The 56,801-nt window shown below is 67.7% G+C and carries 50 protein-coding genes (2 of these 50 running past the window's edge); 36 read left to right on the top strand and 14 right to left on the bottom strand.

The genetic code is table 11. The features are described 5' to 3' along the window. The 5 genes from I8J34_RS13055 to I8J34_RS13035 form a co-directional block, all read left to right on the top strand. A protein-coding gene (locus tag I8J34_RS13055; protein ID WP_214361916.1) for a sensor histidine kinase crosses the window boundary here: on the top strand, positions 1-110 show its 3' portion. It extends 1,438 nt beyond the left edge of the window; the window shows 110 of its 1,548 coding nt (coding positions 1,439-1,548); the start codon falls outside the window, past its left edge; its stop codon occupies positions 108-110. Continuing rightward, positions 107-1,486, top strand: a complete 1,380-nt coding sequence (locus I8J34_RS13050; RefSeq protein WP_214361914.1) for a sigma-54-dependent transcriptional regulator — start codon at positions 107-109, stop codon at positions 1,484-1,486. The genes I8J34_RS13055 and I8J34_RS13050 overlap by 4 nt, the downstream gene beginning before the upstream one ends. A 2-nt stretch (positions 1,487-1,488) precedes the next feature. Continuing rightward, entirely contained in the window at positions 1,489-2,031 is a 543-nt protein-coding gene (ampD, locus tag I8J34_RS13045; protein ID WP_214361906.1) for a 1,6-anhydro-N-acetylmuramyl-L-alanine amidase AmpD, read from the top strand. 105 nt (positions 2,032-2,136) lie between these two features. Next, on the top strand, positions 2,137-2,640 hold the full coding sequence (gene lysM / locus I8J34_RS13040; protein WP_214361904.1) for a peptidoglycan-binding protein LysM: 504 nt from the start codon (positions 2,137-2,139) through the stop codon (positions 2,638-2,640). 406 nt (positions 2,641-3,046) lie between these two features. Beyond that, the gene (locus I8J34_RS13035; protein ID WP_230411824.1) at positions 3,047-3,781 is read left to right on the top strand and encodes a lytic transglycosylase domain-containing protein; all 735 of its coding nucleotides are present in this window, start codon (positions 3,047-3,049) and stop codon (positions 3,779-3,781) included. A 68-nt stretch (positions 3,782-3,849) separates the two neighbouring features. Here the strand turns inward: I8J34_RS13035 and I8J34_RS13030 are convergent, their stop codons facing one another. Together I8J34_RS13030 and I8J34_RS13025 are read right to left on the bottom strand one after the other, a co-directional pair. Next, entirely contained in the window at positions 3,850-5,019 is a 1,170-nt protein-coding gene (locus I8J34_RS13030; RefSeq protein ID WP_214361902.1) for a pyridoxal phosphate-dependent aminotransferase, read from the bottom strand. 126 nt (positions 5,020-5,145) lie between these two features. Further along, entirely contained in the window at positions 5,146-6,987 is a 1,842-nt protein-coding gene (locus tag I8J34_RS13025) for a phosphoenolpyruvate carboxykinase (GTP) (protein ID WP_214361900.1), read from the bottom strand. A 388-nt stretch (positions 6,988-7,375) separates the two neighbouring features. On the opposite strand from I8J34_RS13025, the gene I8J34_RS13020 reads away from it, so the two are divergent. From I8J34_RS13020 to pbpG, 3 genes are all read left to right on the top strand, one after another. Then, positions 7,376-9,652 (top strand): NADP-dependent malic enzyme, encoded by a 2,277-nt coding sequence (locus tag I8J34_RS13020; protein ID WP_214361898.1) that lies wholly within the window; start codon positions 7,376-7,378, stop codon positions 9,650-9,652. 112 nt (positions 9,653-9,764) lie between these two features. Then, positions 9,765-10,895 carry a patatin-like phospholipase family protein gene (locus tag I8J34_RS13015; protein ID WP_214361895.1) on the top strand — a complete coding sequence of 377 codons (1,131 nt, stop codon included), beginning with the start codon at positions 9,765-9,767 and terminating at the stop codon, positions 10,893-10,895. 97 nt (positions 10,896-10,992) lie between these two features. Then, positions 10,993-11,904 carry a D-alanyl-D-alanine endopeptidase gene (gene pbpG / locus I8J34_RS13010; RefSeq protein ID WP_230411823.1) on the top strand — a complete coding sequence of 304 codons (912 nt, stop codon included), beginning with the start codon at positions 10,993-10,995 and terminating at the stop codon, positions 11,902-11,904. 1 nt (position 11,905) lies between these two features. Here pbpG and I8J34_RS13005 read toward each other — a convergent pair whose 3' ends face one another. Further along, a complete protein-coding gene (locus I8J34_RS13005) occupies positions 11,906-12,700 on the bottom strand; it encodes an IclR family transcriptional regulator (protein ID WP_214361893.1) in 795 nt (264 codons plus the stop codon). A gap of 105 nt (positions 12,701-12,805) precedes the next feature. On the opposite strand from I8J34_RS13005, the gene I8J34_RS13000 reads away from it, so the two are divergent. The 13 genes from I8J34_RS13000 (at position 12,806) to I8J34_RS12940 (ending at position 23,719) form a co-directional block, all read left to right on the top strand. Further along, positions 12,806-13,756, top strand: a complete 951-nt coding sequence (locus I8J34_RS13000; protein WP_214361891.1) for a D-2-hydroxyacid dehydrogenase — start codon at positions 12,806-12,808, stop codon at positions 13,754-13,756. Positions 13,757-13,915: 159 nt separating this feature from the next. Then, complete coding sequence (locus I8J34_RS12995) at positions 13,916-14,398, top strand: Na+/H+ antiporter subunit E (RefSeq protein ID WP_214361889.1); 483 nt, start codon at positions 13,916-13,918, stop codon at positions 14,396-14,398. After that, the gene (locus I8J34_RS12990; protein ID WP_214361887.1) at positions 14,395-14,688 is read left to right on the top strand and encodes an MrpF/PhaF family protein; all 294 of its coding nucleotides are present in this window, start codon (positions 14,395-14,397) and stop codon (positions 14,686-14,688) included. Before I8J34_RS12995 ends, I8J34_RS12990 begins: the two co-directional genes overlap by 4 nt. Continuing rightward, positions 14,685-15,017, top strand: a complete 333-nt coding sequence (gene mnhG / locus I8J34_RS12985; RefSeq protein WP_214361885.1) for a monovalent cation/H(+) antiporter subunit G — start codon at positions 14,685-14,687, stop codon at positions 15,015-15,017. The genes I8J34_RS12990 and mnhG overlap by 4 nt, the downstream gene beginning before the upstream one ends. Continuing rightward, entirely contained in the window at positions 14,975-15,568 is a 594-nt protein-coding gene (locus I8J34_RS12980; RefSeq protein WP_214361883.1) for a DUF4040 domain-containing protein, read from the top strand. Before mnhG ends, I8J34_RS12980 begins: the two co-directional genes overlap by 43 nt. Beyond that, complete coding sequence (locus tag I8J34_RS12975) at positions 15,565-16,002, top strand: Na(+)/H(+) antiporter subunit B (RefSeq protein ID WP_214361882.1); 438 nt, start codon at positions 15,565-15,567, stop codon at positions 16,000-16,002. Before I8J34_RS12980 ends, I8J34_RS12975 begins: the two co-directional genes overlap by 4 nt. Continuing rightward, complete coding sequence (locus tag I8J34_RS12970) at positions 15,999-16,385, top strand: cation:proton antiporter subunit C (RefSeq protein ID WP_214361881.1); 387 nt, start codon at positions 15,999-16,001, stop codon at positions 16,383-16,385. Before I8J34_RS12975 ends, I8J34_RS12970 begins: the two co-directional genes overlap by 4 nt. 3 nt (positions 16,386-16,388) lie before the next feature. Then, positions 16,389-17,879, top strand: coding sequence for a monovalent cation/H+ antiporter subunit D family protein (locus I8J34_RS12965; protein ID WP_214361880.1), 1,491 nt, complete (start codon positions 16,389-16,391; stop codon positions 17,877-17,879). After that, positions 17,876-19,351, top strand: coding sequence for a monovalent cation/H+ antiporter subunit D family protein (locus I8J34_RS12960; protein ID WP_214361878.1), 1,476 nt, complete (start codon positions 17,876-17,878; stop codon positions 19,349-19,351). Before I8J34_RS12965 ends, I8J34_RS12960 begins: the two co-directional genes overlap by 4 nt. Then, positions 19,351-19,584: a hypothetical protein gene (locus I8J34_RS12955; protein ID WP_214361876.1), complete on the top strand. Its 234-nt coding sequence runs from the start codon at positions 19,351-19,353 to the stop codon at positions 19,582-19,584. Before I8J34_RS12960 ends, I8J34_RS12955 begins: the two co-directional genes overlap by 1 nt. After that, the gene (locus I8J34_RS12950; RefSeq protein ID WP_214361874.1) at positions 19,574-21,259 is read left to right on the top strand and encodes a Na(+)/H(+) antiporter subunit D; all 1,686 of its coding nucleotides are present in this window, start codon (positions 19,574-19,576) and stop codon (positions 21,257-21,259) included. Before I8J34_RS12955 ends, I8J34_RS12950 begins: the two co-directional genes overlap by 11 nt. 37 nt (positions 21,260-21,296) lie before the next feature. Then, on the top strand, positions 21,297-22,343 hold the full coding sequence (locus tag I8J34_RS12945; RefSeq protein WP_230411822.1) for a pseudouridine synthase: 1,047 nt from the start codon (positions 21,297-21,299) through the stop codon (positions 22,341-22,343). A 110-nt stretch (positions 22,344-22,453) separates the two neighbouring features. Beyond that, positions 22,454-23,719 (top strand): toll/interleukin-1 receptor domain-containing protein, encoded by a 1,266-nt coding sequence (locus I8J34_RS12940; protein WP_214361873.1) that lies wholly within the window; start codon positions 22,454-22,456, stop codon positions 23,717-23,719. A 38-nt stretch (positions 23,720-23,757) separates the two neighbouring features. On the opposite strand, the gene I8J34_RS12935 is transcribed toward I8J34_RS12940, so the two are convergent. The 6 genes from I8J34_RS12935 to I8J34_RS12910 form a co-directional block, all read right to left on the bottom strand. Continuing rightward, positions 23,758-24,957 (bottom strand): ABC transporter permease, encoded by a 1,200-nt coding sequence (locus I8J34_RS12935; RefSeq protein ID WP_214361871.1) that lies wholly within the window; start codon positions 24,955-24,957, stop codon positions 23,758-23,760. Continuing rightward, on the bottom strand, positions 24,954-26,162 hold the full coding sequence (locus I8J34_RS12930; RefSeq protein WP_214361938.1) for an ABC transporter permease: 1,209 nt from the start codon (positions 26,160-26,162) through the stop codon (positions 24,954-24,956). Before I8J34_RS12930 ends, I8J34_RS12935 begins: the two co-directional genes overlap by 4 nt. Further along, the gene (locus I8J34_RS12925) at positions 26,162-26,842 is read right to left on the bottom strand and encodes an ABC transporter ATP-binding protein (RefSeq protein ID WP_214361867.1); all 681 of its coding nucleotides are present in this window, start codon (positions 26,840-26,842) and stop codon (positions 26,162-26,164) included. Before I8J34_RS12925 ends, I8J34_RS12930 begins: the two co-directional genes overlap by 1 nt. Positions 26,843-26,848: 6 nt before the next feature. Further along, complete coding sequence (locus I8J34_RS12920; protein WP_214361866.1) at positions 26,849-28,000, bottom strand: efflux RND transporter periplasmic adaptor subunit; 1,152 nt, start codon at positions 27,998-28,000, stop codon at positions 26,849-26,851. Between the two features lie 109 nt (positions 28,001-28,109). Further along, a complete protein-coding gene (locus tag I8J34_RS12915) occupies positions 28,110-28,838 on the bottom strand; it encodes a J domain-containing protein (RefSeq protein ID WP_214361864.1) in 729 nt (242 codons plus the stop codon). A 58-nt stretch (positions 28,839-28,896) separates the two neighbouring features. Beyond that, positions 28,897-30,624, bottom strand: coding sequence for a glutamine--tRNA ligase/YqeY domain fusion protein (locus I8J34_RS12910; RefSeq protein ID WP_214361863.1), 1,728 nt, complete (start codon positions 30,622-30,624; stop codon positions 28,897-28,899). Positions 30,625-30,852: 228 nt separating this feature from the next. Between I8J34_RS12910 and I8J34_RS12905 the strand changes: the two genes are divergently transcribed. From I8J34_RS12905 to I8J34_RS12890, 4 genes are all read left to right on the top strand, one after another. Then, positions 30,853-32,838, top strand: a complete 1,986-nt coding sequence (locus tag I8J34_RS12905) for a TonB-dependent receptor plug domain-containing protein (protein WP_214361861.1) — start codon at positions 30,853-30,855, stop codon at positions 32,836-32,838. A gap of 84 nt (positions 32,839-32,922) precedes the next feature. Then, the gene (locus tag I8J34_RS12900) at positions 32,923-33,468 is read left to right on the top strand and encodes a TOL_0243 family YfiR-like periplasmic protein (RefSeq protein ID WP_214361860.1); all 546 of its coding nucleotides are present in this window, start codon (positions 32,923-32,925) and stop codon (positions 33,466-33,468) included. Position 33,469: 1 nt separating this feature from the next. After that, entirely contained in the window at positions 33,470-36,238 is a 2,769-nt protein-coding gene (locus tag I8J34_RS12895; protein ID WP_214361858.1) for a hybrid sensor histidine kinase/response regulator, read from the top strand. After that, on the top strand, positions 36,231-38,372 hold the full coding sequence (locus tag I8J34_RS12890) for a putative bifunctional diguanylate cyclase/phosphodiesterase (RefSeq protein ID WP_214361856.1): 2,142 nt from the start codon (positions 36,231-36,233) through the stop codon (positions 38,370-38,372). The genes I8J34_RS12895 and I8J34_RS12890 overlap by 8 nt, the downstream gene beginning before the upstream one ends. A 9-nt stretch (positions 38,373-38,381) precedes the next feature. Here the strand turns inward: I8J34_RS12890 and I8J34_RS12885 are convergent, their stop codons facing one another. After that, positions 38,382-39,089, bottom strand: a complete 708-nt coding sequence (locus I8J34_RS12885; protein WP_214361854.1) for a DUF3379 family protein — start codon at positions 39,087-39,089, stop codon at positions 38,382-38,384. Beyond that, complete coding sequence (locus I8J34_RS12880; protein ID WP_214361853.1) at positions 39,086-39,601, bottom strand: sigma-70 family RNA polymerase sigma factor; 516 nt, start codon at positions 39,599-39,601, stop codon at positions 39,086-39,088. The genes I8J34_RS12885 and I8J34_RS12880 overlap by 4 nt, the downstream gene beginning before the upstream one ends. 114 nt (positions 39,602-39,715) lie before the next feature. On the opposite strand from I8J34_RS12880, the gene crcB reads away from it, so the two are divergent. The 6 genes from crcB (at position 39,716) to gloA (ending at position 47,024) form a co-directional block, all read left to right on the top strand. Next, the gene (gene crcB / locus I8J34_RS12875; protein ID WP_214361851.1) at positions 39,716-40,099 is read left to right on the top strand and encodes a fluoride efflux transporter CrcB; all 384 of its coding nucleotides are present in this window, start codon (positions 39,716-39,718) and stop codon (positions 40,097-40,099) included. Between the two features lies 1 nt (position 40,100). Beyond that, positions 40,101-44,132, top strand: coding sequence for an ATP-dependent RNA helicase HrpA (gene hrpA, locus I8J34_RS12870; protein WP_214361850.1), 4,032 nt, complete (start codon positions 40,101-40,103; stop codon positions 44,130-44,132). 73 nt (positions 44,133-44,205) lie between these two features. Then, entirely contained in the window at positions 44,206-44,961 is a 756-nt protein-coding gene (locus tag I8J34_RS12865) for an EI24 domain-containing protein (protein ID WP_214361848.1), read from the top strand. A 9-nt stretch (positions 44,962-44,970) separates the two neighbouring features. After that, the gene (locus tag I8J34_RS12860; protein ID WP_214361846.1) at positions 44,971-45,720 is read left to right on the top strand and encodes a competence/damage-inducible protein A; all 750 of its coding nucleotides are present in this window, start codon (positions 44,971-44,973) and stop codon (positions 45,718-45,720) included. A 148-nt stretch (positions 45,721-45,868) separates the two neighbouring features. Further along, entirely contained in the window at positions 45,869-46,624 is a 756-nt protein-coding gene (locus I8J34_RS12855) for a M48 family metallopeptidase (protein ID WP_214361845.1), read from the top strand. A 16-nt stretch (positions 46,625-46,640) separates the two neighbouring features. Beyond that, complete coding sequence (gene gloA / locus I8J34_RS12850) at positions 46,641-47,024, top strand: lactoylglutathione lyase (RefSeq protein ID WP_214361844.1); 384 nt, start codon at positions 46,641-46,643, stop codon at positions 47,022-47,024. Positions 47,025-47,036: 12 nt separating this feature from the next. Here the strand turns inward: gloA and I8J34_RS12845 are convergent, their stop codons facing one another. The 3 genes from I8J34_RS12845 to I8J34_RS12835 all read right to left on the bottom strand — a co-directional run bounded on the left by I8J34_RS12845 (position 47,037) and on the right by I8J34_RS12835 (position 52,915). Next, complete coding sequence (locus I8J34_RS12845) at positions 47,037-49,388, bottom strand: response regulator (protein WP_214361842.1); 2,352 nt, start codon at positions 49,386-49,388, stop codon at positions 47,037-47,039. A 15-nt stretch (positions 49,389-49,403) separates the two neighbouring features. Then, positions 49,404-50,453: an HD domain-containing phosphohydrolase gene (locus tag I8J34_RS12840; RefSeq protein WP_214361840.1), complete on the bottom strand. Its 1,050-nt coding sequence runs from the start codon at positions 50,451-50,453 to the stop codon at positions 49,404-49,406. 68 nt (positions 50,454-50,521) lie between these two features. Next, on the bottom strand, positions 50,522-52,915 hold the full coding sequence (locus I8J34_RS12835) for a putative bifunctional diguanylate cyclase/phosphodiesterase (protein ID WP_214361838.1): 2,394 nt from the start codon (positions 52,913-52,915) through the stop codon (positions 50,522-50,524). A gap of 415 nt (positions 52,916-53,330) precedes the next feature. Between I8J34_RS12835 and I8J34_RS12830 the strand changes: the two genes are divergently transcribed. The 5 genes from I8J34_RS12830 to I8J34_RS12815 all read left to right on the top strand — a co-directional run. Further along, entirely contained in the window at positions 53,331-53,921 is a 591-nt protein-coding gene (locus tag I8J34_RS12830) for a helix-turn-helix domain-containing protein (protein WP_214361837.1), read from the top strand. A 133-nt stretch (positions 53,922-54,054) separates the two neighbouring features. Further along, complete coding sequence (locus I8J34_RS12825; protein ID WP_214361835.1) at positions 54,055-54,708, top strand: hypothetical protein; 654 nt, start codon at positions 54,055-54,057, stop codon at positions 54,706-54,708. Next, entirely contained in the window at positions 54,705-54,836 is a 132-nt protein-coding gene (locus I8J34_RS24850; protein ID WP_255553128.1) for a hypothetical protein, read from the top strand. Before I8J34_RS12825 ends, I8J34_RS24850 begins: the two co-directional genes overlap by 4 nt. A gap of 61 nt (positions 54,837-54,897) precedes the next feature. Next, complete coding sequence (locus I8J34_RS12820; RefSeq protein WP_214361833.1) at positions 54,898-56,637, top strand: replication endonuclease; 1,740 nt, start codon at positions 54,898-54,900, stop codon at positions 56,635-56,637. Next, a protein-coding gene (locus I8J34_RS12815; RefSeq protein ID WP_214361832.1) for a hypothetical protein crosses the window boundary here: on the top strand, positions 56,621-56,801 show its 5' end (the start). The gene runs 557 nt beyond the window's last position; the window shows 181 of its 738 coding nt (coding positions 1-181); it begins with the start codon at positions 56,621-56,623; its stop codon lies beyond the right edge, outside the window. The genes I8J34_RS12820 and I8J34_RS12815 overlap by 17 nt, the downstream gene beginning before the upstream one ends.

The following is a 56,801-nucleotide window of genomic DNA, read 5'->3' as shown; positions in this document are numbered from 1 at the left end:
TGGGCTTGTACATCGCCCGCGAACTGGCCGACGCGAACCGCGCCACGCTGTCGCTGCGCGACACCGCGACGGGTGCGCACTTCTGCCTCAGCGGACCGAGTGAGCCATGACCAAGACCGAACGACGCAATCGCCCCACCGGCCCCGACGTGCTGGTGGTCGACGACGAAGAAGACATCCGCGAACTGCTGGAGATGACCCTGGCCCGCATGGGGCTGGGCTCGGATTCGGCCGGTTCGGTGGCCGAGGCACGCGAGCTGCTGGCGACTCGCCGCTACCGCCTGTGCCTGACCGACATGCGCCTGCCCGACGGCAACGGCCTCGATCTGGTGCGCCATATCAACGAGCACTGCACCGACCTGCCGGTGGCCGTCATCACCGCCTACGGCAGCATGGAAAACGCGGTGGTGGCGCTCAAGGCCGGCGCCTTCGACTACCTGGCCAAGCCGGTGTCGCTGGAGCAGCTGCGGGCGCTGGTCAAATCGGTGTTCCGCCTGCCCGATGCGGCCAACGACGAGGGCCGCAAGGATGCCAGCGCCTTCCTGATCGGCGAGTCGGCCACCATGGCCCAGGTGCGCCAGCTGATCGAAAAGCTCGCCCGCAGCCAGGCACCGGTCTACATCTCGGGCGAATCGGGCAGCGGCAAGGAGCGTGCGGCGCGCGCCATCCACGGCCTGGGGCCGCGCGCGGCCGGCGCCTTCGTCGGGGTCAACTGCGGAGCGATTCCCGAAAACCTGATGGAGAGCGAGTTCTTCGGCTACCGCAAGGGCGCGTTCACCGGCGCCGACAGCGACCGCGACGGCTTCTTCCAGGCGGCCAGCGGCGGCACGCTGTTTCTCGACGAGGTGGCTGATCTGCCGCTGTCGATGCAGGTCAAGCTGCTGCGCGTGATCCAGGAGAAGCGGGTGCGGCGCATCGGCGACACCACCGAGCAGCCGGTCGACGTGCGCATCGTCAGCGCCACGCACCAGAACCTGCGGGCGCTGGTCGACGAGAACCGCTTCCGCCAGGATCTGTTCTACCGGCTCAACGTCATCGAACTGAAAATGCCGGCGCTGCGCGAGCGCCGCGAAGACATTCCGCAACTGGCCGAGGCCTTGCTGGCGCGTCTGGCCGAAGAGGCCCGCATGCCGCTGCCGCGCCTGTCGTCGAAGGCAGTCGACGCTTTGTGCAGCTATGGCTTCCCCGGCAATGTGCGCGAGCTGGAAAACATCCTCGAGCGGGCGCTGGCGCTGTCCGGCGGCGAGATCATCCATGTCGACGACCTGGCGCTGGAGCCCCTGGTGGGCCAGGAGCCGACCGCGACGAGCGGGCAGGGCGAGGCCTTGCGCACCGGGCTGCAGGAGTATCTCGACGGCGCCGAGCGCCAGGCCATCCTCGAAGCGCTGGCCGAGACCGAGGGCAACCGCACCGCGGCGGCGCGGCTGCTGAAAGTCACCTTCCGCTCTTTGCGCTACCGCATGGAGCGCCTGGGCATGAAGGACTGAGCGTGCGCCGACTCGACGCCGCCGGTTGGCTCGATGGGGCGCGCTGGATCGCGTCGCCGAATTTCGATCTGCGCCCGACCGACACAGCCATCCGTCTGCTGGTGGTGCACGCCATCAGCCTGCCGCCGGAGCAGTTCGGCGGGCCTGGGGTGCTCGAACTGTTCGGTAACCGCATCGATCCGGCGGCGCATCCCTACTACGCCGGCATCGCCCACCTGCGCGTCTCGGCGCATTTTTTCATCCGCCGCGACGGCGAATTGATCCAGTGCGTGCCGACGCGGGCGCGCGCCTGGCATGCGGGGCTGAGCCGCTGGCGCGAGTGCGAGCGTTGCAACGATTTCTCCATCGGTGTCGAGCTCGAAGGCTCGGACAACCAGCCCTTCACCGATGCCCAATACACCCAGCTCAATGCGCTGATCGCCGATCTGGCACGCCAGCATCCGCTTGACGACGTGGTCGGCCACAGCGACATCGCGCCGGGGCGCAAGACCGATCCGGGGCCGTGTTTCGACTGGTCGCAGGTGGCTGCGCTGCCCGGTCGCTGAGTGTTACGTTTGATGTCGGCGCGAGCGCCTTGCACGCGCTTGTCGTATAAGGTCGCATGAACCCGCCGACCGGCGGGTGCCGATTCATCACGCACAGGAGCTGTCATGGGATTGTTCAACTTCATCAAGGACGCAGGCGAGAAGCTGTTCGGCACCGGTGAGGCCAAGGCCGCACAAGAGGCGGCCGCCAAGGATCCGTCGGCCGACAAGATCGCCGCCGCCAACGCCAAGGCGGCCGAAGCCATCACCACCTACGTGCGCACGCTGAAGCTGCCGGTCGAGGGGCTGACCGTGGCCTTCGACGGCGCGGCCGGGGTGGTCACCGTGGGCGGCACGACGCCCGACCAGGCCGCGCGCGAAAAAGTGCTGCTGGCCGCCGGCAACGTGGCCGGGGTGGGCGAGGTGCGCGACACCATCGTGGTCACCGACCCGACGCCCGAGGCGAGCTTCCACACCGTGGTGCGCGGCGACACCCTGTCGGCGATCGCCAAGACCCATTACGGAAGTGCCAACAAGTACATGGTCATTTTCGAGGCCAACAAGCCGATGCTGTCGCATCCGGACAAGATCTACCCGGGCCAGGTGCTGCGCATTCCGGCGGAGGACTGAGCGCACACGATTCGCGCGTATCGCGCGCAGGATCGACGGGGCTTCGGCCCCGTTTTTTTGTGCGGCCGGAAGCCGCGCCAGCCTTGGCGCGGCGCCGTATTTGTGGTTTTTTTGCCACCGATCGGCGCCTGGTGAAATTGACAAAATCCATAAGAATCAATAAAGTGCGGCTCGTGCTGCATTGCAGCATATGCGTGGCGCTCCCATCCTGACCTGGTGGGATCGTCGAATCGAGTGAGTGCGCGATCGCTGAGATCGCGCGGGACACCACTGGCGACCCGACTCCCGGAGATCGCACACACGGACGGCAGATACGCCCGCCCGGTGTGACGATGCCTCCCCCCGGCCGAAGCGTTTTTATGGCGACGGCATGGATAGGCGGAAACGGGCCTCTTGGAGGACCACCATGAAGAACGCACTGGTCATGATGCACGCGGCGTCGCGCTGCGGTGCATTTCTCAAGCATGCTGCCCACGGGATTGTTCTCGCCATGGGTGTTCTGTCGATCGCGATGCTGTTGGCGTCGGCCCTGGAGTCGCGCCCCCTCATCGCCGGCTGGCCGCTGTTGAGCGTGGCCCAGGCGCACGCCGAGTCGGCCGCGGCGCATGAGGACGTGGCCCAGGCTGCGGCCGGTGCGCCCGAGGCACTGCTTCAGCACGCCGCGGGCGCCGATGCCGACGAGGCCGCGCTGTCGCCGGCGCTGGAGCGGGTACGCAGCTATGTGGCGCGCCGCTATCGGGTGTCGCAAACGGCCTTGCTGGAACCGCTGGCGCGGGCGGAGCGCTCGGCGCAGGAGCTGGGGCTCGATCCCTTGTTGATCGTGGCGGTGATGGCGATCGAGTCGAGCTTCAATCCGATGGCCGAGAGCACGGTGGGCGCCCAGGGGCTGATGCAGGTGATCCCGCGTTTCCACCTCGACAAGATCGGTCCGGGGGCCACGCCGGATGCCTTGTTCGATCCGGTCACCAATGTGCGCGTTGGCGCGCTGGTCATCGACGAAGGTCTGCGTCGCTACGGGTCGCTGGTGTCCGCGCTGCAGTACTACGGCGGGGCCTTGAGCGACGAGAACACGCGCTACGCCAAGAAGGTGCTGGCGATGAAGGCGCGACTGGCGGCGGTGGCCGGCAAGGCCGACGCCTGAGCGCATATCGCCGGACGGCGTAAAAAAGGGACGGCAGCGATGCCGTCCCTTTTTTACGCCAGAAGGTTTTACACCAGCGCGCGGCGGATGCGCTCGACGGCTTCTTCCAGTCGGTGCTGACCGGTGGTGTAGGCGAAGCGCAGATGCTGCTGCGGGCGGTTGTCCCCGAAGTCGATGCCTGGTGTGGCGGCCACGCCGGCCTCTTCAATCAGCCGGCGGGCGAGGGCCTCGCTGTCGTCGCTTAGCGCGCTGATGTCGCTGTAGATGTAGAACGCGCCCTGCGGCTCGGCGGCCACCGTGAAACCCAGCTCGCGCAGCGCCGGCAGCAGCGTATTGCGGCGCTCGGCGAAGGCCTGGCGGCGCGCTTCGAGGATCTCCAGGCAGGCCGGGGAGAAGGCGGCCAGGGCGGCTTGCTGGGCGATGGTCGAGGCCGAGATGAAGAAGTGCTGGGCCAGGCGCTCGATCTCGCGGGCATAGCCCTCGGGCGCCACCAGCCAGCCGAGGCGCCAGCCGGTCATGCCGAAATACTTGCTGAAGCTGTTGACCACGAACACGTCGTCCATCCGTTCGAGCGCGGTGCTGGCCTCGACGCCGTAGGTGAGGCCCTGGTAGATCTCGTCCACGATCAAATGCCCGCCGCGGGCGTGCACGCAGCGGCGCAGGGCGTCGATCTGGGTCAGGTCGAGCAGGGTGCCGGTGGGGTTGGCCGGCGAGGCCACCACCAGGCCGCGGGTGGTCGTCTGCCAGGCCGCTTCGACGGCGGCAACGGTCGGTTGGTAGGCGCTGTCGGCACTGACCGGCACGGCGCGGGCCACGCCTTCGAAGGCGCGCACCAGATGACGGTTGGACGGATAGGTGGGGTCGGGCAGCAGCCAGGTGTCGCCCGGATTGGTGGTGGCCGCCAGCGCCAGCATCAGTGCGCCGGAGGCGCCGGGGGTGACGACGATGCGCTCGGGCGAGACGTCTGCGCCGAAGCGATCCTGATAGAACCGGGCAATGGCTTCGCGCAGCGGCGTGATGCCCAGCGCCGGGGTGTAATGGACGTCGCCGCGGGCCAGGAAGCGCGTGGCCGCCTCGATCACCGGCTGCGGGCTGGCGAAGTCGGGTTCGCCGATCTCCATGTGGATGATGTCGCGCCCCTGGGCTTCGAGCTCGCGCGCGCGGCGCAGCAACTCCATCACATGGAAGGGGCGGATGTCGGCCATGCGGTCGGCGAGGGACAGGATCGGGGCAGTCATGAGCGAGGTCCGGGCAGGGGGTCGGCCATCATAGGACGGTCGGCGGCGGGGTGAAAATGCAACAAGCGCCGACCGGCGGCGCTTGTTGGCAGTGCAGGCCGCCGGCAGGCGACCGGGTGTTGCGGCTTAGACCGACAGGGCCAGTTCGAACAGCTCGCGCTTGAGCAGCATCTGGCGCGGCAGGCGGTCCTGCAACTTGTCGAACCACTCTTTGTGCAGGGCCAGCTCTTTCTTCCAGGCCTCGGCGTCGATGGTGGTCAGGGCCTCGAACTCGGCCTGGGTGACGTCGGCGCCGGTCCAGTCCATGTCCTCGAAGCGCGGCATCCAGCCCAGCGCGGTTTCCTTGGCGGCGATGTTGCCCTTGCAGCGATCGACGATCCACTTGAGCACGCGCATGTTCTCGCCGAAGCCCGGCCACATGAAGTTGCCCTTCTCATCCATGCGGAACCAGTTCACGCAGAAGATCTTCGGCGTGTTCTCGACCACATGGCCCATCTTCAGCCAGTGGTTGAAGTAGTCACCCATGTGGTAGCCGCAGAAGGGCAGCATGGCGAACGGGTCGCGACGCACCACGCCCTGCGCGCCGAAGGCGGCAGCGGTGGTCTCGGAGCCGAGGGTGGCGGCCATGTAGACGCCGAAGTTCCAGTTGAAGGCCTGGTACACCAGCGGCACGGTGGTGGCGCGGCGGCCGCCGAAGATGAAGGCCGAGATCGGCACGCCGGCGGGGTTTTCCCAGTCGGCGTCGATCGACGGGCACTGGCCGGCCGGGGCAGTGAAGCGGGAGTTGGGGTGGGCGGCCTTGCGACCGGTTTCCTTGGCGATCTCGGGCGTCCAGTCCTTGCCTTGCCAGTCGATCAGGTGAGCGGGGGCTTCCTTGCTCATGCCTTCCCACCACACGTCGCCGTCGTCGGTCAGCGCGACGTTGGTGAAGATGATGTTTTCCTTCAGCGTCGCCATGGCGTTGAAGTTGGTCTTTTCGGAGGTGCCGGGGGCCACGCCGAAGAAGCCGGCTTCGGGGTTGATGGCGTAGAACTTGCCATCCTTGCCCGGCTTGATCCAGGCGATGTCGTCGCCGACGGTGGTGATCTTCCAGCCGTTGAAGCTCTTGGGCGGGATCAGCATGGCGAAGTTGGTCTTGCCGCAGGCCGACGGGAAGGCGGCGGCCACATAGGTTTTTTCGCCTTCGGGCGATTCCACGCCGAGGATCAGCATGTGCTCGGCCAGCCAGCCTTCGTCACGCGCCATGGTCGAGGCGATGCGCAGGGCGAAGCACTTCTTGCCCAGCAGCGCGTTGCCGCCGTAGCCCGAGCCGTAGGACCAGATCTCGCGGGTCTCGGGGAAGTGCACGATGTACTTGGTGTCGGGGTTGCACGGCCAGCGGGCGTCTTTTTCGCCATGCGCCAGCGGGGCGCCGACCGAGTGCACGCAGGGCACGAACTCGCCGTCGGTGCCGAGCACGTCATACACGGCCTTGCCCATACGCGTCATGGTGCGCATGTTGGTGACGACGTAGGGGCTGTCGGTGATCTCGATGCCGATGTGGGCGATCGGCGAGCCCAGCGGGCCCATCGAGAAGGGCACCACGTACATGGTGCGGCCGCGCATCGCGCCCTTGAACAGGCCGCTGAGCGTATCGCGCATCACGGCCGGGTCTTCCCAGTTGTTGGTGGGGCCGGCGTCGCCCTTGTCGGCCGAGCAGATGAAGGTGCGGTCTTCGACCCGCGCCACGTCGGACGGGTCGGAGAAGGCCAGGTAGGAGTTCTTGCGCTTTTCCGGGTTGAGCTTGATCAGCATGCCCGATTCGACCATTTCGGCGCACAGGCGGTCGTATTCCTCCTGCGATCCGTCGCTCCACTCGACCCGGTCCGGTTCGGTGAGGGCCGCGATCTCGGCGACCCATTGCTTGAGTTTTTCTTGACGGACATAGTCCGGAGCGGCTGACAGAGCGGCCTCGGCGAATTGGTTCATGGCGCGGGATTCTCCAGGATTGCAGGTTGTAAACCGTAACGCGCGCCATCAGCTTTGCCGCCGCGGCGAGCGGTCCTCGAGGCGGCGCCTGCCCGTTTGCCGCGAGGCGTGAACGGCCCGCGGATGCCAGGTGCTGCCTCGAATGCGCGCCGCCCCAGGTGGCGCACACATGTGGAAACCACGAAGCGACAAGGCCGCTTCCGAAAGCCTATTATTATGCCACGCCGCCCCTCGACGAGAAAATCCTGATGCGGAAAAAGTGCACATCGGGAAATGAATCGGTCGATTTGGCGGTGGCACCGACATGGAAATGAAAGCTTATTCCAATAATAAGGTTAAACCCTAGGGGTGCTTTTCCGCCCCCCTTCATCAGGAGACCAGGATGCCCATGGACGAATCGATTCGCGAAGCCGCGCTGGAGTACCACCGTTACCCGCGGCCCGGAAAAATCGCCGTCACGCCGACCAAGGCGCTGACCAACCAGCAGGATCTGTCGTTGGCCTATTCGCCGGGTGTCGCGGCTGCCTGCGAGGCGATCGTCGATTCGCCTGCCGAGGCCGCCAACCTGACGGCGCGCAGCAATCTGATCGGCGTGGTCACCAACGGCACCGCGGTGCTCGGCCTGGGCAACATCGGCCCGCTGGCGGCCAAGCCGGTGATGGAAGGCAAGGGCGTGCTGTTCAAGAAGTTCGCCGACATCGATGTGTTCGACCTGGAGATCAACGAGCCCGACGCCGACAAGCTGATCGACATGATCGCCGCGCTGGAGCCGACCTTCGGCGGCATCAACCTCGAAGACATCAAGGCGCCCGAGTGCTTCTACATCGAGAAGAAGCTGCGCGAGCGGATGAACATCCCGGTCTTCCATGACGACCAGCACGGCACGGCGATCGTCGTCGGTGCGGCGGTGCTCAACGGCCTGCACCTGCAGGGCAAGGACCTGAAGAACGTCAAGCTGGTGACCTCCGGCGCCGGTGCCGCGGCGCTGGCCTGCCTGGATCTGCTGGTGATGCTCGGCGTGCCGGTCGAGAACATCTGGGTGACCGATATCGAGGGCGTGGTGTACGAAGGGCGCACCACGCTGATGGACCCGATCAAGGCGCGCTACGCCAAGCCCACCGAGGCGCGCACGCTGGGCGAGATCATCGAAGGGGCGGATGTGTTCCTCGGCCTGTCGGCCGGCGGCGTGCTCAAGCAGGACATGGTGCGCAAGATGGCCGCCAAGCCGCTGGTGCTGGCGCTGGCCAACCCGCGCCCGGAGATCCTGCCCGAGGACGTGAAGGCGGTGCGCGACGACGCGATCATCGCCACCGGCCGCTCGGACTATCCGAACCAGGTCAACAACGTGCTGTGCTTCCCGTTCATCTTCCGCGGGGCGCTGGACGTCGGCGCCACCACCATCACCGACGAGATGAAGATGGCGGCGGTCAAGGCGATTGCCGAGCTGGCGCGCGCCGAGCAGAGCGACATCGTGGCGGCCGCCTATGGCGAGAAGGTCGCCGGCTTCGGTGCCGAGTACATCATCCCGCGGCCCTTCGATCCGCGCCTGATCGTGCTCATCGCGCCGGCGGTGGCCCGTGCGGCGATGGAATCCGGCGTGGCGACGCGGCCGATCACCGACTGGGACGCCTATACCACCTTGCTCAACAGCTTCGTGTGGCGCTCGGGCCTGATCATGAAACCGGTGTTCGCCGCCGCCAAGCGCAATCCCAAGCGCATCATCTTCAGCGAGGGCGAGTCCGAGCGGGTGCTGCGTGCGGTGCAGATCGTGGTCGACGAAGGTCTGGCGCGGCCGATCCTGGTCGGCCGCCCGTCCGTGGTGATGAACAACATCGAACGCTTCGGTCTGCGCCTGCAGGCCGACACCGATTTCGAGCTGATCAATCCCGATTCGGACCCGCGCTTCGACACCCTGTGGCAGCACTATCACGGGCTGATGGAGCGCAGCGGCGTGTCGGTGGAATTCGCCAAGCGCGAGGTGCGCCGCCGCTCGACGCTGATCGGCGCGCTGCTGCTCAAGTTCGGCCACGCCGACGGCATGATCTGCGGCACCTACGGCATGCATCAGCTGCACCTCAAGTTCATCGAAGATGTGCTGGGCCGCAAGGCGACGGCCAGCAAGTGCTACACCGTCAACCTGATCAACCTGCCGGGGCGTACGGTGTTCATGGCCGACACCTATGTGACCTACGATCCGACCCCGGCTCAGTTGGTCGAGATGACCGTGATGGCCGCCGAGGAGATGCGCCGCTTCGGCATCGAGCCCAAGGTGGCCTTGCTCTCGCATTCGAGCTTCGGCTCCGACGACTCGCCCACCTCGATCAAGATGCGCGAAGCCCTGCGCCTGCTGCACGAGCAGCATCCGGACATCGAGGTAGAAGGCGAAATGCACGGCGACGCTGCGCTCGACGCCGCCACCCGCACGCAGATATTTCCCAACGCGCGCATGCGTGAGGACGCCAACCTGCTGATCTTCCCGACGCTGGATGCGGCGAACATCGCCTTCAACCTGCTCAAGACCGCCGCCGGCGAGGGCGTGACGGTGGGGCCGATCCTGCTCGGGGCGGCCAAGCCGGCGCATATCCTCACCCCCACGGCAACGGTGCGGCGCATCGTGAACATGACGGCCCTGACGGTGGTCGAGGCCATGGCCGAGCAGGCCTGAGGCGTAGTCGAGACCGTTCGGCGGTGCCGTCCGGCCGCCGAACGGAAGCCGGCGGTCCCTAAAGCTTGACGCCCCCCGGCCGTAGTTGCCGGTATCAGGCAGGAGGGGCGGGATGACAACTGAGAAGGCCGCGCTGGTGTTGACCGGGGGCGGGGCGCGCGCGGCCTATCAGGTCGGCGTGCTCAATGCCATCCGCGAGCTGTGGGGGCGCCGGCCCGGCAATCCCTTCCCGATTCTGTGCGGCACCTCGGCGGGCGGCATCAATGCCGCCTCGCTGGCAGTGTTTGCCGACGACTTCCCGCGGGCGGTGCGCAAGGTGTCGTGGATCTGGCGCAATTTTCATGTCGACCAGGTGTATCGCACCGATTTTCCGGCGCTGGCCGGCACCGGCGCCCGCTGGGGCTCGGCCTTGCTCACCGGCTGGTTGTTCCGCCAGACGCCGCGCTCGCTGCTCGACAACGCGCCGCTGGCCCGGCTGCTCGAGAACACGCTCGATTTCTCGGCCATCGGCCGGGCCATTCGCGACGGTCATCTGCATGCGGTCAGCGTCACCGCCTCTGGCTATACCTCGGGCGAGAGCCTGGCCTTCTTTCAGGCCGCCGACGGTGTGTTGCCGTGGCGGCGTGCCCAGCGCCTCGGCGTGCGCACCGAATTGTCGGTGCCGCACCTGATGGCCTCCAGCGCCATTCCCTTCGTGTTCCCGGCGGTGCGTATCCATCGCGAGTATTTCGGCGACGGCTCGATGCGGCAGCTTGCGCCGATCAGCCCGGCGGTGCATTTGGGGGCCGACCGGATCCTGGTGATCGGCTCCGGCCGGCTGGCCGAGGAGGGGCGCCAGCGCGCCCATAGTTATCCGTCGCTGGCGCAGATCGCCGGCCATGCCATGTCGAGCATCTTCCTCGACAGCCTGGCGGTGGACCTCGAACGGCTGGAGCGCATCAACGCCACGCTCAGCGCGTTTACCGCCTCGCAGCGCACGGCGGCGGGGCTTACCCTGCGGCCGATCGAAACTCTGGTGATATCTCCGTCACGGCGCATCGATGCTATCGCCGGCCAGCATCGGCGCAGCTTGCCGCCACTGCTGCGCACGGTCTTGCGGGGCGTGGGCGCCATGCGCACCAGCGGCTCCACCCTGCTGTCGTATCTGCTGTTCGAGCCGGCGTTCACGCGCGCCTTGATGTCGCTGGGCTACGACGACACCATGGCCCGCCGGCAGGCCGTGGCCGACTTTCTGCGCCTTTGAGCGCGCGCCGTGAGTTGTGTGAGAAATTTGTTGAGAAACACGCGCTGAGTATTGGATTTTTATGGATAATTTGCCTACGCTGATCGCAATGAGACCGATGAAGATCCGACGATTCCTGATGGCCCTGTGGCTGGGGGCCGGCATGGCCGCGACGACGATGGCCGCCCCGCCCGAACGAGCCGGCGCCGCGCGGTCGGCGCGCCCGCTGTTGGCCGAAGCGGCGCGGTCGGACAGCCCGGAATTGCGCTCGGAGGCCTTTCTGATCGTCGACCAGCGCAGTGGCGAAGCGCTGCTGGCGCGCAACGCCGATCGCGTGGCGCCGATCGCATCGATCACCAAGCTGATGACCGCCATGGTCATTCTCGACAGCGGACAATCCTTGTCCGAGATGCTCACCGTCACCGAGGCCGACCGCGACCGCTTGCGCAAGAGCAGCTCGCGCCTGCCGATCGGCAGCCGGCTCAGTCGCGAAGATTTGCTGCGCCTGGCCCTGATGTCGTCCGAGAACCGTGCCGCGTCGGCCCTGTCGCGCTACTACCCGGGCGGGCTGCGGGCGTTTGCCAAGGCCATGAACGCCAAGGCACGTCAGCTCGGCATGGCGCACAGCCGTTTCGTCGAAGCCACCGGCCTGAGTGCCGACAATGTGTCGACCGCGCGGGATCTGTCGGTGCTGCTGAAGGCCGCTGCGGACTATCCGCTGATCCGTCGATTTTCGACCGACAGCGCGCATACGGTGGCGCTGAACCGCGGCGCGCGCGAATTCCGCAATACCAACCCGCTGGTGCGGGATCCGGGTTGGGAGATCCGCGTCTCGAAGACCGGCTATATCGAAGAGGCCGGCCGCTGCCTGGTGATGCAGGCGTGGCTGCGCGGGCGCCCGGTGCTGGTGGTACTGCTCGATTCCTTCGGCAGCCGCACCCGCACGGCCGATGCCCGGCGCCTGCAGAAGTGGCTGGCACGGCGGCCTTGGGACGCCGTGGTGATGGCGCACAAGGGCGCCAAGGGGTGACTCAGCCCGCCTCGCGCGGGCGGTAGCCCAGGGCCCGCGAGATATTGCGGGCGGTGTCGAGGATCACCGGCGCCCAGTCCGGGTTGAAACGCTCGGCCGGGGTCGATAGCGACAGGCCGGCGACCAGTGCGCCGCTGTCGTCCCGAATCCCCGCGGCGATGCATCGCACGCCGTTTTCCACCTCTTCCATGTCATAGGCCACTTCGTGGCGGCGGACCTTGTCCAGTTCCTTTTCGAGCGCCGGCAGTTCGCGGATCGAGGTGGCGGTGGAGCCGGGCAGGCCGGTACGTTTGGCGTAGTCCCGCACCTTGGGCAGACCGTCGTCGGCCAGGAACAGCTTGCCGGTGGCGGTGGTGTGCAGCGGGGCTCGGGCGCCGACGATGTGGACCACGCGCACCGACGAGCGGCCGCTCGAGGTGCGCTCGATATAGACGATCTGGTCGCCGTCGCGAATACCCAGGTTGACGCTCTCCCCGGTGCGCTGATGCAGTTCGAGCATGGCGACGATCGCCGTCTCGCGCAGCGAGATGCGCGACTTGACCAGTGCGCCGAGCTCAAGCAGGCGAATGCCGAGCCGGTAGATGCCGTTGTCGGTGCGCTCGACGAAGCCGCTGCTCGTCATGGCGCCGAGGATGCGGTGGGCGGTGGACGGATGCAGACCGGTCTGCGCGGCCAGTTGCTTGAGCGGCACCGGGTCGGCATGCTCGGCCAGGACGTCGAGCAGGGACATCATGCGTTCGATGACCTGGATCGAGGTCTTCTGTTCGGGGGCGGAGGCGTCTTTCGATGGTTTCATTGCGGCTTTCCCTAGTAGCCTCATGGTACTTGAGTCCCGTACATTTCGCCTAGTGAAACACCGTATCGTGACATGGTGACGGATCGGCCCGGAGGCAATGACGGCATGGAACCCAGGATTGTGTTTCTCGAGCGGGGCTCGGTGGCCGCCGATTTTCCCCGCCCGGCGCAGCCCCACACGTGGGTCGACTTTCCGTACACGTCGCCGGCCGATATCGTGCCCCGCCTGCGCGGCGCCCAGGTAGCCGTCATCAACAAGCTGCGTCTCGACGCCGCGGTGTTGGCCCAGTTGCCCGAGTTGCGCATGATCGCGCTGGCCGCCACCGGGTCGGACAACATCGATCTGGCGGCCTGCCGGGCGCGCGGGCTGGTGGTCAGCAATGTGCGCGGCTATGCCGAAACCTCGGTGCCGGAGCATGTGATCGGCCTGATGCTGGCCTTGTCGCGCCAACTGATTGCCTACCATCGGGACGTAGGGGCCGGCCGCTGGCCCACCTCGCGCCATTTCTGTTTTCTCGACCATCCGATGCGCGATTTGCGCGGTGCCACCCTGGGGCTGGTCGGGCAGGGCAGCCTGGGACAGGGGGTGGCCCGCCTGGCCGAGGCCTTCGGCATGCGCATCCTGTGGTCCGAGCGCCCTGCCGCCGCGCAGGTGCGGCCCGGCCGCGTGAGCTTCGAGCAGATGCTGCGCGAGGCGGATGTCGTGTCGCTGCACTGTCCGCTCAACGCCGATACCCGCGGCATGATCGACGCCGCCGCGCTGCAGGCGATGAAGCCGCAGGCCTTTCTGATCAACACCGCCCGCGGCGCGCTGGTGGATGAGGCCGCGCTGGCCGAGGCGCTGCGCCGCGGCGACATCGCCGGCGCCGCCATCGACGTGCTCTCGGTCGAGCCCCCGCCGGCGGATCATCCGCTGCTGGCCGCCGACATCCCCAACCTGATCCTGACCCCGCATGTGGCCTGGGCATCGGCCGAGGCGATGCAGGCCATGGCGGAGCAGGTGGTGGCCAATATCGAGGCCTTTCTGGCCGCCTCGCCCCGCAATCGACTCGCATGAATTCGGGGGGCGATGACCTGCAGGGGTTCCCGTGTCTGGCTAAAATCGCGTACTGTGATGGGGCTAGCTTTCGACACCGCAGTTATGTTTCTGACACACTGGGGGCGCGAGTCCGCCTGGCGGCGGTCGTTTTCCCGTGTTCCGATGGGCCATAGACATATGCTCAGGTTTCACTCGATCAGCGTCGTCTTTTCCCTGTTTGCATTCTGGTTGCTTCTGTCGGGCTACTTCACGCCCTTCCTGATGACGCTCGGGCTGCTCTCGTCGGTGGCGGTGGTGTGGTTCGCCCGCCGCATGGACGTGGTCGACCAGGAGGGGCATCCGCTGCACCTGGGGCGTGGGGTGATGGGTTACTGGCCGTGGTTGATCGTCGAGATCGTCAAGTCCGCCTGGACCGTCTCCAAGCTCATCGTGCATCCGCACCTGCCGATCTCCCCGACAATGCTGCGCGTCAAGATGAGCCAGCAGAGCCCGGTCGGCCAGGTGGTGTATGCCAATTCGATCACGCTCACGCCGGGCACTATCTCGGTGGCCATCGAGGAGGACGAGATCCTGGTGCACGCCCTGACCCGGGCCGGCGCGGACGATCTGGCCGGCGGTGACATGGACCGGCGCGTGACGGCCTGCGAGGCGCGCTCATGATGATGTACGCGGCGGTGATCGGCGCTTTGCTGGTGGCCTTGTGCCTGTTGCTGACCCGTGCCCTGCTGGGGCCGACGGTGTTCGACCGGGCGCTGGCCGCCAATGCGATCGGCACGCTGGCGATGCTGCTGCTGGCCATCTTCCAGTTCGTCGGCGGGCGTCCGGAGTTCGTCGATCTGGCCCTGGTGTACGGGCTGCTGAATGTCGTCGGCACCATCGCCGTGCAGAAATTCTTCCGCTACGGCGACCTGGGCGAACCGGGCGTGGCCGACGAGGAGCATCGCCTGTGAGTGCCGTGCTCGACATCGTCAGCATCGTGCTGATGACCCTCGGTGGCGTGTTCTGCGTGATCGGCGCCATCGGCGTGCTGCGCATGCCCGGCTTCTACACTCGCATGCATGCGGCCAGCGTCATCGACACGCTGGGCGCCAGCCTGATCATCCTCGGCCTGCTGCTGCAATCGGGCTTCACGCTGGCCAGTGCCAAGCTGGTGATCCTGTGGCTGCTGATCTTCTTCTGTTCGCCGACCGCCTCGCACTCGCTGGCCAACGCGGCCTACAGCCGCGGCGTCAAGCCTTGGGAACCGGATCAAGGAGCGTCATCATCCTCGAAGAACTGACCGCCGTCGTGCTGCTGACCCTGATGGGCGCTGCCGCCATCGGCATTGCCCGTCAGCGCAACCTGTTTGGCGTGGTGATGCTGGGCGGCATCTACAGCTTTCTGATGGCCACCGTGCTGGTGGTGCTCGATGCCGTCGACGTGGCCATGACCGAGGCCGCGGTCGGCGCCGGCATCTCGACCGTGCTGCTGCTCGGCGCCATCCACCTCACCGGCGGCACCGAGTCGAAACCGATCCATCGCCCCTGGCTGCCCTTGTTCGTGGTGGCCGTTACCGGCGCCATGCTGGTCTATGGCACGCTCGGCCTGCCCGCGTTTTCCGATCCCAAGGCGCCCATCCACCAGCATGTGGCGCCGCGCTACCTGACCGAAGGGCCGGAGAAGACCGGCGTGCCCAACGTGGTCACGGCGGTGCTGGCCAGCTACCGGAGCTTCGATACCCTGGGCGAGACCTTCGTGGTGTTCACCGCCGGCATCGGCGTGATCGCCCTGTTGCGGCGGCGCACGCCCCGGCGGCCGCGCGAGCACGATCAGGAGGATCGCAAGTCATGAGGCTCGACATCATTCTGCGGGTGATCGCCAAGCTGCTGATCCCCTTCGCGCTGGTGTTCGCGCTGTATGTCCAGTTCCACGGCGATTTCGGTCCCGGCGGCGGTTTCCAGGCAGGCGTGATCGTCGCCGCCTCGGTGATCTTCTATGCGCTCATCTATGGGCTGCCGGCGGCGCGGCGGGTGGTGCCCGACGCGCTGGTCGAGATCCTGCTGGCGGTGGGCGTGCTGATCTACGCCGGCGTGGGCGTCATCGGCCTGCTGCTCGGCGGCAACTATCTCGACTATTTCGTGCTCGCCGGCGATCCGGTCCATGGCCAGCACCGCGGCATCCTGTGGGTGGAGCTCGGCGTGCTGATCACCGTGGCGGCCGTGATGCTCAAGGTCTTCTATGTGTTTGCCGGGCGCCGCCGCGACGCCGGGGAGGGCGGCGAATGACGCTGGCCAGTCATTTCAGTTACTGGACCACCATCTTGCTGCTGATGGTGGGGCTGTTCATCGTCATCGCCCGTGACAACCTGATCAAGAAGCTGATCGGCCTGGGCATCTTCCAGACCGCGGTCTACCTGCTCTACATCGCGCCGGGCAAACTCATCGGCGGTGTCGCACCGATCGTCGGCAGCGGTTTCGCGGTGTATTCCAACCCCTTGCCGCATGTGCTGATCCTCACCGCGATCGTGGTCGGCGTGGCCACGCTGGCCCTCGGGCTGGCGCTGGTGGTGCGCATCAAGGAAGCCTACGGCAGCATCGACGAGGACGAGATCCTGGCCATCGACGCGCAAGACGACGCCTCCCCCACGCCGGACCACGAGGGGGGCTAAGCCATGCTGACGCAGCATTTTCCCGCCCTGCTGGTGGTGGTGCCCCTGATCGCGGCGCCGCTGATCGTCCTCGTGCGCCGTTCGCTGCCGAGCTGGATCATCGCCTTGCTGGCCACCGCCGCCACCTTCGGCATCGCCCTCAGCCTGCTCGACCGCACCCTGGCCGAAGGCACGCTGTCGTATGCCATGGGCAGCTGGGCGCCGCCCCTGGGCATCGAGTACCGGATCGACGCGGCCGGCGCCTTCGTGGCGGTCATCGTCGCGGCCATGGGGCTGATCGTCATGCCCTATAGCCGCGTCGGCATCGCCGCCGAGGTGCGCAACGAAGAGCACTATCTCTACTACGCGTTGATGATGCTGTGCCTGGCCGGCTTGCTCGGCATCCTGGTCACCGGCGACGCCTTCAATGTCTTCGTTTTCCTCGAAGTCTCCTCGCTGGCCACCTATGTGCTGATCGCCATGGGGCGCGACCGCCGCGCCCTGATGGCGGCCTACCAGTACCTGCTGATGGGCACCATTGGCGCCACGCTGTATGTGGTCGGTGTCGGCCTGCTGTACCTCGAGACCGGCACGCTCAATCTGGCCGACATGGCCACCCGCCTGCCCATGGCCAGCGACTCGCGTGCCGTGCTGGCGGCGCTGGCCTTCATTACCGTCGGCATCTCGCTCAAGATCGCGCTGTTTCCGCTGCACCTGTGGCTGCCCAACGCCTACGCCTACGCGCCCTCGCCGGTGTCGGCCTTCCTCGCGGCGACCGCGACCAAGGTGTCGATCTATGTGCTGATGCGCTATTTTTTCAGCATCTTCGGCGAGAGTGCGGTGTTCGACGCCCGCGCCACCGGGGCCATTCTGCTCGGCCTGTCGCTGGCGGCCATGTTCATCCCGGCTATCGTGGCCATCTTCCAGCACGACATGAAGCGCCTGCTGGCCTACTCCAGCGTCTCGCAGATCGGCTACATCACGCTCGGCATCAGCATGGATTCGGTCGACGGGCTGATGGCCTCGGCCATGCATCTGTTCAACCATGCGCTGACCAAGGGCGGCCTGTTCCTGGTGCTCGGCGGAGTGGTGCTGCGCTGCCGTGGCGCCAGCTTCGACCGGCTCGCCGGTCTTGGCCAGACCATGCCGGTGGCGGCCTTCGCCATGGTGGTCGGGGGCTTGAGCCTGATCGGCGTGCCGGGCACGGCCGGCTTCATCAGCAAGTGGTATCTGGTCAGCGCGGCCATCCACCTGGGGCAGTGGTGGCTGGTCGGTGCGGTGCTCGCCAGCTCGCTGCTGGCGGTGATCTATGTCTGGCGTTTCGTCGAGGTCGCCTATTTCCGCGCGCCGCCGGCCGACCATCCGCCGCCGGGTGAGGCGCCGCTGTCGATGTTCGTGCCGGCCTTGCTGATGATCGGCGGTTGTGTGTATTTCGGCCTCGATGCGACCTGGTCGAGCGAGGTCGCCACCCGCGTGGCCGAGGTGTTGATGAACAGCCGGAGCGGTGGCCAATGACCGAAGACATCCAGCTGATCAGCCTGCTGCTCACCCCGCTCGTCGGCATGTTGCTGGTGTCGCTCACCGGGCGCTGGCCGAACCTGCGCGAATCGATGACCCTGCTGGTGGCGGTACTGCTGTTTTCCGAATCGTTGCAGCTGGCCAGCGATGTGCTCGGCGGCGCGCGCCCCGGGCTGACGCTGATCCACATGCTGCCCGGCCTCACCCTGCGCCTGGCGGTCGAGCCGCTCGGCGCGGTGTTCTCGGTGATCTCCTCGGGGCTGTGGATCATCAGCACGCTGTATTCGATCGGCTACATGCGCGGCAACAACGAAAAGAAGCAGACCCGTTTCTACGTCTGCTTCGCCGGCGCCATCTTCGCTGCGCAGGGCATCGCGCTGGCCGGCAACATGTTGACCCTGTTTCTGTTCTACGAGGCCATGACGCTGATCACCTATCCGCTGGTGACGCACCATGGCACCGACCATGCCCGCAACTCGGCGCGCACCTACCTGGGCGTGCTGCTCGGCACCTCCATCGCCTTCCTGCTCTCGGGTCTGCTGGCCACCTGGGTGATCGCCGGCACGCTCGACTTCCGCCACGGCGGCATCCTCGCCGGCCATCTCGGTGCGGCCGGCACCGCGCTGCTGCTGGTGTTGTACATGTTCGGCATCGGCAAGGCGGCGCTGATGCCCTTCCACCGCTGGCTGCCGGCGGCGATGGTGGCCCCCACGCCGGTGTCGGCCCTGCTGCATGCGGTGGCGGTGGTCAAGGCGGGCGTGTTCACCATCGTCAAGGTGATCGTCTACATCTTCGGCGCTGAAAACCTGATCGCCCTGGGCAGTGCCAACTGGGTGCCGGTGATCGCCGGTTTCACCATCATCTCCGCCTCGATCGTGGCGCTGCGGGCCGACAACCTCAAGCGCCGGCTGGCCTATTCGACGGTCAGCCAGCTCTCCTACGTGACGCTCGCCGCCACCTTGCTGGCACCGATCTCCATCGTCGGCGCGGTGCTGCACATCGCGGCGCATGCGCTGGGCAAGATCACCCTGTTCTTCGCCGCCGGCTCGATCTACACCGCCGCGCACAAGACCGAGGTCAGCCAGCTCGACGGCATCGGCCGGCGCATGCCGTGGACCATGACCGCCTTCGCCATCGGTGCGCTGTCGATGATCGGCCTGCCGCCGGCGGCCGGTTTCGTCTCCAAGTGGTATGTGCTGTCGGCGGCGATGAGCCTCGAGCACTGGTGGGCGGTGGGCGTGCTGGTGCTCAGCACCTTGCTCAACGCCGGCTACTTCCTGCCCATCGTGTGGCGCGCCTTCTTCCGCGAGCCGCCGGCCGAGGCAGACGACCATCACCATGCGCCGCACGGCGAAGCGCCCCGGATCATGGTCTTCGCGCAGACCGCCACCGCGGCGCTGACGGTCGGCATGTTCTTCTATCACGAGCCGGTGCTGCGCCTGGCGCGCGCGGTGGCGGGAGGCTTCTGATGCGACTGAACGCCTTGTATCCGCGTGGCGAGCGCCTGTGGCGCGTCTTGCTGACCGCTTTGCTGCTGATGCTGGTGGCTGGCCTCTTCGTCGAATCGCATCCGCATTTCGGCATCGACGGCTGGCCCGGTTTCAATGCCTGGTTCCCGATGCTCGCCTGTGCGGTGCTGGTGCTGCTGGCGCGCGGCTTCCATCGGGTGTTCGGCCCGCGGGAGGATGACGATGGACGCTGAGCTGATCCACCACCCGGCGCTGTGGCTGATCCTCGGCGGCATCGTGCTCGGTTTCCTGCGGGGGGCGCCGCGTGCGCTGCTGTCGCTCGGCTTGCCCGTGTTCGCCGCGTGGTTGCTGTGGGGCATCCCCGAGGGCATCTACGGCGGCATGCATTTCCTCGACTACACGCTCGACATCCTGCGCGTCGATCGGCTCGGCCGCCTGTTCGCGTTGGTGTTCCTGCTGGCGCTGTTCGTCGGCAGCGTGTATGCGCTGGGCCAGCGCAGCCGGCTCGAGGTGCCCGCCGCGTTCGTGTACGGCGGGGCTGCGGTCGGCGCGGTACTGGCCGGCGATGTGGTCACGCTGTTCGTGTTCTGGGAGCTGATGGCCATCGGCTCGACGCTGGTGATCTGGGCCGGCGGGCGCGACGCCTATCCGGCGGCCATGCGCTACCTGATGGTGCACCTCTTCGGCGGGGTGGTGCTGATGGCCGGCATCACCGCGCACCTGGTCGGCGGCGGCAGCCTGCGCTTCGAGGCCATGGCGCTGGACGGGCTGGCCCAGTGGCTGATCCTTGCCGGCTTCCTGATCAACGCCGGCGCCTTCCCGTTCTGGTCGTGGTTGCCGGACGCTTATCCGCGCGCCTCGTGGAGCGGCATGGTGTTCCTCTCCGCCTTCACCACCAAGACCGCGGTGTATGTGCTGATGCGCGGCTTCCCCGGTGCCGAGGTGCTGATCCCCATCGGCTTGCTGATGGCCGGTTACGGGCTGATCTATGCGCTCATCGAGAACACCGCGCGGCGGGTGCTGGCCTACGCCATCATCAATCAGGTCGGCTTCATGATCGCCGGCATCGGCATCGGCACCGAGATGGCGCTTAATGGGGTGGCGGCGCATGCCTTTGCCCACATCGTCTACAAGGCCTTGCTGTTGATGGCCATCGGCGCGGTGATCGTCCAGACCGGCAAGCGCGACTGCACCGATCTGGGCGGCCTGGCGCGGCAGATGCCGGTGACCTGCGGCTTTGCCATTTTCGGTGCGCTGGCCATGTCGGCGCCCTTGACCGCCGGCTTCATCACCAAGTCGCTGGTGCTGCAGGCGGCAGCCGATGCGCACCTGACCTGGGTGTGGCTGGCCATGATGGTGATCGCCGCCGGCGTGTTCTTCGCCGCCGGCCTCAAGGTGGTGGTGTTCGTCTTCTTCGGCGCGCCGCGCGATCTCGACGCCCATGAGGCGCCGCCCAGCCAGCGTTGGGGCATGCGCCTGCTGGCGCTGACCAGCCTGGCGGTGGGCTGCTACCCCCCGCTGCTCTACGACCTGCTGCCGTTCGCCGTCGACTACCAGCCCTATACCGGCGGGCATGTGGTGTTCCAGCTGCAACTGCTGCTCGCCACCGCCGTGGTGTTCTTCTTGCTGCGCGACCGCCTGACCGCCATGCTCGGCTCCCTGATCGACGTCGACTGGTTCTACCGCCACATGGGGCCGCGCTGGCTCAAGGTGATGGTGTACGGCGTCAGCATCGAGATCCGCGAGGTGGTGCGACTGATCATGCGCGGCATCGCCAACCTGCTGGTCAGCCTGCACCGGCATTACGGCACGCGCGGCGTACTGGCGCGCACCTGGGCCTCGGGCAGCATGGTGATGTGGGTGGCGCTGCTGCTCCTGATGTATCTGGCGCTGTTCTATCTGCCCTGAGGCGGTAAACTGCGCGATTGCCCCTGTTTGCGCCGCCATGAAACCGACCCGCCGACCGCCCGCCCCGTCCTCCGACGACACCCCCCGACGCCGCCTGCAGCGCGCCCCCGCCGCGGTGCCGGGTGCGGCGCCGGCCGCCGAGGGTGTGCGCCTGTCCAAGGTGATGGTCGAGCGCGGCATGTGCAACCGGCGCGAGGCCGACGCGCTGATCGCCCGTGGCGCGGTCTTCGTCGATGGGCGCCAGATCAGCGAACTGGGCACGCGCATCTCGCCCGACGCCGCCATCACCCTGGCACCGGGCACCGTCCTGCGCACGACGCCGCAGCCCGCACCCGCCGTGGCACCCGTAGCCGCCAAACCGGCGCCCGAAGGCGTGCGCCTGTCCAAGGTCATGGCCGAGCGCGGCCTGTGCTCGCGCCGCGAGGCCGATGCCCTGATCGAGCGCGGGTGGGTCTTCGTCGATGGCCAGCGGGTGAGCGAACTGGGCACCCGCATTGCGCCGGACGCCACCATCACCCTCGACAAACGCGGCGCAGCCAAGCAGGCCGAACGCGTCACCATCGTGCTGCACAAACCGATCGGCTATGTCTCCGGCCAGCCCGAAGACGGCCACCAGGCGGCCGTCACGCTGATCACCCCCGACCGCCTCTTCGGCGGCGGCAAGTTCGCGCGCGACCATCTCAAGGGCCTGGCCCCCGCCGGCCGGCTCGACATCGACTCCACCGGCCTGCTGATCCTCACCCAGGACGGACGCATCGCGCGCCAGCTCATCGGTGACGATTCCGAGGTGGATAAGGAATACCTGGTGCGTGTGGCCGGCACGCTGTCGGCCGAGGGCCTGGCCCTGCTCAACCACGGCCTGAGCCTCGACGGCAAGCAGCTGCGCCCGGCAAAAGTACGCTGGCAGAACGACGACCAGCTCAGCTTCACCCTGCGCGAGGGGCGCAAACGCCAGATCCGCCGCATGTGCGAGCTGGTCGGCCTGAAGGTGGTCGGCCTCAAGCGGGTGCGCATCGGCCAGGTGATGCTCGGGGATCTGCCGCAGGGGCAGTGGCGGTATCTGCGGCCGAACGAACGGTTCTAGGACGGATTGCAGGTCCCCGGATCCGCCGGAGATTCTCTGCGTGACGCCTGCGCTGCCTATACTGGGAGAGGCAGTGAGCGGGGGATCGCCCAGGGAGGCGCGTGAGCGGGTTGCCTTACAACAAGCGGCCGAATGACGTCTTCATCAGCTATTCGCATGGCGATGGCAACGTGGTGGAGCCATTGGTCCGTTGGCTTCAGGATGTCGCAGGCTTGCGCGTATGGTGGGACGCGAGTCGGCTGACGGCGGGTGACCGTTTGGCTGCCGCGCTGCCGAAGGGGCTTGAGAGTGCTCGGGCGGCGGTCTTCTGTGTTTCCAAGCACTGGAATGCGTCAAGCTGGTGCGAGGACGAGTACAACGCCGCGCTGCAGGCGCGCCGGGCCGACCGACGATACCGCCTGATTGCATTGCACCTGGATGACGCGCCAGTGCCGACCTTCCTGGCCAACGCGCGGTTTCTCGAGATGCCGGCGCTGACAGCCGAGGTGGGGGCTGCCCTGCTTGAGGCGCTGGTGCCCGAGCCGGTGCCCTGGGTACATGGTGATGCCGACGTTTATCTCAGTCGTTCCTGGCACGCCGACGATCTGGCGGCTGCAGACCGGGTCAGTGCTGCACTGATTGGGCAATGTGGCTATCGACTGGTGGGCGACTCGCCCGATTTCGCGGTCTTTGATGGCGAGGACCGGGTGCGTTGCATCATCGATAGCTGCGGCGCATTGGTGGGGGTGCTGCCTTTTCGCGACGACGCGGCCCATGGTTTCACATCGAAGTGGATTGTGAACGAGATCAAGCTGGCCCGGTCGCTCGGCCGTCCCTATCTGCTGTTTGCTGCCGACGGCGTCGAGCTCGACGCCGACCTGGTCGGCAGCGCGCTTGGCGCCAGGCTGCAACCGCTCCCGAATGGAGATGCCGCCGCCGGGCTCGCCGCCTCCGTGGCGTTGCTGGACGAAGCTTATGTGCCGTCGCCGCGTCCGGCCTACAGCTTCTTCGCGACGTCGTTGCGCGAGGCGGGGGGCGAGATCGACCGAGCGGTCAACCTCATGGAGCAGGTGACTGGCATGCAGTGCCTGCTGGGGCAGCGGCTGGCCGGACAGCATGCACAGCAGGAGATCGTCGAACGCATCCGGCGTGCTCAATTTGTGCTCGCCGATGTCTCCGCGAACAACCTCAATACGCTCATCGAGGCGGGGATTGCGCGAGGCGCCGGTGTGCGCTTGCACCTGCTGTGCAAGCGGCCCGAGTCAGGCGACTTGCACGCGCGCTTCATGTTCCGCGACCTTGAAATCAGCTGGTATGCCGACGCCCTTGCGCGCATCGGCATGATGCATCGGATCGCCCGCCTGTATCGCCGGCGGATATTCTCGCCACCCGTCTGAACCTTGTGCATCGCGGTTTCCGCCCGGATGGCGCGGATTCACTCCGCTCTCAACGCCTCCACCGGATCTAGCCGCGTCGCCTTGCGTGCCGGCAGCACGCCGGCGGCCAGGCCGATGAGCACGGCTGAAATTTCGGCCAGTACCGCGAATTCCCAGGGCGTATGTACCGGCAGCGCCGGCACCAGCAGGCCGACCAGCTGCGCCAGTGCGGCGCCGGCGAGCAGGCCGATCAGGCCGCCGACTGCGGCCAGGGCCACCGCCTCGCCGAGAAACAGCGCGAGGATGGTGCGTCGGCGTGCGCCGAGCGCGACCAGCAGGCCGATCTCGCCGGTGCGCTCGGTCACCGCGATGGTCATGATGGTGACGATGCCGACCCCGCCCACCAGCAGCGAGATGCCGCCCAGCGCGCCGACCGCGGCGGTGAGGATGTCGAGGATGTTGGACAGGCTCTCGAGCATGTCGGCCTGGGTGGTCAGCGCGAAATCCTCGCGCCCGTGGCGGGCGATCAGCAGCCGCTTGACGCCGTCGCCGACCTGGTCGGCGGAGACGCCTTCGCGGTAAGAGACATCGATCTCCATCAGCCCCTCGCGGTTGTACAGCGACAGCGCGCGGCCGGCGGGGATGTAGGCGGTGTCGTCCAGATCGGTGCCGAGAAACTGGCCCTTGGGCTCCATCACGCCGATCACGCGGAAGCGCTCGCCGCCGATGCGGATGCGTTGGCCCAGCGCGTTGTCGTTGCCGAACAGCTCGCGCTTGAGGGTGGCGCCGAGCACCACCAGGGCGCGCGCCTGGTCGACATTGTCGTCGGGCAGGAACTGGCCGCTGTTCACCTGCATGGTGAAGGCCTGCACCATGGCCGGGCCGACGCCATACACCGAGGTACGGCGTACCCGGCCGTTGCCTTCGATCTCCGAGTTGCCCCACACCACCGGCGTCACCGCGGTCACGCCGGGCACCCGCGCCAGCGCGCCGGCGTCGGCCAGGGTGAGCGGGCGCGAGGTGCTGGGCAGGCCCGGGGGGCCGCCGCGCGCGCCTTTTTTGCCGGGCGTTACGCCGATCACATTGGTGCCGAACTGGGTGAATTCGGCCAGTACGAACTGGTGGATGCCTTCGCCGATCGAGGTCAGCAGGATCACCGCGGCGATGCCCACGGCAATGCCGAGTAGGGTCAGCGCGCTGCGCAGGCGCTGGGCGAGCAGGGCGCGCGCCGAGAGGGTGAGGAAGTCGCGCGCGTTCATCGCTTGGCCAGCGCGTCGACCGGGTCGAGGGTGGCCGCATGGCGCGCCGGCATCACGCCGAACAGCACGCCGGTGACAATCGCGGTGCCCAGCCCGGCGAGGATCGCCCAGTCGGGCGGGTAGGCCGGCAGCACCGGAAAGGCCAGGCGCAGGCCCCAGGCGCCGAGATGGCCGAGCAGCAGCCCGGCCAGCGCGCCGGCAATCGACAGCAGCGCCGCTTCGGTCAGGAACATCAGCCGGATCGCCCGGCCGGTGGCGCCCAGCGCCTTGAGCAGGCCGATCTCGCTGGTGCGCTGGGTGACGGCCACCAGCATCACGTTCATCACCAGAATGCCGGCCACGGCCAGGCTGATGGCGGCGATGCCGGCCACCGCCAGGGTCAGCGCGCCGAGGATGCGGTCGAAGGTGCCGAGCACCGCGTCCTGGGTGATCAGGGTCACGTCCTCCTCGCCGTCATGGCGCGCCTTGAGGATGTCGAGGATCTGGTCCTTGGCGGCCGGCACGGCGTCGCGGTTGCGCGCCTCGGCGAAGATGCGGAACAGGCTGGAGGCGTTGAACAGCGCCTGGGCCGCGGCCACCGGTACGATCACCAACTCGTCGGCGTTCATGCCCAGGCCCGAGCCCGAGGCGGCGAGCACGCCGATCACGCGGTAGCGCCTATCGCCGACCCGGATCATCTTGCCCAGCGCCGGCTCGGTGCCGAACAACTCCTTGTCGAGCGTGGCGCCGATGACCGCCACCGCCGAGCCGCGCCGCCAGTCTTCTTCGGGCAGGAAGCGGCCCTGCGCGGTCGTGAAATTGCGGATCTCGGCGAAGGCGGTGCTGGAGCCGACTACCACCACCTCGCGCAGCCGGCCGCCGTAGGCGATCTCGGAGTTGCCCACCACCAGCGGCGCGACCCGGGTGATCAGGCCGGAGCGCTGCAGGGCGGCGGCATCATCGACGGTGAGATCGCGCGGGGTGTTGGTGACGAAGCTGCCGGCGCCGAGACCGCCGGTCTCGGTGCGCCCGGGCAGGACGATGATCAGGCTGCTGCCCAGGGCCGAGAACTCGCGCACCACATAGCGGCGGGCGCCGTCGCCGAGCGCGGTGAGCAGCACCACGGCGGCCACGCCGATGGCCATGGCCAACATCATCAACGCGGTGCGCAGCGGCGTGGCGGTGGCCGCGCGGGTGGCGAAGGCGAGGATGTCGCGGCTGCGCATCATCGCTGCGTGTCCGACTGGATGCGGCCGTCTTCCATGCGGATCCGGCGATGCGCGCGCTCGCCCATGTGCGGGTCGTGCGTCACCACGATCAGCGTCACGCCGCGGCCGTTGAGGGTTTCGAGCAGGGCGGTGACATCCTCGCCGGTGGCGCGGTCGAGGTTGCCGGTGGGCTCGTCGGCCAGCAGCATGGCCGGTTGCATGATGGTGGCGCGGGCAATGGCGACGCGCTGGCGTTGGCCGCCGGAGAGCTGGTCGGGGCGGTGATCGCCGCGCGTGCCCAGGCCGAAGTCGCTCAGGGCCTGCGCGACGCGCGTCTTGCGCTCCGCCGGTGCGATGCCGGCCAGCAGCAGGGGCAGGGCGATGTTTTCTTCGGCGGTCAGGCGCGGCACCAGGTGGAAGCTCTGGAAGACGAAGCCGATGCGCTCGCGCCGCACCCGGGCCTGGTCGTCGGGGCCGAGCGTGGTCACGTCGCGGCCTTCGAGTCGGTAGGTGCCGTCATTGGGCCGGTCGAGCAGACCGAGGAGGTTGAGCAGGGTGGATTTGCCGGAGCCCGAGGGGCCCATCACCGACACGTATTCGCCCGCCTCGATGCGCAGCGAGACATCCTGCAGGGCGTGCACTTCACTGTCGCCGAGCTGGAAGATGCGCTGGATTTTGTCCAGTTCGATCTGGGCCATGGGGCGCTATTGCGTCATGTCGGCGTCGGGCGCTACCGCGGCGCCTTCGGCGATGCCCTCGCGCTCGAGCGAGGTGACGATACGGTCGCCTTCCTCGAGGCCGTCGGTGATTTCGGTCTGCTCCCAGTTGGCGATGCCGGTCTTGACCGGCTGGGCGACGAGGGTGCCGCTGGCCGCGTCATAGCGCAGCACGTCGCCGCTGCTGCGCAGCGCCGCGGTGGGCACGCGCAGCACGTCGTCGCGCACCTGCAGGATAACTTCGGCATCGGCGCTGTAGCCGACCAGCAGGCCGCGCGCTTCTTCGGGATGGTCGAAGTCGACCTCCACGTCGACCGTGCGCGCCTGCTTTTCGACAGCGAACACATAGGGCGCCACGCGCCGCACATGGCCGGCGAAGACCTGGCCGGGCAGCGCATCGAGGGTGATGCGCACCGGCTGGCCGGCGTGGATCTTGGGCGCGTCGACCTCGTCCATGGGCGCCTTCACATACAGGCAGCGCTCGTCGATCAGGTCGATCGCCGGCGGCGTGGGCACGCCCGGCGGCGAGGGGGTGGAGTACTCGCCCAACTCGCCGACGATCTTCGCCACGGTGCCGTCGAAGGGGGCGACCAGCACGGTGCGCGCGGTGTTGGCCCGCGCCGCGTCGAGCTGCGCCTGGGCGGCGGCCACGTCGGCCTGGCTCGTGCGGCAGGCGGCTTCGCGTGCCTCGGCCTCGGTGCGGGCCTTTTCCTCGGCCGACTCGGAGACGAAGCCCTGCGCCCGCAAGGCGCTTTGACGGGTGGCCTCGCGGCGCGCGTTGGTGGCCACGGTGCAGGCTTCGGCGACGCGGCGCCGGACGGTGTCGAGCTGACGCTGGGCGACCTCGATCTGGGCGTTCTGGTCCTCGTTCCACAGGCGCATCAGCACTTGGCCGGCCTGCACCTTGTCGCCTTCCTTGACGCCGAGGTAGTCGATGCGCCCGCCGGCGATGGTCGACAGCTTGGCGCGCTGGCAGGCCTCGATCTCGCCGGCGCGGGTGTTGGACACGGTGGCCTCGACCCGGCCGCGCTCAACCGTGGCGAGGGCGACGGGAATCGGCGTGGGGCGTTTGATCCACCAGACGGCGGCGCCGGCGGCGGCAATGAGGCACAGGGCGATGAGCAGGCGGCGGGCGCGCATGGCGGGGTGGCTGTGTATTCAAAAGGGCTAATGATCCGCCCGATCGATGGCCGGTGCAACCGTGCCGCCGCGCCGTGTGGCGGGCCGGGGCGCGCGGCCCCGGTGCGCTTCAGCGGTATTGCGGGTACTTCTCGCGGTAGAGGCGGTCGAGCTCGCGCTTTTCCTCGGCCAGCCGGCGCTCGGCGAGCATGGCGTTGCGTTCGGCCTCGGCGGCGCGCGCCGCGCGCTCCTGCTCGACACGCCGCTGTGCCTCGCGTTCGCGCTGCTGCTCTTCGCGGGTCTTGGTGCGCTGGTAGTCGGAGGCGTCGCGGTCGAGCCGGTTGCGCAGGGCGGCCAGCTCGCGTGCCTCCTGCTGGGCCTGGCGCTCCTTGGCGCGTTGTTCTTCGCGCGTGGCGTAGCGCTCCTGGCTGGCCGCTTGCCGGCGTTCGACCTGCTCCATCTGCACGCGTGTCAGTTCGGCCTGCTTGTCGGCCAGCGCGGCCTGGTGGTCGAGCACCATCGCCGTCAGCGCGCGCTGGTGCCACATGGCGGCGGCGACATAGCCGACCGCCAGCGCCAGCACCATCGTCAGCACGCGGCTCCACATCGGCTTGCCGGCGGCCGGGCGGGCGACGGGCGGCAACGGGGGGGGCAGCTCGGCGATGCGTTCGTCGTAGGCGGCGCGTGTCGTGGGGTCGTTGAGCGTGGCGAAGGCGTCGTTGAGCAGGCGCAGGGCGGCGGTGTCGCCCTGCGCCTCGAGGCGGCGCGACAGCAGCACATGCGCGGCCTTGATCATCGCCGGTTCCGCCTTGGGGCTCAGTTGCAGGATGTCGTAGAGGGTGCGGGCTTTCGTCGTCATGGGGTCGGTCGCAGGCGGTCGGACGGAGGGGCAGGCGCTCGGAAGCCCGCAATATGCCTTAGCTATTCGACTTCTGCCACGAATCCTTGAGCGTTACCGTGCGGTTGAACACGGGCGCACCGGGCCGGCTGTCGACCCGGTCGGCGACGAAGTAGCCGTGGCGTTCGAACTGATAGCGCGATTCGGGCGCCACCTGCGCCAGCGCGGGTTCGAGCTGGGCGACGAGGCAGCGCTTGGCGTCCGGGTTGATGTCGTCGAGGAAGTCGCGCTCGAACTCGGGCGCGTCGCCCTCGCGGCGCTGGCCGGGCTGCGGATGGGCGAACAGGCGGTCGTAGAGGCGCACTTCGGCCTGGCAGGCGTGCGCCACGCTGACCCAGTGCAGGTTGCCCTTGACCTTGTAGGTGTCGGCGCCCGGCGTGCCGGACTTGGAGTCGGGGAAGTATTCGCAGGTGACGGCGATCACATTGCCCTCGGCATCCTTCTCGCAGCCCGTGCACTCGACCACGTAGCCGTAGCGCAGGCGCACCTTGTTGCCGGGGAAGAGGCGGCGGAAGCCCTTGACCGGGGTTTCCATGAAGTCTTCGCGCTCGATCCACAGCTCGCGCGAGAGCGGCATTTCACGCGAACCCAGCTCGGGCTTGAGCGGGTGGTTGGGGGCGAAGCACTGCTCGCTCTGGCCTTCGGGGTAGTTGGTGATGATTAGCCGGAGCGGGTCGAGCACGGCCACGCGGCGCTCGGCCGAGTCGTTGAGATGCTCGCGCATGCACTCTTCGAGCACGCTCATGTCGATCCAGCCGTCGGACTTGGACACCCCGGCGCGCTCGGCGAACAGGCGGAAGCCCTCGGGCGTGAAGCCGCGCCGGCGGGCGCCGACCAGGGTCGGCATGCGCGGATCGTCCCAGCCGTCGACATGGCCTTCGGTGACCAGCTGCACCAGCTTGCGCTTGGACAGCACCACGTAGGTCAGGTTGAGGCGGGCGAACTCGATCTGGCGCGGCAGCGGGCGCGGGAAGAAGCCGGCTTCGGCCAGCTGCTCGAGCAGCCAGTCGTAGAAGGGGCGCTGGTCTTCGAATTCGAGGGTGCACAGCGAGTGGGTGATGTTCTCGATCGCGTCCTCGATGGGGTGGGCGAAGGTGTACATCGGGTACACGCACCAGCGATCGCCGGTGCGGTGGTGGTGGGCATGGCGGATGCGGTAGATGGCCGGGTCGCGCAGGTTGATGTTGGGCGAGGCCATGTCGATCTTGGCGCGCAGGATGTGCGTGCCGTCGGGGAATTCGCCGGCCTTCATGCGCGCGAACAGGTCGAGGTTTTCCTCGATGCTGCGGGTGCGGAAGGGGCTGTCCTTGCCCGGCTCGGTCAGCGTGCCGCGGTAGGCGCGCATGTCTTCGGCGGAGAGGGAGTCCACATAGGCCTTGCCGGCGCGGATCAGGGATTCGGCACAGGCCGCCATGGTGTCGAAATAGTCCGAGGCGAAATAGAGGTGTTCGCCCCAGTCGTAGCCCAGCCATTGCACCGATTCGATGATGGCGTCGACATATTCCTGCTCTTCCTTGGTCGGGTTGGTGTCGTCGAAGCGCAGATGGCAGGCGCCGCCAAAGGCTTCGGCAATGCCGAAGTTAAGACAGATGGATTTTGCGTGTCCATAATGGAGATACCCGTTGGGTTCGGGCGGAAAGCGGGTTTCGACGCGCCCGCCCCATTTGCCGTTTTGGCGATCGGCTTCGATCAGGTTGCTGATGAAGTGCGTGCTGCGGGGAGTGTAGGAGTTTTCGGCGCGGGACATGGCAGGGCGAGCGATCAAAGAAAAGTAGCCCGGAATTGTAGCCGATGCGCGACACTCCGACCTATGCGGGCCGAGACTTGTGCGCCGTGGCAATCCGCGGCTCAAGACGGCCCGTCATATGCCGTTAGTGACAAGAGCATGGCCAGGGGAGGGCTGTGCCCGGCGTTTGTTGCGCCGCAATGGATTCGAGAACAACGACCACCTTGACTGAGGGGGGCTGACATGCGATTGCGCCGACTTGTCCTGGCTGCGCTGTTCCTTGGCCAGATCGATGCCATGGCGCAGACCGATCCGCTCGATTTTTCGCTGGGCGAACTGGTGGCGCAGGAAGTCATCACCGTCGCCCGCAAGCGGCAGGAAATCGGCGATGTGGCCGCTGCGGTGCATGTGGTTTCGGCCGAGGACATCGCCCGCATGGGCGTCACCACCCTGCCCGACGCGCTGCGCCTGGTGCCCGGCGTGCAGGTGGCGGCCATCGGCAACAACCGCTGGGCAGTCTCGGTGCGCGGTTTCAACGGGCGCTTTTCCAACAGCCTGCTGGTGATGGTCGATGGGCGGACGGTGTATTCGCCGCTGTTTTCGGGCACTTACTGGGAGGCGCTGGACATCCCGCTGGCCGAGGTGGACCGCATCGAGGTGATTCGCGGCCCCGGTGCCGCCATGTGGGGCGCCAACGCGGTCAACGGCATCGTCAATATCATCACCCGCTGGGCGCGCGCCACGCAGGGCGACGCGGCTCGGGTGACGGTGGGCTCCGAGGATCGTGCCCTGGTGTATGCCCGCCATGGCGCGACGCTGGAGGGCGGGCATTACCGGGTGAGCTACCAGGGCCGCAGCCGCGATGATTCGCGGCAGGTCAATGGCGATCCGGGCGAAGACGGCTGGCGCACCCATCGGCTGGGCCTGCGCCTGGAGAAATTCCTCGGCGACGTGGGCGAGCTGAGCGTGATCGGCGAGGTCTATCGCAACGACAGTCGCGACCTGTGGAATGTGCCGGACATCACTACCGCGACCCTGCTGAACCCGACCCGCTTCACCCAGCACGACGAAGGGGTCGGGCTCACGATGCGACTCAACCGCGCGCTGGACCACGGCCGCGAATGGGCCTTGCAAGGCAGCTTCCAGTATGTCGATAGCCAGGTTGGCGATTTGCTCGGCGAGCGCCGCAGCACGCTGGATCTGGACGGGCAATACCGGTTTTCGACCGGGCCGCACGACCTGATCGTCGGCGCAGGCGTGCGCTATCACGACCAGGCGGTGACCGGGCGCGGTTTTTTCCTGGCGGAAGAATCCCGCCGGCAGTTCGGATTGCTCAGCGCCTTCGTGCACGACGAGGTGACGCTGATGCCGGATCTGCTCACGCTGAGCGCCGGTCTCAAGTTCGAGCACCACAGCTGGACCGGCAACGAATGGCAGCCCAACCTGCGTCTGGCCTGGCAGTTGGCGCCGCGGCATCTGGTGTGGGGCGCGGTGTCGGCGGCCTCGCGTACGCCGGCACGGGTGGAATACGACATGCAGTATTCGCCCGCGGTGCTGTCGGCGACGCCGCCGACCCTGGCGCGGATTTCCAGTGCCGAGGATCTCAAAGCCGAACGCATGCGCGCGCTGGAGATCGGCTACCGCGGGCAGCCGTCCAATTCCCTGCATGTCGACCTCACGGCGTTCCACATGCGCTACCGGCATCTGCGCACCTTGCAGGTGTCGGGAATCTCGGCGTCGGGCGGCTGGGTCGTGGTGGACAGCCCCATGGTGTTCAACGGCAGCGCCTCCGTCTCGGGCGTCGAGATGGCGCTCGACTGGCAACCCTCGGCGCGCTGGCGCACCCGCCTCAGTTACAGCTACCTGGACACGCGCATCGATGCGGCCGGCAGCGCCTTCTCCGACAACGCCCTGGCCTTCTATGTCGACCGGGTGCCGTCCAACCAGCTGGGCGCCCACGTGACCTGGAAGCCGCAGCCCGGCCATGCCCTGGATATGGTCCTGCGCCATGTTGGCGCACTGGGCTACCGCGATCCGAACGGGGCCCCGGTGGACGCCTATACCGAGCTGGATCTGCAATATGGCTGGCGCGCCTCGCCGAAGCTGACGCTGGCGCTGACCGGGCGGAACCTGCTCAATGCCCGTCATGAGGAGTTCGGTCGGCTGTACATGCCCTCGCCGGCACGCGATGTCGAACGCAGCGTGCATCTCACCGCCCAGTGGGCGCTGGACTGAGCAGCGGATCATCGGCATGCCTATCGTCTGTCGCCCTTCGTCGATGTCCGCGACCGCCGCGCCGCGCTGCAAGAGGCCGTGCGCATGAGTGGCGGCTTCTGGCGCCGCGCCGCGCCGCTGCTGCTGGCCGCGGTGCTGGCCCAGCCCGCCGGGGCTGCGCCGCCCACCGAGTATCAGCTCAAGGCGGTGTTCCTGCTCAACTTTGCCCGCTATGTCACCTGGCCCGAGGGGGCGATGGCCGACGGCGATGCGATCGATATCTGCGTGCTCGGTCGTGATCCCTTCGGGGCACACCTGACTGGCCTTGAAGCGCGCCAGGCTCAGGGCCACAACGTCAAGGTGCATGCCGTGTCGTCGCCGGAGTCGGCCGAACGCTGCGAGGTGGTCTTCGTTTCCGCCTCGGAGCAGCGCAGGCTCAACGTCATCCTGCGCGATCTGGCGCCCTGGCCGGTGCTGACGGTCAGCGATATCGACGGTTTCGTCGAGGCCGGCGGCATGATCGGCCTGGTCACCGAGGATGACCGGATCCGCTTCGACATCAACCGCTCGGCCGTCGCCACGCAAAACCTGCGGCTCAGTGCCCAGTTGCTCAAGCTGGCGCGGCGTCTGCTCGGCCAGGAGGGGAGCTGACATGGGCCGGGTGATCCATCGTTCGCTCGGGCGCAAGCTGCGCGGCATCGTGCTGGTCAGCATCGTGCTGGCGCTGGTGGTGGCCTTTGTCGCCATTGGTATTAGCGAGTTGCGCCAGGAAGTGCGCCGCGTCCATGACCAGGCCGACATCTATGCCGAACTGGTGGTCGAGAACGGCGCCGCGCCGCTGCGCTTCGAAGATGTGGGCAGTGCGGAGCGCCTGCTCGGTTCGCTGCGCCATGTCGAACAGATCCGCGCTGCCTTGCTGCGGCGGGCGAACGGTGAGGTGTTCGCCACCTATCCGGTCGATCTGGAAAATATCTCGCCCAATTTCGCGCGCCTCCAGCAACTGCCCGCCGAAAGCACCGGCGAGTGGCAGTTCCCGCGCTATTTCCGCGCCTGGCCGGTGCTCCACGACGGTGAGCACCTGGGCGACCTGGTGCTCGAGATTTCGCTCGCCGGCATGTTCGCCGACATGGTCGAGTGGTTCGTGCTGGGCCTGGTCGGCCTGGGGCTGGGCGGCTTGGTCGCCACCTTGCTGGTGCGTCGCGCCGAGCGCTCCATCGTCCAGCCGGTGGTGCAACTGGCCAGCGTGGTGCGCGAGGTCCGCAATTCCGGCCGCTACGACGTGCGTGCGCCGGCCGGGCCACGCGACGAGGTCGGCGAACTGGTCGACGGCTTCAACAGCATGCTGACCGAGATCGAGGCGCGCGACTCGGCGCTGGCCGCCCACCGCGACCGCCTCGAGCAGGACGTGGCGGTGCGCACCGGCCAGCTCTCGCAGGCCAAGGAAGAGGCCGACGCGGCGCGCGAGGAGGCCGAGGCGGCCAACCGCGCGAAAAGCCTGTTCCTGGCCAACATGAGCCACGAGATCCGCACCCCGATGAACGGCGTGCTGGGCATGGTCGAGCTGCTGCGTGGCACCGAACTCAACGGCCGCCAGGTGCGCTTGATCGACACCCTGCATGCCTCGGCCGAATCGCTGCTGTACCTGATCAACGATGTGCTCGACGTCTCCAAGATCGAGGCCGGCAAGCTCGAACTGGAGCAGATCGAGTTCTCGCCCCGCCAGGCGGTCGAAGACGTGGCGCTGCTGTTCGCCGAGCGGGCGCAGCGCAAGGAGGTCGAGTTGATGGTGGTGGTGTCCGGCCGGGTGCCCGAGCGTGTCAGTGCCGACGGCCACCGCTTCCGCCAGGTGCTCAACAATCTGGTCTCCAACGCGGTCAAATTCACCGACACCGGCCATATCCGCATCGACCTGGACGCCAGCGTCGATGCCGAGGGCAAGGTCTGCCTGACGAGCAGCGTGGCCGACACCGGCATCGGCATCCCGGCCGAATTGCAGCCGCGGCTGTTCCAGGCCTTTTCGCAGGCCGACAGCTCGATGGCCCGCCGCTTCGGCGGCACCGGGCTGGGCCTGACGATTTCGCGTCAGCTGGTCGAACTGATGGGCGGGCATCTGCGCTTCGAGAGCGTCCCGGGCGAGCGGACGCGCTTCTGGTTCACCATTGATGCGGCCCTGTGCGAGGCGGCGCCGACGCTGCCCGATGGCGGCCCGGTTGCCGTGGTTGCGGCCAGCGCCGCCTTGCGCAGCGCCCTGGTCGAGCAACTGGCTGCGCTCGGCTACTCGCCCGACAGCTACGACAGCCCGGCGACGCTGGCGACGAGCGAGGTGCAGTACCCGGTGCTGTTGGTGGACCGGCAGGGTGCGGACAGCGACGGGTTCGCCCTGCTGACCCGGATGCAGCGCGACGGTCGGCGGCTGATTGCGCTGACCCGGCTGCGCTCGGCCAGCGACGAGGAAGACGCGCGGGCGGCCGGGGCCGACAGCTGCGTGCCCAAACCGGTGCTGGCGGGCGATCTGCTCGCGGCGCTGCGCGGCGAAACCTCCCTGCATGGGCGCGCACCGGCCGGCGCCCGAACGACCCTGCGCTCGCGGGCGCGCGTCCTGCTCGCCGAGGACCACCTGGTCAATGCCGAGATCGTGTGTGCGCTGCTCGGCGAATGCGGTTGCCGCGTGACGGTGGCCGGCAACGGCCGCGAGGCCGTGGCCATGTACCGCAAAGGCGCCTTCGACCTGATCCTGATGGACATCCAGATGCCCGACATGGACGGCATCGAAGCTACCCGCCAGATCCGGCGCGCCGAGCGGGCCAGCCCGGGCAACGAGCGCGTGCCGATCCTGGCGCTGACCGCCAATGCCCAGCGCGACGATCGTGCCGCCGCCCTGGCGGCCGGCATGGACGACTACCTGACCAAGCCCGTCACCGGCGAACGGCTGCGCGACGCGCTGGTGCGCTGGGCGCCGACCGCGCCGCTCGATGGGCCGGCGGCCACCGCGCCGCTCGATGCCGGAGCGCCCGAGGCGGCGCCCGATGCGTTGCCGGCGCTCGACATGCGAGTGTTGCTGGGTGTGCCCGGGGTGCGCGGCGATCGCGCGGCGCCGATGCTCAAGCGGCTGGTCGGCCTGTTCGTGCGCGAAACCACCCAGCAGGTCGAGGCGCTGGCCGAGGCGGTCGCGCAGCAGGATCGCCAGAGCGTCCAGCGTCTCGCCCACAAGATGAAGTCGGCGGCCGCGGCCGTCGGGGCCACCCGGCTGGCGCGGGCGGCCCGTGGCCTCGACGCCGCGCTCAAGGCCGGCGAAGATGTCGCCAACCTGCGCGAGGTGGCCGACGTGCCTGCCGCCTTTGCGGCCTATGTCCGGGCGCTGGCCGCCGAGGGCGTCCAGTTGGACAAGGCCCCCGCCAACGAGGATCGGATCGATGAGTGAGAATGAGCGCCCGGCGCGGCTGCTGGTGATCGACGACGACGACGTGACGCGCATGCTCGCCTGCGCGGCGCTGGAGGAGGCCGGCTTCCAGGTCGACGAGGCGGCCGACGGCGAAGCCGGGCTGCTGCGTTTCGACCGCTGCTCGCCCGATCTGGTGCTGCTCGATGTGCTGATGCCCGGCATCGACGGTTTCGAGACCTGCCGCCGCCTGCGCCGGCAAGGCGTGCGCGTGCCGGTGATCATGCTCACCGGCCTGGAGGACTCCGCCTCGATCGAGCAGGCCTACGACAGCGGCGCCACCGATTTCATCCCCAAGCCGATCAACTGGACCTTGCTGCGCCACCGCGTGCGCTACGCCTTGCGGGCGGCCGATGCGGTCGAAAGCCTGGTGCGCAGCGAGCGCAATCTGAGTGCCGCACAGGAAATCGCCCGCATCGGCAGCTGGGAGTGGGATCTGGACACCGATCGCTTCCACCGCTCCGACAACTACTGCGCGCTGTTCGGCGAGCACCCCGACTCCTTCGGCACCGGCCTGACGGCGCTGATCGAGCGGGTGCATCCGGCCGACCGCGACCGTGTCTGCAAATCGCTCGACGGGGTCTGCGACGGCCAGCGCTATGCCCTTGAATACCGCATCCTGCGCGCCGACGGCAAGGTGTCCACGGCCCACGAAATGGCGGTGCCGCTGTGCGACGCGAACGGCCGGGTGGTGCAGGTGCAGGGCACCTTGCAGGACATCTCCGACCGTATCGCGGCCGAGCAGCGCATTCGCCAGCTGGCCTACTTCGACGACCTCACCGGCCTACCCAACCGGGTGCACTTCCGCGAAGCGCTGCAGTCGGCGCTGCAGCGCGAGCAGGCGCGGGGCGGGCATTGCGCGGTGGTGCAGATCAATGTCGACCGCTTCAAGCGGATCAACGAAATCCTCGGCCAGGACGCGGCCGACAAGGTCTTGCAGGAGCTGGCCCTGCGCCTCGGCGCCGGCCAGACCGGCCGGGTCGACGACGGCCTGTCGCCCGACCGGGTGGATGCGCCGCGCATGGCCCGCCTCAACGCCGACAACTTCGGCCTGTTCATCGAAGGTGCGTCGGGGCGGGCGGCCATCGAAACCGAGCTGCGTCAGCTGATCGACCGGGCCGGCACGCCGGTGCACCTCGACGGCCAGACGCTGACCGTATCGTTCAGCGTCGGCATGGCCTTCTATCCGCAGCATGGCGACACCGCCGAAGCGCTGCTCAAGTCGGCGGAGATGGCGCTCGGCGCCTTGCGTCGGCGTGGCGAGAATGACGCCATCCAGTGCTACACCGAGCAGATGAAGGTCGATGCGCTGGCCCGCCTGAGCATGGAAAGCGCCTTGCGCAAGGCCTTCGAGGGCGACCAGTTCGCCCTGGTGTATCAACCCAAGGTCGACGCCGATCGCGGCTGCGTCGTCGGCGGTGAGGCGCTGGTGCGCTGGCACCATCCCACCGAAGGGGTGGTCGGGCCGGCGGCCTTCATTCCGCTGATCGAGGAGATGGGCCTGATCGGCCAGCTGGGGCAGTGGGTGCTCACGCGCGCCTGCGAAGACATCGCCCGCTGGTGTCGGGACGGCGTGCCGCTGGTGCCGATCGCAGTCAACCTGTCGGCGCTGCAGTTCGGCCGGCAGGACCTGCACGAGAGCATCCGCGACACCTTGGCAGCGCACGGCGTGGCGCCCGAAATGATCGAGCTGGAAGTGACCGAATCGATCCTGATGCGCGACACCCGCGCCACCGCCGAGGTGCTGGAGGGCCTGCACGGGCTGGGCCTGTCGCTGGCGGTGGACGACTTCGGCACCGGCTACTCCTCGCTCGCCTACCTCAAGCGCTTCGCGGTCGATACGCTCAAGATCGACCGCTCCTTCGTGCAGGACTGTGCCGGCACCGGCCAGGATCCGGCCATCGTGCGCGCCATCATCGCCATGGCGCAGAGCCTCGGCATGGCGCTGGTGGCCGAAGGGGTCGAGACCGAGGCCCAGGCCCGTGTGCTGCAGGCCCACGGCTGCGCGGTGATGCAAGGCTATCTGTTCGCCCGGCCGCTGGCCGAGGCCGACTTCCGCGCCGCGCTGTGCGACGGCCTGCCGGGCGCCGACCGGCTCTGCGCCCGGGTCGGCTGAGCCGCCCGCTCAGGTCTGCCAGCTGATACGCTCGGCCAGCATGTGGCTGACCGCGTCGAGCGCCTGCGGCGACTCGGTGATGATCGCGTAGTAGCCCTGGCCGCCCGGCAGGGCGCGCGCCGCATAGCCCTTCATCTCGACCGTGCCGGTCGGCCGGCTCACGTCCTTGCCCGGAATCAGCAGCAAGGTGGCGGGGCCGTATTCGGTGTCGAGCACGATGTGCCAGCCGGTTCCGCCGGGCACCGGGCACAGCTTCATGTAGCGCACCTTGCCGACCGAGCGGTGCATACGGCCGCCGAAATTGGCCAGCACGAAGCGGAACTGGCTCGGGTCGGCGAGGCGGTGGCCGGCGAGCGCCTGCGGCTCGTGCAGCACATGCTCAATGGCGAAGCGTGCGTAGTCGGGCGTCGCCCGCGGCTGCCACTGCAAAAAGCCGATGCCGAAACTGAGCAGCACCGTGGCCGCCAGCGCCATGGCCCGCCACGGGCGCAGCCGGTGCTGATGGACCCGCAACAGCACCCGGTCGCTCAGGCCTTCCGGCACGGTGACGGCCAGCACCTGTTCGACCTGCGCCTCGCCGGCGTCGATGCGCCGCGCGAAGGCACGGCATACCGGGCAGTCCTGCAGGTGGCTGTGCGCCGCTGGCGACAGCCGGCGCGGATCGGCCAGCTTCTCGCGGCGAAAGTCCAGGCAGGTGTAGGAAGTGGGGTCGCTCATTGCGTGCCTCGCTTGCGCGGTCGGTCCGTCTCGCCCATCAGGCCGCGCAGGGCCTGGCGGGCGCGTGTCAGGCGCACCATGATCGCGCCTTCGGTGGTGTCGAGTTGTTCGGCGATCTCGGCACAGCTGAAACCGCCCAGCGTCTGTAGCAGAAAGGGCTCGCGCAGGCTCAGCGGCAGATTGCCGATCACCTGCTCCAGTTCGAACATCGCCAGCGGATCGTGGTCGGCGGCAATGGCCAGATCCTCCGGCGCCTCGTCGGCATAGTCGAAGCGCTTGCGCTCGTACAGCCGCGCATGCTCGCGGCGCACGATGGTCAGCAGCCAGGGCTTGGGCGCGGCCTTGTCGCGCAGTTGATCCCAGCGCTGCCAGGCGCGGGCAAAGGCTTCCTGCACCACATCCTCGGCCACGAAGCGGTCGCCGCATAGCCAGTAGGCAAAGCGGAACAGATCGCTGCTGTAGGCGCGGACCACCTGGTCGAAGGCGCGGCGTTTTCCCAGGGAAAGCAACATCGATGTCTTCCTCCTGAGTGACCAGACCCGTGCCGACCGCGAAAGCTTACAGCGCGACCTGCCGGTCCGACACGGTAGAATGCGCGCATCTGATCCGACCCGTGCGTGCATCCCATGAATCCCACCGGATTCCTTGCTGTCGGGGTCGGGGCGGCCCTGGGAGCCTGGATTCGCTGGTGGCTCGGGGTGCGCCTCAACCCGCTGTTCCTCCAGCTGCCGTTGGGCACGCTGGCGGCCAACCTGCTCGGCGGCTACCTGATCGGCGTGGCGCTGGCCTTTTTCGCCCATCAACCCGCGCTGCCGCCGGAAGTGCGCTGGTTCCTGATCACCGGCTTTCTCGGTGCGCTCACCACCTTCTCGACCTTCTCGGCCGAGGTGGTGACGATGATCGGCGCCGGGCAATACGGCTGGGCGCTGGCCACGGCGGGGCTCCACCTGATCGGCTCGCTGCTGATGACCGGGCTGGGGATCGTGACCTTCCAGTGGTTGCAGGCCTGAGATGAGCGAGGTCGAGACGCGGGGCGCGACCGCCCCGGCCGATCCCTTTGCCCTGATCGACCAGTGCATGCTGGCCGACCGCCATCGCCTGCGCCGCGAGCTGGGGCGTATCAAGCCGCGCCCGCGCACGCTCGACGCCCTGCCCGAGGCCGTGCGCGGCCGCTTGCTGCGCTCGATCGACACCTTCGCTGCGCGTGCCGCGGCGCTGCCGCGCCCGAGCTTTCCCGAGGCGCTGCCGGTCAGCGCGCGGCGCGAGACCATCGCCGAGGCCATCCGGAAGCATCAGGTGGTCATCGTCGGCGGCGAGACCGGTTCGGGCAAGACCACCCAGCTGCCCAAGATCTGCCTCGAACTCGGCCGCGGCGTGGGCGGGTTGATCGGCCACACCCAGCCGCGCCGCATCGCCGCGCGCAGCACCGCCGAGCGCATCGCCGAAGAGCTGGGCAGCCCGCTCGGCCAGGCGGTGGGCTACAAGATCCGCTTCACCGACCGGCTCGGGCCGACCAGCCACATCAAGCTGATGACCGACGGCATCCTGCTCGCCGAGACGCAGGGCGACCCGTACCTGAACGCCTACGACACGCTGATCATCGACGAGGCGCACGAGCGCAGCCTGAACATCGACTTCCTGCTCGGCTACCTGCGCAATCTGCTACCCAAGCGGCCCGATCTCAAGATCATCGTCACCTCGGCCACGCTCGACGCCGAGCGCTTCGCCCGCCATTTCGCTGACGCGGCCGGCAAGCCGGCGCCGGTGATCGAAGTCTCCGGCCGGCTGTTCCCGATCGAGATGCGCTACCGCCCGCCGGAGGACGAGGACAAATCCAGCCGCCGCGGCGCCGACGCCTGGGACGGCCTGGTGGACGCGGTCGACGAAGCCCAGCGCGAAGGCCCCGGCGACGTGCTGGTGTTTCTGCCCGGCGAGCGCGAGATCCGCGAGGCGGCCGAGGCGCTGCGCAAGGCGCACCATGCCGCCGGCACCGAGATCCTGCCGTTGTTCGCGCGCCAGTCGGCGCAGGAGCAGTCGCGGGTGTTCGGGCGCTCGACCGGCCGTCGCGTGGTGCTGGCCACCAACGTGGCCGAAACCTCGCTCACCGTGCCGGGCATCCGCTATGTGGTCGACACCGGGCTGGCGCGGGTCAAGCGCTACTCGGCGCGCAACAAGGTCGAGCAGCTGCAGATCGAGAAGATCGCCCAGAGCGCAGCGCGCCAGCGCGCCGGGCGCTGCGGCCGGGTGTCGGACGGCATCTGCTTCAGGCTCTACGACGAAGACGACTTCAACCAACGGCCCGACCACACCGATCCGGAGATCCTGCGCGCCTCGCTGGCGGCGGTGATCCTGCGCATGAAGGCGCTCGGCCTGGGCGCGGTGGAAGACTTCCCCTTCCTCGATGCGCCGCCGCCGAAGATGATCGCCGACGGCTACCAGCTGCTCGGCGAGCTGGGCGCGGTCGATGAGCAGCAACGCCTCACCGCGCTCGGCCGCGAGCTGTCGCGCCTGCCCATCGACCCCAAGATCGGGCGCATGATCCTCGCCGCGCGCGATCACGGCTGCCTCACCGAGGTGTTGGTGATCGCCGCCGCGCTGTCGGTGCAGGATCCGCGCGACCGGCCGCAGGCCCAGGCCGGCACGGCCGACCAGCGCCATGCGCTGTTCCGCGGCGGCGAGCAGGATGAGAAGTCGGAATTCCTGTGGTACTGGAATCTGTGGAAAGCCTATGACGAGGTGATCCGCCACCAGTCGAGCAACAAGCAGCGCCAGTGGTGCAAGGAGCACTTCCTGTCGCCGCTCAGGATGCGCGAATGGCGCGACATCCATGCCCAGCTGCACACCCTGTGCGCCGAACATGGCTGGAAGGAAAACACCGTGGCCGCGCACTACGACGCGATCCACAAGGCGCTGCTCACCGGCCTGCTCGGCCATCTGGGCTGCAAGGTGGAAGAGGAGCAGGGCGCCCGCGGCCCGCAGGCCGGCGGCTACCACGGCGCGCGCGGCATCAAGTTCTGGCCGCACCCGGGCTCCAGCTTGTCGCGCAAGGCCGGCAAGTGGATCGTCTGCGCCGAGCTGATCGACACCAGCCGCCTGTTCGGGCGCTGCATCGCGCGCATCGAGCCGGAGTGGCTCGAAGAAGTCGGCGCGCACCTGATCAAGCGCCAGGTCTATGAGCCGCACTGGTCCAAGTCGGCCGGCAGCGTGCGCGCCTGGGAGCGCGGCACCTTGCATGGCGTGGTGTTGTACGGGCGCCGGCCGGTGGGTTACCGCGACACCGACCCGGCCCTGTGCCGCGAATTGTTCATCCGCGAAGGCCTGGTGCAGGGGAGTATCGACGAGGCGGCGGCGCGCCACATGCCCTTCCTCAAGCACAACCTGCGCCTCATCAAGGAGATCGAGCGGCTCGAACACAAGTCGCGCCGGCCCGATGTGCTGGTCGACGACGCGCTGATCGAAGCCTTCTACGATGCCCATCTGCCCGAGGAGGTGGTCGATCTGGCCAGCTTCGAGCGCTGGCGCAAGACGGCGGAAAAAGCCACGCCCAAGCTGCTGCATCTGGACCGCGACCAGCTCATGCGCCACGAGGCCGAGGGCATCACCACCGACCGCTTCCCGCCGCATCTGAGCGTGTTTGGCCAGCGTCTCAAGCTCGACTATGTGCACGCCCCCGGCGAGGCCGATGACGGCGTGACCCTGACCGTGCCGGTGGCCATGCTCAACCAGGTGCCGGCCGCGCGCTGCGAATGGCTGGTGCCCGGCCTGCTCGAAGAGAAGGTGCATGCGCTGCTGCGCACCGTGCCGCAGAAGCATCGCCATCGGCTGCAGCCGATGGCCGAGAGCGTGCAGGCCTTCCTGGCCGCGGTCGAGGCCGGCGAGTGGGGCAGCGACACGCCGCTGCTCAAGGCGCTGCAGCAGTTCGTCGAGACGCGGGTGAGCCTCAAGCTGCCGATGGAATCCTTCCGGCCCGAGAACCTCAACCCGCATTGCTTCATGAACTTCCGCGTGCTCGACCCGCACGGCCGGGTGCTGGCGCAGTCGCGCAACCTGGCCGAGCTGCGCGGGCGCTTCCACGGGCAGATCGCCGCCGCCTTCGAGGCGGCACGGGTCAAGCCGGCCGACCTGCCGGCGGCGGCCGAGGAAGTGAGCGCAACGAACAGCGCGACGCCCGACAGCGTGCCGGCCGGCGCGCTCTCCGGGCTCACCGAGTGGTCCTTCGGCCCGCTGCCCGAGTTGCTCGAATTGAAGGTGGCCGGGCGCGAGGTGATCGGCTTCCCGGCCCTGCACGACGACGGCGACAGCGTGTCGCTGCGCCCCTACGACACGCCCGAGGAGGCGGCCAAGGTGCATCGCGAGGGCCTGGTGCGCCTGTTCAGCCTGACGCTCAAGGACCAGGTCAAGGCCATCCGCCGCCTGCCCGGCTTGCGCGAGGTGGCGCTGCGCTTCATCGCCTTCGGCACCGAGGCCGAACTGCAGGACCAGCTCATCGCCGCCACCGTGGCGCGCACCTGCCTGGCCGAGCCCTTGCCCACCGATGCCGAGCGCTTCGCCGAGCGCGCCCAGGCCGCCAAGCCGCGCATGACGCTGATCGCCCAGGAGCTGCTGCGCCTGGTGGACCAGATCCTGGTCGAGCGCGCCACGCTCGACAAGCGCCTGGGCGGGTTGAAGACCTTCCCCGAGGTGGTGGAGGACATCCGTGCCCAGGTCGATGCGCTGCTGGTCAAACGCTTCGCGGTCGAGGTGCCCTACGAGCGGCTGGCGCATTTCCCGCGCTACCTCAAGGCCGCCGTGGTGCGCATCGACAAGCTGCGCAACGCGCCCGAGCGCGACACCGCCCTCATGCGCGACTGGCAGTCGCTGGCCCGCCCGTACGAGCGCGCCCGTATCGACAGCCTGCGTGCCGGCCAGGACGACCCCTTCCTCGCCGACTTTCGCTGGTTGCTCGAGGAGTTGCGCGTCGGGCTGTTTGCCCAGGAGTTGAAGACGCCGATGCCGGTGTCGGTCAAGCGCCTGTCGAAGATCTGGGAGGCGCGGCCGCGCTGAGCCGCTGCGACGGGCGTCACCGATTCTGTGGCGGCGCTACAATTGCCTTCGTGTTTTCGAACGACAGGCAGGTATGAAGGACATATTTCTGGCATACGCCCGTGCGGTGAAAAGCCTCACCGAGCGCGGCGTGTTGTGGCATCTGGTGTGGCCGACGCTGCTGGCGATGGTGGTGTGGATGGTGCTGGGCATCGTGCTATGGGACCCGATGGTGGCCGGCGTGATGGACTGGATCGGCCGCTGGGACTGGGTGGCCGCCCGGCTCGACAGCTCCGAACTCGGCGCCGCGGCGGTGCTGGTGCTGGTCAAGATCGCGCTGGCGATTCTCTTTCTGCCGGTGATCTACGTCACCGCCGCGCTGCTGGTGGCGGTGGTGGCCTTGCCGCTGATGCTCGAAAAGGTGGCCAAGGTGCGCTACGGCGACCTGGAAATGCGCCGTGGCGGCTCCAACACCGGCAGCGCGCTCAACGCGGTGGCCGCGGTGGCGGTGTTCATCGTCGGCATCGTGCTGTCGCTGCCCTTCTGGCTGATCCCCGGCGTCGGTCTGGTGGCCTCGATCCTGCTCACCGCCTGGCTCAACCAGAAGGCCTTCGGCTATGACGCGCTGATGCTCCATGGCGACCGCGAGGAGATGCCGCGCCTGCGCCGCGAGCATCGGGCCTCGCTGCTCGGCCTCGGCATGGGCTGCGCGCTGCTGGCCTACATCCCCGTCGTCAACCTCTTCGCCCCCGCGTTCTGCGGCCTGGCCTTCGTCCACTACCTGCTCGAAGCCCTGCGCCGCGACCGGGCAGGGCGTGGCTGGGTGATCGCCGATACCGTTCCCCGTTAAGGAGTCTTCATGGGCTTTGGCGCCATCATCATCGGTGACGAGATTCTCTCCGGTCGCCGTCAGGACAAGCATCTGGCCAAGCTCATCGAGCTGCTCGGCGAGCGTGGGCTCAAGCTCTCGTGGGTGCGCTATGTGACCGATTCGCGCCCCTTCCTGGTCAAGACGCTGCAAGAGACGCTGGCTGCCGGCGACGTGGTGTTCAGCTTCGGCGGCATCGGTGCCACGCCCGACGACCACACCCGCCAGGCCGCCGCCGCAGCGCTGGACCTGCCGCTGGCGCTACACCCCGAGGCCGAGGCCATCATCCGCGGCCGGTTCGGCGACCAGATCAACGATCACCGCCTGCAGATGGGTGTGTATCCGGAAGGCGCCGCGATCATCCCCAACCCCTACAACCAGATCCCCGGCTTCAGCATCGCCAATCATTATTTCGTGCCGGGCTTTCCGGTGATGGCCTGGCCGATGGTGGCCTGGGTGCTCGACACGCATTACGCCCACCTCTTCCATGCCGAAGACTACGTGGAGCAGGCGGTGACGGTGTGGGAGGCCTACGAGAGCCAGCTGATCGACCTGATGGAGCGCATCACGGCCGACTATCCGGACCTCACCCTGTTCAGCCTGCCGGCCTTCGCCGAAGGCGAGCGCCGCCACAGCCTCGAGCTGGGCGTGAAAGGGCCGGTGCCGCGGGTGACCCTGGCGATGGCCGAGATCACCGCCGAACTGGCCCGGCGCGGTTTCAGCTGGGACGACAAGGCATGAGCGCGCCCGCCCGGCCGCCCGTAGGGCGCGCGCACCTCCCGCGGGGAGGGTGGAGCAGGGGTTTCGCCGAGCACTGCTCGGCGCCTGCGGAACGGGTCGGCTGTGCAAAGCCGACCCTCCGTCGCGCCAGCGACAGGCGGGCCGTCCCGTGAGCGCTGCGCTGCGCAGCGAGCACCATATCGAGTTGCAGGGCCGGCCGGTCGGCTATCGCCTGCGCCGCTCGGCACGGCGCACCCTGGCGCTGACCGTCGATGGACGCGGCCTGTCGGTGGCGGCGCCGCTGCGTGCACCGCATGCGGCGGTCGAGGCCTTTTTGCGCGCCAATGACCGCTGGGTGATCGACAAACTCACGGCGCTGGCCGAGCGGCCGCAGCCGGTGCGCCTGGCGGTGGTCGACGGGCTGCAGTTTCCGGTCTTGGGCGTGCCGTGTAGGCTGGCACTGTCGCGCGGGCGCACCGAGGTGCGCTGGCTGGCCGCCGCCGGTGGCGATGAGGCCGGCCTCCAACTGCGCTGTACCGCGCGCCAGTCGCCGGCCGAGTGCCTGCGCCGGGCGCTGCAGGCGCGGGCGCTGGCCTATTTCGAGGGGCGGGTGGCGGAGTTCGCGCTGCGCATCGGGGTGTCAGTGCCGCCGGTGGGGTTGACCCAGGCGCGCACCCGCTGGGGCAGTTGTTCGGCGCGCGGCATCCGCCTGCACTGGCGGCTGATCCATCTGCCGGCCGAGCTCATCGACTATGTGGTGGCTCACGAAGTGGCCCACTGTGTTCATATGAATCATTCGCCGCGCTTCTGGGCGCTGGTCGGGCAGGTGATTCCCGACCTGGCAGGCCGCCGGGCGCGGCTGCGGCAGCAGGGCCGCACGCTGCCGGAATTCATCGACGCCGACGCGGCGCCGACTCATCCCTGAAGAGAGGACACTTCCCATGCGTCTGTTGCACACCATGCTCCGGGTCGGCGACCTGGACCGATCGATCGCCTTTTACACCGACGTGCTCGGCATGCAGCTGCTGCGCCGCAAGGACTACCCGGAAGGCCGCTTCACGCTGGCCTTCGTCGGCTACCAGCCGGAGTCCGAAGGCGCGGTGATCGAGCTGACCCACAACTGGGACACCGCCAGCTACGACCTGGGCAACGGCTACGGCCATATCGCCCTCGGCGTGCCCGATGCCTACGCGGCCTGTGACACGATCCGGGCCGCCGGCGGCAAGGTGGTGCGCGAGGCCGGGCCGATGAAGCACGGCAGCACCGTGATCGCCTTCGTCGAAGATCCGGACGGCTACAAGATCGAGTTGATCCAGCGCGACTGAGCGCGCGCCGCTTCAGGCCGCGACGCTGCGCAAGGCCTCGGCGAAGCGGTCGAGCTCGGTGTCGAAGTGGCTGAGCGCGGGCGCCAGCCCCTCGGCCTGGCCGTCCCGGCACAGGCCTTCCAGCGCCGTGGCGGCGGCCACCGCGCTATCGGCCGAGAAATTGGCGATGGCGCCCTTGAGCGCATGCACGGCCGCATGGATGGCCTGCAGATCGCCGCTTTGGCGGGCGCTGTCGAAGTGCTGGCGCAGGCCGGCCTCGTCCTTGAGGTAGAGCCCGGCCAGCTCCTGCATCAACGTCTCGTCGCCGCCCAGGTTGGCCAGCAGGGCGTCACGGTCGAAGACCGCCAGCGGGTTGTCGAATGTCGTCGCGACGATGTCGGTGGGCCGGAGGGGCGGCTGGCCGCGGGTGACTGCGGCCAGCGCCGTGGCCAGGGCGGTGGGCTGGACCGGTTTGGGGACATCGTCGTCCATGCCGGCGGCCAGGCAACGCTCGCGATCGCCGGGCATGGCGTGGGCGGTCATGGCGATCACCGGGGTGTAGTGACCACGGGCCGCCTCGCGTTCGCGCAGCCGCGCGGTGGCTTCGAAGCCGCCCATCTCCGGCATCTGGACATCCATCAGGATCACATCGAAATGCGTGTTCTCGCAGGCGGCCAGCGCTTCGCGGCCGTTGCTCACCACCTGCGTGGCATGGCCGAGCTTGTCGAGCAGGCGCAGGGCGAGCATCTGGTTGACCTTGTTGTCTTCGGCCAGCAGGACGTTCAGGCGGCGGCGCTTCTCGCGCAGGCTGTGACGGGTGATCAGTGGGCCGAGGCCGTCGGCACCGACAGCCAGCAGGATGGCATCGAGCAGGTCGGAGGGTTCGATCGGGCGGCTCAGGTAGGCCTGGATGCCGAGCTTGCGGCAGCGTGCGGCGTCGCCGCGCTGGCCGGCGTTGGCGGTCATCAGCCGTACCGGTGCGTGTTGGCCCGGCCGGGCGTTGAGCGCTTCGAAGAAGCGGAAGGCGCTCATGTCGCCCAGGTCGGTGTCGGCGACGATGGCGTGATAGGCCACCTCGGGGGCGTCGCCGGTGAGCCCGGCCAGGGCTTCGGTGCCGCTGGCGCAACTGTCGCACAGCATGTGCCAGCTTTCGATCATGCCGGTCAGGTGACTGCGGCTGGCCTCGTTGCCGGCCACCACCAGGATGCGCAGTGCTTTCAGATCGGCATCAGCCGGCAGCAGTAGCGCGGGGGTGCGGTCGCGATCGAAGCGGGCGGTGAAGTGGAAGGTGCTGCCGTGGCCGGGGGTGCTGTCGACCCACAGCCGGCCGTGCATGCGGCCGACCAGCTGTGCGCAGATGGCCAGGCCCAGGCCGGCGCCGCCGAAACGCCGAGTCGAGGAGGTGTCGGCCTGCGCGAAGGCTTGAAAGATCAGGTGCTGTTTGTCTTCGGCAATGCCGATGCCCGAGTCTTCGACCGAAAACTGCAGCACGGCGCTGTCCGGATGGCTTTCGGCCAGATCGACATGGACCGCGATATGGCCGTGCTCGGTGAATTTGAGCGCGTTGCCGATGAGGTTGAGCAGGACCTGGCGCAGCCGGTGCGGATCGCCGACGAGATGGTCGGGGACCGTCGGTGCGACATGGTAGGTGAGCGCCAGGCCTTGGCGTTCGGCCGCATCCTGGAGCGTGCGGTGGCTCAGGGCGACACAGTCGCGCAGGCCGAAGCCGATGTGTTCGAAGTCCAGCTTGCCCGATTCGATACGGGAGAAATCGAGCAGATCGTTGACCAGGCTGAGCAGGTTGTCAGCAGCGTTCTTGACCAAGGTGAGGTATTCGCGCTGCTCGCCGTCGAGCCGGGTTTCGAGGGCCAGGTCGGTCATGCCGATGATGGCGTTCATCGGGGTGCGGATCTCATGGCTCATGTTGGCCAGGAAATCGCTCTTGGTTTGGTGGGCGGCCTGGGCCAGCGCCCGGGCCTCGTCGAGCATCTGTTCGGCGTGGCTCTGTGCGGTGACGTCGGCCGCCGTGCCTGCCCAGCCGAGCACGCTGCCGTCGTCGGCCCGCCGTGCCCGCAGGCGAAGACGCAGGCGGCGGGGCTGGGCGTCGGCCGAGGGGCAGGACACGGTGTGCTCGGCCATCGCTGCGTCGGTGCCGGCCTGGCGAGCCAGTGCTTCGCGCAGGGCGGCGCGCGCCTGCGCCGGCAGGCGGGCGAGTGCGTGCCGGCCGAGGGCCTGCGCCGGGGGCTGACCGGTGAGGCGTTGCCAGGCGGCGTTGAGATAGGTCCAGCGCAGCGTCGCGTCGGTCTCGAATACCAGCTCGTCGAGATTGTCGAGCAGATCGGCCGGCGACGGTGCGGGCAGGGGAGGAGCAGGCTTCTTCGCCATGTCGGTCAGGGGCGGCTACAGGGGCGTGGCGTGAGCATCCTGGAAGCGCTGGCGGATGTCGAGAACCTCGGTCCAGCGGGCGAACAGGGCGTCGACGCAGCGGGCGTCGAAATGCCGGTCGCGGCCTTCGCGCAGCAGGGCGGCGGCATCGTCGAGCGACCAGGCGGGTTTGTAAGGGCGCGCCGAGGTCAGGGCGTCGAACACATCGGCGACCGCCACGATGCGTCCTTCGAGGGGGATGGCGTCGCCGGCGGTGCCATGGGGATAGCCGGAGCCGTCGAACTTTTCGTGATGGGTCAGAGCGATGACGGCGGCCATCTGGATGACCGGCGAGGTCGAGCCCTTGAGGATGTCGTGGCCGATCAGGGGGTGGCGCTTCATCTGGTCGAACTCGTCGGGCGTCAGCCGGCCCGGCTTCATCAGGATGTGGTCGGGGATGCCGAGCTTGCCGACGTCATGCATCGGCGCGGCATGCAGGAGGCGATCGGTGAACTCGCCGTCGAGCCCTTGCTGGCGCGAGATGAGGGCGGAGTAATGGGCCATGCGCAGGATGTGGGCACCGGTTTCCGGGTCGCGGAACTCGGCGGCGCGCGCCAGGCGGGTGACGGTTTCCTGTTCGCGCTCGTGGATCTGGGCGGTGGCTTCGGCGATCTCCGCTTCGAGCGAACGGGCCCGGGCGCGGGTGGCCAGGTGGGCCCGGCGCAGCGCCAGCATGTTGTGAACACGGGGTTGGAATTCGTTGCGGTCCACCGGCTTGTTGAGGAAGTCGGTGGCGCCGGCCTGCAGGGCGTCGTAGCGGGTCTGGCGTTCATGGTCGGCGGTGACCATCAGGATCGGCACGTCGTCGCGGCCGGGCGTGGCACGAAAGCGGCTGATGAATTCGACGCCGTCGAGCCCGGGCATCATGTAATCGACCACCACTAGATCGGGTTCGTTGGCCTGGCACCAGGCGAGCCCGGCGAGCGGATCGACGAACGGCACGGGTTCGCAGTCCGATAATTTTCCGACCAAGGCCTGCATCAGTGTCAGGTTGAGCGGGGTGTCGTCGATGATGACAATCTTCATGGCGTCGAGTGTGCGCGGTCGTCAGAAGCTTTACGGCATACCCGGTCGGCAAGTTGAGCGATTTGTGCTCAGTGCCCGCCGGGCGGATGGGCGGCGCTGTTGCGCCCCGCTGCGATGGCGGTCGGGACGGCGACTTTTCCGGCCAGGAACGCGGCGAGCGTGGTCGGTGTCATCGGTTCGGCGAGCGCGAAACCCTGTACCGCGCCGCAGCCCTCGGCGCGAAGCAGGGCAAGCTGGGCGGTGTCTTCCACCCCTTCGGCGCAGGTGTCCATGTGAAGCGCCTGGGCAATGGCGATGATGGCGCGCACCACGGCGGCGGTTTCCGGATGCGCGGCAATAGCCGTCACGAAGGCGCGGTCGATCTTGATGCGGTCGAGCGGCAGCGTGCGCAGGTAGGCCAGCGAGGAGTAGCCGGTGCCGAAATCGTCGAGCGCAATACGGATGCCGGCCGCGCGCAGGGCGCGCAGATGCCCTTCGGCATGGGTGGTGTCGCGCAGGAAGATCGACTCGGTCAGCTCGAGTTCGAGGCGCCGGGGCGACAGCCCGTGGGTGTCGAGCAGGCCCAGGATGGTCTCGCACAAGGCCGGGTTGATGAACTGGGCGAGCGACAGGTTGACCGACAGCCGTACCGTGTCGGGCCAATGGGCGGCCTCGCGAATGGCGGCGTCGAGTACCCATTCGCCGATGGCTTCGATCTGACCGGATTCTTCCGCCACGGCGATGCACTCCTGCGTGTCCACCATCCCGAGCCGCGGATGGTGCCAGCGCAGCAAGGCCTCGCAACCGCTGACACGGCCGGTGTCGAGCGCGAAGATCGGCTGATAGGCCAGTTCGAATTCGCCACGCTGCAGTGCGCCGCGCAGCTCGTGCTCCAGGAACAGCCGCCGCCGGGCGCGGGTGTCCATCTCGTAGTCGAAGAAACGGAAGCGTCCCTTGCCGTCGAACTTGGCGGCATAGAGGGCGATGTCGGCATTCTTCAGGAGCTGTGCGCCGCTGCGCCCGTCCTTGGGGGCGATGGCGATGCCGATGCTGGTGCCGACCCGGACATGGGCGCCTTCGACTTCGCAGGGGTCTTCGAAGGATTTGACGATGCGCGCGGCCAGCTCTTCGGCGTCTTCGGGCAATACCTCGCCCCAGCGGATGATGGCGAATTCGTCGCCACCGAGCCGCGCCACGACATCGCTGCGCCGGGTGCGCCCTTGCAGGCGCTGGGCAACCACCCGCAGCAGGCTGTCGCCGAAGGCGTGTCCGAGGGAATCGTTGATCGCCTTGAAGTTGTCGAGATCGAGGCAGAGCAACATGGCGGGGACGGCGTCCGTGCCGGGGGCGTCGTGAATGCGGTCGATCAGCTGATGGAAGTGGTTGCGGTTGGCCAGTCCGGTGAGCCCGTCGAAGCGTGCCATTCGCTCGACTTCCTGCTGGGCCCGCAGCGACTGCGTCACATCGGTGCCGACGCCGCGCCAGCCGGCGGGTTTGCCGTCGGCGTCGGCGAGGGGTTTGGCGGTGAGGGACCACCACCGGGTGGTGCCGTCGAGCACCACCGGGACCTGTATGTCACGAAACGCGGTGCCGGCCTCGAAGCGCCGGCACAACTGCTCGTAGGCCATGCGCTCTTCGTCCGGCACGCGGTCGAGCGTCTGCGCGATCAGGGCCAGCAAGGGCTGCCCCGTCAGCGCCTGCATGCTGCTACCGAAGACATTGGCCATGCGCTGGGAGACATGGGTGAGCCGGCCGTCGGCATCGGTTTCCCACAACCAGTCGCTGGCGTTCTCCTCGAAGTCGTTGAGCAGCAGGCCGACCAGTTGGCGCTGGCGCTCGGTTTCGGCCTCGGCCATCACGCGCGCGCCGAAGGTCCGGGCGTTGGACAGCACGCTGCCCATCACGATGATGGTGTAGATCAGCAGCAGAAGCGACAGGCCGATGGCCAGCGCATGATCCATGCGCAGCAGGCCGATGAAGGTGGCGGTGCCGAGAATGGCCACGTAGGTGAGGGCGGCCTGCGGCACCGTGGCCAGCGCAAAGCCGCCGGCGCAGATCATGCCAGTGACCACCGCCGTCAGCATGATGCGCGTGTCGGCGTCGCCCAGCGGCATCAGGAGTATCGGGACGACCGACCACAGGATGGCGAGCAGCGCCGCATGCTTGGTGGCCCGCGCCAGGGCCCGGGGCGAGGCCGTGGTGGGCGTGCGGCCCTGTCGTCCGCGCCACCAGGCATGGATGCCGGTGCCGGCTGAATACAGGATGAACAGCGCCCAGGCGACCAGCAGCAAGGGATTGAGCTGATCGCGAAAGGTCCAGCCGACGATCGTGGCGTTCAACGCGTTGGCCAGCATGGTCAGCGGCGTCAGGCGCAGGACGGCCTGGATCTGCCGCGCACGGAACTGCGCCGCCAATGGCGCGGCCGCATGATACGGCGCCATGGCGGTCTTGATCGGTTGGCAAAGTTGTCCCAGTCGCTTCATGACGGGAGGATGTCCTCGGCGGTGCTGTACGGGTCCGGTCGGCGGCGGATGCCTGAGTGGCATGCCTCTCGCTGCACAGGGGCGAGCTTACGCGATTGGAATGGACTGCGGGAGGCGGGAGAGATGACCGGTCGGTCTCGCCAGTCGATGGTGGGCCCTGCGGGACTCGAACCCGCAACCAACGGATTATGAGTCCATTCGCAAGAGTCGTCAGATCAACGGCTTGTCCTTGAATCCTTCTACAATGGTCCGCGTGCGGCATCCCTGAAAGGCCCGTCATTGCTGTGGGACATTCCGGAATGTAGAAGCCCCTCCCTGCCAGTCCCGGTGCCTTCGACAATGCGCTGGCGCATCACCTGTGCTCGACTGCCTATAATCACGTGCGTGGAATCGGCAATGCGACCTTGGACAATTCATGAAGATCACATCTGAGCAAAAAAAGAAAGAGCCTCGCGCGCTGCCGCAGTCCCCTATGGATGGACTGGCTGTTCGAATTCGCCAGTGCCGGGAAAGAAAGGGCTTTTCACTGGCAGATCTGCACAAGGCTACGGGACTGTCCAGGACGGCACTTCATGACTATGAGTCCGGAAGGACGAAGCCTGGTGCCCGCGAGTTGCTCGTCATCTGCGAGCACCTTGAGGTAACTCCGAACTGGTTGCTTTGTGGAACGGAAGAACCGATGAAGCGCAGGGAGGGGCTGCGATCATTGGTGCGGCTGCGGAATAGCCCGATGCTGGCGATGGGGGGGATGTTGTTGTTTCCTGCCATTCTGGCCGTGATAGACGAGGATGAGTTTGAGGCCTTGCTGACTCTGATCGCTTCGATGTTGGAAGCAAAGGATCCGAGCACCTACAGACACATCTCGGTTGCGGCAGAATTCTTGGCTGAAACGGTCGGAGAGGGAAGCCCAGAAGATTTGGCAAAGCTGGCGGAGAAGGCGAAAGATCCCCGCTTTATGCAGGAGTTGCAGGAGAAAATCAGGGAAAGGATTGAGCGCGCAGGCTAGATGCTGCGGGAATCCAGAAGCCGGCGAAAGCCGGTTTTTTTTGGCTGATAAATCGCATATGCCTACTATTGACTGTTTTTGCGAACAGTGGCAATCTGTTCGCTAAATCAATCTTTCGAAGGATTTTGCGAACATGAAGATTCCGAACGTACTTCCTATCACTGCGGAGCAATCCCGCGCCGCACGTTTCCAGCTCGGCCTGACTCAGGCAGAACTCATCGCGAACAGCGAGCTTCCCGGCTGGAAGCTCAAGCAGTTCGAAACTGGGCGCTTCGTCCCGGACATCCCTTTTCTGGAGTCCCTGCGCGACTACTTTCAAGAAAAGGGCATCCAGTTCGGCGATCAACCGACCGCCCGGTTGAAAACGGCAACCAACAGCAACCACGCGGAAAGCCAGCTGATCGGCCAGCAGCCGCGCATGGGCTTTTTCGTCACTGATGAGGTGCCGGCGGACGTCGTGCAATCCCTGCTTGAACGGATGACCGCCAACGACGAGCGTATCGGTGAGTTGATGGATGGCCGCGTGGAAAGTGGGTGGTTTTCGGAGTTCGACGAAGACACCGAAGCCAAAGTGCGGCAGCTTGCGGCGGCGTTGGCCGAAAACTACATCCTGTTCTGCTCCCTTCAGGGCCGGAATCCGTTGATCCGCCCCGCCAAGGGCCACAAAACGCTCGCTGACGTCATTGCCAGCGTCTATGTGGAATCGCCCGCTTTCGCATTGATCAACGGCCCCCACGATGCCGACGGTAGCGCGGAAGAAGCACAAGACACGGAGGGCGTAGCATGAGCCCGACCATTCCAGTCCCCATGCTCACCGGCGCTGGCAGCGGAAAAGTGGCGATGGTGTTGGCCTTGCTCACGGCCCTCGCCATCGCGGCTCGTAGCAAAGCAACCACTCAGAACAACCGCTCCTGATCCGGGTTCGGTGATGCTCACCCCCGCTCAGCGCTCCCGAGGGCCACGGCCAACCGGTTGGTTGGCCGACTTCGGGCGCAAGGTCGAAGCCGACGACGCTCGATGGTTGGCGAACCAGATCGCACCGCTGCCAGACTCGTTTGCCAAGCGGGTATTGGCCGGGCGGGAGCGTCGCATAAAGGCTCAGTCTGGAACGGAGGGGCTTCGCGCTGGCAATCAATGGTTGGTCGCCCAGGTCAGCCGACTGGATCGATTCGCGCTCGATCTGTCTGCCTCTGACGACGACATCCGGGCGTTTGCCGTCGAATGTATCGATGACGTGCGCTCCTTCCTGTCAGCGCTGGTCGTCAGTGACCGGAGCGCAGTGCTTCGCCAACTGGATGACTACGCCTATCGCCGGGCCGGCTTTCGCTGGCCTTCTGGCGCTCCGCTGGCTGCAGTGACGGCACGAATGACTGATGCGGGATGGTGGCGCCGTATGTTGCGCAAACACATCGGGCGCGGTGTCGATCAGTCCGCACGGGAACTTGGGATGGTGCATCGTCGCGCCGGGCTGTACTGCGCGGATGAAACGGTGCGTTGGCATGCCGACCAGACCCGGCGTAACCGGATGATGCTGGAAGGCCAAGAGGCCGTGAATCAGTTCGGCGACACCTTCGGACTAGATGAACTCGCCGACAAGGGGTTGGCGAAAGCAGCCAACCGCCGCGCCGATCTGATGGTGCGAATCCGAGGTTTCGAAGACTATGCGCGGGAGCATGGCCACGTCGGGATTTTCATCACTTGGACGGCTCCGAGTGCCTACCACCCGCGCACTGCCGACGGAAGGGCAAACCCCCGCTATATCGATGGCTCGACGCCGCGCGACGCTCATGCGCTGATCTCGCGTCAGTGGGACAAGGCGCGCGCCAAGCTCGGGCATATGGGCATCCACCGCTACGGCTTTCGGGTTGTCGAGCCACACCACGACGGCACGCCGCACTGGCACATGCTGGTCTTCGTGGCACCGGAAAATCTCGATGCGCTGGTGTCCGTGCTGGCCAAATACGCACGGGCGCCAGAGCCGCAGGAAATGACCACGCCGGCCGCGCGTCGGGCGCGTTTCGACTTCAAGTTGATCGACTGGAAGCGGGGCAGCGCCGCCGGCTACATCGCTAAGTACATCGCGAAGAACATTGACGGTTGCGGCGAAGCCGGCCCCGTGGGCGACGACTTCGAAGCAAGCGGCGCGCAGAGCACGGCCGACACATCGGCCCGCGTGCGCGCTTGGGCGTCGCGCTGGGGCATCCGCCAATTTCAACAGATCGGCGGCCCGAGCGTAACCGGCTACCGCGAACTGCGCCGCCTGCGCCATCTGACCGCCGATGGCATCCCGACTGACTTTCACCAGGTGTTGCAGGCCGCAAACGATGGCCAGTGGCACCACTACGTGACTGGCTGCGGCGGCATCGACACCCCGAGGGCAGAACGCCCGCTGCAACTTGCCCGCCACGACGCCGGCCGCCTGAATCGCTACGGCGAAGCCGCCGCCCCAGAACTGATTGGGGTCGAGTGGAAAGGCGCGCTTGTTGAAACCCGCCTGTACCAATGGGAAATCCGGAAGAAGGCCCCGCAGGAGGCCGGCAAAGCGGGCGCAGCCCGCGCCCCTTGGACTCGTGTAAATAACTGTACGCGCACCAAATCGGTGCATTCGCGCTTTTCGGTAATCGACGGCAAATCCGGGGGTGATCCAGTATTTCCCCCATCCCTGACGACACCCCATCAGCACGCGAGGGCATCAGTTCATGCACACCGACACTAACCGCACCCGGAAAACCCCACCGAAGCGCGAGCAGTCGCGCCCGCTGTCGGAGCGCAGCCGTTGGGCCTATTTCATGCACGGCATGAACCCTGACGACACCGACGCTGCGGCAGTGGCACGAATCGGCGCCGCCTTTGGCCCGGAGCACCCGGCTTGGATCGTGG

The organism is Denitromonas iodatirespirans (genome assembly GCF_018524365.1).
In the GTDB taxonomy this organism is placed as follows: Bacteria; Pseudomonadota; Gammaproteobacteria; order Burkholderiales; family Rhodocyclaceae; genus Nitrogeniibacter; species Nitrogeniibacter iodatirespirans.
Note: the sequence above shows the minus strand (reverse complement) of the source record. Positions and strands in the feature narration are given on the sequence as shown.

What these genes read in the sequence shown, in the direction of transcription:
- I8J34_RS13050 (WP_214361914.1), top strand. Translation starts at nt 107, where the DNA reads ATGACCAAGACCGAACGACGCAATCGCCCCACCGGCCCCGACGTGCTG.
- lysM (WP_214361904.1), top strand. Translation starts at nt 2,137, where the DNA reads ATGGGATTGTTCAACTTCATCAAGGACGCAGGCGAGAAGCTGTTCGGC.
- I8J34_RS13035 (WP_230411824.1), top strand. Translation starts at nt 3,047, where the DNA reads ATGAAGAACGCACTGGTCATGATGCACGCGGCGTCGCGCTGCGGTGCA.
- I8J34_RS13030 (WP_214361902.1), bottom strand. Translation starts at nt 5,019, where the DNA reads ATGACTGCCCCGATCCTGTCCCTCGCCGACCGCATGGCCGACATCCGC.
- I8J34_RS13025 (WP_214361900.1), bottom strand. Translation starts at nt 6,987, where the DNA reads ATGAACCAATTCGCCGAGGCCGCTCTGTCAGCCGCTCCGGACTATGTC.
- I8J34_RS13020 (WP_214361898.1), top strand. Translation starts at nt 7,376, where the DNA reads ATGGACGAATCGATTCGCGAAGCCGCGCTGGAGTACCACCGTTACCCG.
- I8J34_RS13015 (WP_214361895.1), top strand. Translation starts at nt 9,765, where the DNA reads ATGACAACTGAGAAGGCCGCGCTGGTGTTGACCGGGGGCGGGGCGCGC.
- pbpG (WP_230411823.1), top strand. Translation starts at nt 10,993, where the DNA reads ATGAAGATCCGACGATTCCTGATGGCCCTGTGGCTGGGGGCCGGCATG.
- I8J34_RS13005 (WP_214361893.1), bottom strand. Translation starts at nt 12,700, where the DNA reads ATGAAACCATCGAAAGACGCCTCCGCCCCCGAACAGAAGACCTCGATC.
- I8J34_RS13000 (WP_214361891.1), top strand. Translation starts at nt 12,806, where the DNA reads ATGGAACCCAGGATTGTGTTTCTCGAGCGGGGCTCGGTGGCCGCCGAT.
- I8J34_RS12995 (WP_214361889.1), top strand. Translation starts at nt 13,916, where the DNA reads ATGCTCAGGTTTCACTCGATCAGCGTCGTCTTTTCCCTGTTTGCATTC.
- I8J34_RS12990 (WP_214361887.1), top strand. Translation starts at nt 14,395, where the DNA reads ATGATGATGTACGCGGCGGTGATCGGCGCTTTGCTGGTGGCCTTGTGC.
- I8J34_RS12975 (WP_214361882.1), top strand. Translation starts at nt 15,565, where the DNA reads ATGAGGCTCGACATCATTCTGCGGGTGATCGCCAAGCTGCTGATCCCC.
- I8J34_RS12970 (WP_214361881.1), top strand. Translation starts at nt 15,999, where the DNA reads ATGACGCTGGCCAGTCATTTCAGTTACTGGACCACCATCTTGCTGCTG.
- I8J34_RS12965 (WP_214361880.1), top strand. Translation starts at nt 16,389, where the DNA reads ATGCTGACGCAGCATTTTCCCGCCCTGCTGGTGGTGGTGCCCCTGATC.
- I8J34_RS12960 (WP_214361878.1), top strand. Translation starts at nt 17,876, where the DNA reads ATGACCGAAGACATCCAGCTGATCAGCCTGCTGCTCACCCCGCTCGTC.
- I8J34_RS12955 (WP_214361876.1), top strand. Translation starts at nt 19,351, where the DNA reads ATGCGACTGAACGCCTTGTATCCGCGTGGCGAGCGCCTGTGGCGCGTC.
- I8J34_RS12950 (WP_214361874.1), top strand. Translation starts at nt 19,574, where the DNA reads ATGGACGCTGAGCTGATCCACCACCCGGCGCTGTGGCTGATCCTCGGC.
- I8J34_RS12945 (WP_230411822.1), top strand. Translation starts at nt 21,297, where the DNA reads ATGAAACCGACCCGCCGACCGCCCGCCCCGTCCTCCGACGACACCCCC.
- I8J34_RS12935 (WP_214361871.1), bottom strand. Translation starts at nt 24,957, where the DNA reads ATGAACGCGCGCGACTTCCTCACCCTCTCGGCGCGCGCCCTGCTCGCC.
- I8J34_RS12930 (WP_214361938.1), bottom strand. Translation starts at nt 26,162, where the DNA reads ATGCGCAGCCGCGACATCCTCGCCTTCGCCACCCGCGCGGCCACCGCC.
- I8J34_RS12925 (WP_214361867.1), bottom strand. Translation starts at nt 26,842, where the DNA reads ATGGCCCAGATCGAACTGGACAAAATCCAGCGCATCTTCCAGCTCGGC.
- I8J34_RS12920 (WP_214361866.1), bottom strand. Translation starts at nt 28,000, where the DNA reads ATGCGCGCCCGCCGCCTGCTCATCGCCCTGTGCCTCATTGCCGCCGCC.
- I8J34_RS12915 (WP_214361864.1), bottom strand. Translation starts at nt 28,838, where the DNA reads ATGACGACGAAAGCCCGCACCCTCTACGACATCCTGCAACTGAGCCCC.
- I8J34_RS12910 (WP_214361863.1), bottom strand. Translation starts at nt 30,624, where the DNA reads ATGTCCCGCGCCGAAAACTCCTACACTCCCCGCAGCACGCACTTCATC.
- I8J34_RS12900 (WP_214361860.1), top strand. Translation starts at nt 32,923, where the DNA reads ATGAGTGGCGGCTTCTGGCGCCGCGCCGCGCCGCTGCTGCTGGCCGCG.
- I8J34_RS12895 (WP_214361858.1), top strand. Translation starts at nt 33,470, where the DNA reads ATGGGCCGGGTGATCCATCGTTCGCTCGGGCGCAAGCTGCGCGGCATC.
- I8J34_RS12890 (WP_214361856.1), top strand. Translation starts at nt 36,231, where the DNA reads ATGAGTGAGAATGAGCGCCCGGCGCGGCTGCTGGTGATCGACGACGAC.
- I8J34_RS12885 (WP_214361854.1), bottom strand. Translation starts at nt 39,089, where the DNA reads ATGAGCGACCCCACTTCCTACACCTGCCTGGACTTTCGCCGCGAGAAG.
- I8J34_RS12880 (WP_214361853.1), bottom strand. Translation starts at nt 39,601, where the DNA reads ATGTTGCTTTCCCTGGGAAAACGCCGCGCCTTCGACCAGGTGGTCCGC.
- crcB (WP_214361851.1), top strand. Translation starts at nt 39,716, where the DNA reads ATGAATCCCACCGGATTCCTTGCTGTCGGGGTCGGGGCGGCCCTGGGA.
- hrpA (WP_214361850.1), top strand. Translation starts at nt 40,101, where the DNA reads ATGAGCGAGGTCGAGACGCGGGGCGCGACCGCCCCGGCCGATCCCTTT.
- I8J34_RS12865 (WP_214361848.1), top strand. Translation starts at nt 44,206, where the DNA reads ATGAAGGACATATTTCTGGCATACGCCCGTGCGGTGAAAAGCCTCACC.
- I8J34_RS12860 (WP_214361846.1), top strand. Translation starts at nt 44,971, where the DNA reads ATGGGCTTTGGCGCCATCATCATCGGTGACGAGATTCTCTCCGGTCGC.
- gloA (WP_214361844.1), top strand. Translation starts at nt 46,641, where the DNA reads ATGCGTCTGTTGCACACCATGCTCCGGGTCGGCGACCTGGACCGATCG.
- I8J34_RS12845 (WP_214361842.1), bottom strand. Translation starts at nt 49,388, where the DNA reads ATGGCGAAGAAGCCTGCTCCTCCCCTGCCCGCACCGTCGCCGGCCGAT.
- I8J34_RS12840 (WP_214361840.1), bottom strand. Translation starts at nt 50,453, where the DNA reads ATGAAGATTGTCATCATCGACGACACCCCGCTCAACCTGACACTGATG.
- I8J34_RS12835 (WP_214361838.1), bottom strand. Translation starts at nt 52,915, where the DNA reads ATGAAGCGACTGGGACAACTTTGCCAACCGATCAAGACCGCCATGGCG.
- I8J34_RS12830 (WP_214361837.1), top strand. Translation starts at nt 53,331, where the DNA reads ATGAAGATCACATCTGAGCAAAAAAAGAAAGAGCCTCGCGCGCTGCCG.
- I8J34_RS12825 (WP_214361835.1), top strand. Translation starts at nt 54,055, where the DNA reads ATGAAGATTCCGAACGTACTTCCTATCACTGCGGAGCAATCCCGCGCC.
- I8J34_RS24850 (WP_255553128.1), top strand. Translation starts at nt 54,705, where the DNA reads ATGAGCCCGACCATTCCAGTCCCCATGCTCACCGGCGCTGGCAGCGGA.